The 42,566-nt window shown below is 65.8% G+C and carries 34 protein-coding genes; 24 read left to right on the forward strand and 10 right to left on the reverse strand.

All coding sequences use genetic code 11. The annotated features are described in order from the left end of the window. Positions 1-107: 107 nt before the first annotated feature. The gene (locus tag OH705_RS22685) at positions 108-842 is read left to right on the forward strand and encodes a DUF2076 domain-containing protein (protein ID WP_038707292.1); all 735 of its coding nucleotides are present in this window, start codon (positions 108-110) and stop codon (positions 840-842) included. A 108-nt stretch (positions 843-950) separates the two neighbouring features. Further along, positions 951-1,430: an NYN domain-containing protein gene (locus OH705_RS22690; RefSeq protein ID WP_023631362.1), complete on the forward strand. Its 480-nt coding sequence runs from the start codon at positions 951-953 to the stop codon at positions 1,428-1,430. An 8-nt stretch (positions 1,431-1,438) separates the two neighbouring features. On the opposite strand, the gene OH705_RS22695 is transcribed toward OH705_RS22690, so the two are convergent. Continuing rightward, positions 1,439-1,897, reverse strand: coding sequence for an Lrp/AsnC family transcriptional regulator (locus tag OH705_RS22695; RefSeq protein WP_267303031.1), 459 nt, complete (start codon positions 1,895-1,897; stop codon positions 1,439-1,441). 152 nt (positions 1,898-2,049) lie between these two features. Between OH705_RS22695 and yedA the strand changes: the two genes are divergently transcribed. Continuing rightward, entirely contained in the window at positions 2,050-2,970 is a 921-nt protein-coding gene (gene yedA / locus OH705_RS22700) for a drug/metabolite exporter YedA (protein WP_267303032.1), read from the forward strand. A gap of 55 nt (positions 2,971-3,025) precedes the next feature. After that, complete coding sequence (locus OH705_RS22705) at positions 3,026-4,357, forward strand: DEAD/DEAH box helicase (protein WP_038707294.1); 1,332 nt, start codon at positions 3,026-3,028, stop codon at positions 4,355-4,357. A gap of 34 nt (positions 4,358-4,391) precedes the next feature. Here OH705_RS22705 and OH705_RS22710 read toward each other — a convergent pair whose 3' ends face one another. From OH705_RS22710 to OH705_RS22720, 3 genes are all read right to left on the reverse strand, one after another. After that, on the reverse strand, positions 4,392-5,633 hold the full coding sequence (locus tag OH705_RS22710; RefSeq protein WP_267303033.1) for a TIGR03862 family flavoprotein: 1,242 nt from the start codon (positions 5,631-5,633) through the stop codon (positions 4,392-4,394). 149 nt (positions 5,634-5,782) lie between these two features. Next, positions 5,783-6,697, reverse strand: coding sequence for a histone deacetylase (locus OH705_RS22715; protein WP_110605228.1), 915 nt, complete (start codon positions 6,695-6,697; stop codon positions 5,783-5,785). Positions 6,698-6,808: 111 nt separating this feature from the next. Continuing rightward, positions 6,809-7,495, reverse strand: a complete 687-nt coding sequence (locus OH705_RS22720) for a histidine phosphatase family protein (protein ID WP_110605227.1) — start codon at positions 7,493-7,495, stop codon at positions 6,809-6,811. A 167-nt stretch (positions 7,496-7,662) separates the two neighbouring features. Between OH705_RS22720 and OH705_RS22725 the strand changes: the two genes are divergently transcribed. The 4 genes from OH705_RS22725 to OH705_RS22740 all read left to right on the forward strand — a co-directional run bounded on the left by OH705_RS22725 (position 7,663) and on the right by OH705_RS22740 (position 10,913). Beyond that, a complete protein-coding gene (locus OH705_RS22725; protein WP_023632344.1) occupies positions 7,663-8,232 on the forward strand; it encodes a GNAT family N-acetyltransferase in 570 nt (189 codons plus the stop codon). Between the two features lie 90 nt (positions 8,233-8,322). Then, on the forward strand, positions 8,323-9,192 hold the full coding sequence (tesB, locus tag OH705_RS22730; RefSeq protein ID WP_023632343.1) for an acyl-CoA thioesterase II: 870 nt from the start codon (positions 8,323-8,325) through the stop codon (positions 9,190-9,192). Further along, positions 9,189-9,779 carry an HAD family hydrolase gene (locus OH705_RS22735; RefSeq protein ID WP_094012272.1) on the forward strand — a complete coding sequence of 197 codons (591 nt, stop codon included), beginning with the start codon at positions 9,189-9,191 and terminating at the stop codon, positions 9,777-9,779. The genes tesB and OH705_RS22735 overlap by 4 nt, the downstream gene beginning before the upstream one ends. Before the next feature lie 123 nt (positions 9,780-9,902). Beyond that, the gene (locus OH705_RS22740; protein ID WP_160290987.1) at positions 9,903-10,913 is read left to right on the forward strand and encodes a zinc-dependent alcohol dehydrogenase family protein; all 1,011 of its coding nucleotides are present in this window, start codon (positions 9,903-9,905) and stop codon (positions 10,911-10,913) included. A gap of 54 nt (positions 10,914-10,967) precedes the next feature. Here OH705_RS22740 and OH705_RS22745 read toward each other — a convergent pair whose 3' ends face one another. Then, positions 10,968-11,861, reverse strand: a complete 894-nt coding sequence (locus OH705_RS22745; RefSeq protein WP_267303034.1) for a GNAT family N-acetyltransferase — start codon at positions 11,859-11,861, stop codon at positions 10,968-10,970. A 94-nt stretch (positions 11,862-11,955) separates the two neighbouring features. Further along, positions 11,956-12,627 (reverse strand): FadR/GntR family transcriptional regulator, encoded by a 672-nt coding sequence (locus OH705_RS22750; RefSeq protein WP_038707298.1) that lies wholly within the window; start codon positions 12,625-12,627, stop codon positions 11,956-11,958. Between the two features lie 317 nt (positions 12,628-12,944). On the opposite strand from OH705_RS22750, the gene OH705_RS22755 reads away from it, so the two are divergent. Both OH705_RS22755 and gudD read left to right on the forward strand, forming a co-directional pair. After that, positions 12,945-14,273, forward strand: a complete 1,329-nt coding sequence (locus tag OH705_RS22755; RefSeq protein WP_110605222.1) for an MFS transporter — start codon at positions 12,945-12,947, stop codon at positions 14,271-14,273. A 16-nt stretch (positions 14,274-14,289) separates the two neighbouring features. Then, positions 14,290-15,645: a glucarate dehydratase gene (gene gudD / locus OH705_RS22760; protein ID WP_267303035.1), complete on the forward strand. Its 1,356-nt coding sequence runs from the start codon at positions 14,290-14,292 to the stop codon at positions 15,643-15,645. 104 nt (positions 15,646-15,749) lie between these two features. Here gudD and OH705_RS22765 read toward each other — a convergent pair whose 3' ends face one another. Continuing rightward, a complete protein-coding gene (locus tag OH705_RS22765) occupies positions 15,750-16,847 on the reverse strand; it encodes a peptidase C39 family protein (RefSeq protein ID WP_267303036.1) in 1,098 nt (365 codons plus the stop codon). A gap of 92 nt (positions 16,848-16,939) precedes the next feature. Between OH705_RS22765 and OH705_RS22770 the strand changes: the two genes are divergently transcribed. From OH705_RS22770 to OH705_RS22830, 13 genes are all read left to right on the forward strand, one after another. Continuing rightward, positions 16,940-18,526 carry a RimK family protein gene (locus tag OH705_RS22770; protein WP_023629757.1) on the forward strand — a complete coding sequence of 529 codons (1,587 nt, stop codon included), beginning with the start codon at positions 16,940-16,942 and terminating at the stop codon, positions 18,524-18,526. A gap of 12 nt (positions 18,527-18,538) precedes the next feature. Continuing rightward, positions 18,539-19,555 carry a magnesium transporter CorA family protein gene (locus OH705_RS22775; RefSeq protein ID WP_263159373.1) on the forward strand — a complete coding sequence of 339 codons (1,017 nt, stop codon included), beginning with the start codon at positions 18,539-18,541 and terminating at the stop codon, positions 19,553-19,555. Between the two features lie 353 nt (positions 19,556-19,908). Further along, the gene (gene gabP, locus OH705_RS22780; protein ID WP_263159371.1) at positions 19,909-21,303 is read left to right on the forward strand and encodes a GABA permease; all 1,395 of its coding nucleotides are present in this window, start codon (positions 19,909-19,911) and stop codon (positions 21,301-21,303) included. A gap of 156 nt (positions 21,304-21,459) precedes the next feature. Further along, the gene (locus OH705_RS22785) at positions 21,460-22,236 is read left to right on the forward strand and encodes an efflux RND transporter periplasmic adaptor subunit (RefSeq protein WP_038707302.1); all 777 of its coding nucleotides are present in this window, start codon (positions 21,460-21,462) and stop codon (positions 22,234-22,236) included. Beyond that, positions 22,233-23,552, forward strand: coding sequence for an efflux RND transporter periplasmic adaptor subunit (locus OH705_RS22790; RefSeq protein ID WP_267303037.1), 1,320 nt, complete (start codon positions 22,233-22,235; stop codon positions 23,550-23,552). Before OH705_RS22785 ends, OH705_RS22790 begins: the two co-directional genes overlap by 4 nt. Further along, positions 23,549-25,645: an HlyD family efflux transporter periplasmic adaptor subunit gene (locus OH705_RS22795; RefSeq protein WP_267303038.1), complete on the forward strand. Its 2,097-nt coding sequence runs from the start codon at positions 23,549-23,551 to the stop codon at positions 25,643-25,645. The genes OH705_RS22790 and OH705_RS22795 overlap by 4 nt, the downstream gene beginning before the upstream one ends. A 76-nt stretch (positions 25,646-25,721) precedes the next feature. Continuing rightward, a complete protein-coding gene (locus OH705_RS22800) occupies positions 25,722-26,522 on the forward strand; it encodes an aspartyl/asparaginyl beta-hydroxylase domain-containing protein (RefSeq protein ID WP_267303039.1) in 801 nt (266 codons plus the stop codon). Continuing rightward, positions 26,510-27,493, forward strand: coding sequence for a sulfotransferase family protein (locus OH705_RS22805; protein ID WP_267303040.1), 984 nt, complete (start codon positions 26,510-26,512; stop codon positions 27,491-27,493). The genes OH705_RS22800 and OH705_RS22805 overlap by 13 nt, the downstream gene beginning before the upstream one ends. Before the next feature lie 175 nt (positions 27,494-27,668). Next, positions 27,669-28,163 carry a GNAT family N-acetyltransferase gene (locus OH705_RS22810; protein WP_023631507.1) on the forward strand — a complete coding sequence of 165 codons (495 nt, stop codon included), beginning with the start codon at positions 27,669-27,671 and terminating at the stop codon, positions 28,161-28,163. A 12-nt stretch (positions 28,164-28,175) separates the two neighbouring features. Next, positions 28,176-28,484 carry a DUF6916 family protein gene (locus OH705_RS22815; protein ID WP_094012599.1) on the forward strand — a complete coding sequence of 103 codons (309 nt, stop codon included), beginning with the start codon at positions 28,176-28,178 and terminating at the stop codon, positions 28,482-28,484. A 75-nt stretch (positions 28,485-28,559) separates the two neighbouring features. Next, positions 28,560-29,150, forward strand: a complete 591-nt coding sequence (locus OH705_RS22820) for a phage tail protein (protein ID WP_028692046.1) — start codon at positions 28,560-28,562, stop codon at positions 29,148-29,150. Between the two features lie 138 nt (positions 29,151-29,288). Beyond that, entirely contained in the window at positions 29,289-36,683 is a 7,395-nt protein-coding gene (locus tag OH705_RS22825; RefSeq protein ID WP_267303041.1) for an Ig-like domain-containing protein, read from the forward strand. A gap of 63 nt (positions 36,684-36,746) precedes the next feature. Next, complete coding sequence (locus OH705_RS22830) at positions 36,747-38,243, forward strand: TolC family protein (RefSeq protein ID WP_267303042.1); 1,497 nt, start codon at positions 36,747-36,749, stop codon at positions 38,241-38,243. A gap of 32 nt (positions 38,244-38,275) precedes the next feature. On the opposite strand, the gene cysC is transcribed toward OH705_RS22830, so the two are convergent. From cysC to OH705_RS22845, 3 genes are read right to left on the reverse strand one after another with little or no spacing between them, the layout of a single operon-like run. Beyond that, entirely contained in the window at positions 38,276-38,851 is a 576-nt protein-coding gene (cysC, locus tag OH705_RS22835) for an adenylyl-sulfate kinase (protein WP_023631771.1), read from the reverse strand. A 56-nt stretch (positions 38,852-38,907) separates the two neighbouring features. Further along, on the reverse strand, positions 38,908-39,924 hold the full coding sequence (locus OH705_RS22840) for a hypothetical protein (protein ID WP_267303043.1): 1,017 nt from the start codon (positions 39,922-39,924) through the stop codon (positions 38,908-38,910). Continuing rightward, positions 39,914-40,786 carry a LysR family transcriptional regulator gene (locus tag OH705_RS22845; protein WP_267303044.1) on the reverse strand — a complete coding sequence of 291 codons (873 nt, stop codon included), beginning with the start codon at positions 40,784-40,786 and terminating at the stop codon, positions 39,914-39,916. Before OH705_RS22845 ends, OH705_RS22840 begins: the two co-directional genes overlap by 11 nt. 151 nt (positions 40,787-40,937) lie before the next feature. Between OH705_RS22845 and OH705_RS22850 the strand changes: the two genes are divergently transcribed. Further along, positions 40,938-42,494: an MFS transporter gene (locus OH705_RS22850; protein ID WP_267303045.1), complete on the forward strand. Its 1,557-nt coding sequence runs from the start codon at positions 40,938-40,940 to the stop codon at positions 42,492-42,494. Positions 42,495-42,566 lie beyond the last annotated feature (72 nt).

The following is a 42,566-nucleotide window of genomic DNA, read 5'->3' on the forward strand; positions in this document are numbered from 1 at the left end:
GCCCGCTTGCTGAAAAAAGTTTCATGGCCGGGGCAATTGAATCACCGCGCCCGGCCCCCCATCTTTGACGCTGTCCGATGCCCTGTTCAGCGCACGAGGTTGCCCCGATGAACACTGAAGAACAAACCCTGATCGATGGCCTGTTCGGCCGTCTCAAGCAAGCCGAAGACCCGGCCCAGCCGCGCGATGCCCAGGCCCAGGCACGCATCGAGGAGCACCTGCGCCAGCAGCCGGCGGCGCCGTACTACATGGCCCAGGCGATCCTGGTGCAGGAAGCGGCGATCAAGCGCCTGGACGAACAGAACAAGCAGCTCGAGGCCGAGCTCAAGCAAGTGCGGGCGCAACTGGAGGCAAGTCGCCCCAGTGGCAGCGGCGGCGGTTTTCTTTCCAGCATCTTCGGCGCCGGAGCGCGCAGCCCGGAGCCGCAGCGGCCGGTGGCACCGGCTTCGAGTTCCTCAGGAGGCTGGCGTGAGCCATCGCCACAGGCTTATTCCCCGCCGCAACCACAACAGGGTTTCGGTGCGGCGCCTGCTCCGGCGCGCAGCGGTGCCAGCAGCTTCCTCGGCGGGGCAATGCAGACTGCTGCGGGGGTGGCTGGTGGCGTGCTGCTGGCTCAAGGTATCAGCAGCCTGTTCAACCACAACTCGCAGCCTGAAGAAATCGTCGAGGTGATCAAGGAAGAGCCGGCGCCGGCCAGCGATGCTGGAGGCTGGAACGATCAGGACAGTCAGCGCCAGGTGGCCGACAACGGTGGCTGGGGCAATGACCAGGGCGGGTTCGCCGATACCGACTACAGCGGCGGCGACGATGGCGGCTTCTTCTCGGACGACGACTACGTCTGAGGGCTCTGGCATACTGCAGCGTCTGATTGCGGGGCAAGTCCGCTCCTGCCGAAGCGTGGGGGCGGGCTTGCCCCGCGATTGTCTGCCACCGCCAGAGAGAGGCTCCCGGTGAAGAAAATCGCGCTGTTCGCCGATGTACAGAACCTCTACTACACGGTTCGCCAAGGCCATGGCTGCCATTTCAACTACGCCGCGCTGTGGGCCGACGTCAGCCGCGAGGGCCAGATCGTCGAAGCGGTGGCCTATGCCATCGACCGCGGCGACAGCAAGCAGCAGCAGTTCCAGCAGATCCTGCGCAACCTCGGTTTTGAGGTGCGCCTCAAGCCGTTCATCCAGCGTGCCGACGGTTCGGCCAAGGGCGACTGGGACGTTGGCATCACCCTCGATGTGATCGAGGCGGCAGCTCGGGTCGACCAGGTAGTGCTGGCCTCCGGCGACGGTGATTTCGACCTGTTGCTGGAGCGGGCAATGCAACGCCATGGCGTGGAAACCGTCGTGTACGGCGTGCCGGGGTTGACGGCGTTGTCGGTAATCCGCGCCGCAAGCCGCTACGTGCCGATCGAGGGCAGGCTGCTGCTGCGTCACTGAACCCAGGCTCAGGTTTTTTTGCCGTTGCCCCCCAGATGCCCCAGCGGCACCCTTCGTGCCACCGCGCTGGACAGGATGATCGAGGTCTTGGTGAAGCCCAGCTGCGACACGCGGTTGATCAGCGCCTCCAACTCGCCCATGGACGTGACGGCCGCTTGCATGATCACGCACGGGTCACCGGTCACTCGGTGGCACTCGGTGAGTTCAGGGATCTTCTTCAAGGCCTCGTAGGCCTGCTGGTTGCCATGGCTGGCCAGGCGCAGTTCCATCACGCACTGGATCGGCAGGCCGATTTTTTCCAGGTCGACCTTGGCCGTGTAGCCGCTGATAACACCGCTGGCCTCCAGCTTGGCCACCCGCTCGGCCACCGCCGGGGCGGAGAGATTGACCTGGCGCGCCAGCTGCGCGTAGGTGGCCCGGCCGTTTTCCAGCAGCGCGGCGAGAAGCATGCGATCGTACTTGTCCATGGCGATTCCAGGTGACCTTGCAATCGACGGTGAAGCGTCTGCATAACCGTGTATTGCAAAGTGTTTTGGTGTTTTAAACGTGTTTTGTAACTTAAGTTTGCGCGAGGGCCTTTCTAAACTAATCCACCCGTAAACGGATTTCGAGCCCTGCCATGTCCACCGCCCGCCGCTTCCCGCTGTTGCTCATCGGAGCCTTCCTTGCCTTGTACCTGGTGTGGGGCTCGACCTACCTGTTCATTCGTATCGGCGTGGAGTCCTGGCCGCCGATGCTGATGGCCGGGGTGCGTTTCGTGATTGCCGGCAGCCTGCTGTATGGCTTCCTGCGCTGGCGTGGCGCGCCGGCGCCGACCTGGCCGCAGTGGCGCGCCGCCGGCGCCATCGGCTTTCTCCTGCTCAGTTGCGGCAACGGTGGCGTGACCCTGGCCGAGCATGCCGGAGTCGCCTCGGGCGTGGCGGCGCTGGCGGTAGCCACGGTGCCGCTGTTCACCCTGGTGTTCGGGCTGTTCTTCGGCCATCGCAACTCGCGCCTGGAATGGGCGGGGATTGTTTTGGGGCTGGTCGGCATCGGCATGCTCAACCTGGGCTCGAACCTGCAGGCCAGCCCCATGGGCGCGGCGCTGATCCTGTTCGCCGCGGCGGCCTGGGCCTTCGGCTCGGTGTGGAGCAAGAGCCTGCCGCTGCCCCAGGGCGCCATGGCCAGTGCCGCGGAAATGCTGGTGGGCGGCGCCGCCTTGCTGATCGGCAGTGCCGTGAGCGGCGAGCGCCTGACCGAGATGCCCACGGCGGCCGGTTGGGGGGCGGTGGCCTACCTGGTGTTCTTCGGCTCGATCCTGGCGTTCAGTTCCTACATGTACCTGCTCAAGCACGTGCGTCCGGCGGCTGCGACCAGCTACGCCTACGTCAACCCGGCGGTGGCGGTGCTGTTGGGGATCGTTTTCGCCGGCGAGCAGATCGGCGCCGAGGAGTGCGTGGCCATGGCGGTGATCATTGGCGCGGTGGTGCTGATCGGCCTGCCGCAATGGCGCAAGGCGCCGCAGCAGCCGGTGCCGCTGAAAGGCGAAATGTGCAAGTAGGGCAGGGCGTTGCGGTAAACTTGCCGCCTTCGCTGAACCCCCTGACGGTATTGCCATGAATTTCGCCCAACTCGGCCTGATCGAACCGCTGCTGCGCACCTTGCAGACGCTGGACTACACCACGCCCACCCCGATCCAGGCCAAGGCCATCCCCGCCGTGCTCGCTGGCCGTGACCTGATGGCCGCCGCCCAGACCGGCACCGGCAAGACCGCCGGCTTCGCCCTGCCGGTGCTGCAGCGCCTGGCCCTGGAAGGGGAGAAGGTCGCCAGCAACTCGATCCGCGCGCTGGTGCTGGTGCCGACTCGCGAGCTGGCGGAGCAGGTGCACAACAACGTGCGCGAGTATGCCGAAAACCTGCCGTTGAGCACCTACGCGGTGTATGGCGGGGTCAGCATCAACCCGCAGATGATGCGCCTGCGTCGTGGCGTTGACCTGCTGGTGGCGACCCCAGGCCGCTTGCTCGACCTCTTCCGCCAAAACGCGGTGAAGTTCAATCAGGTGCAGACCCTGGTGCTCGACGAAGCCGATCGCATGCTCGACCTGGGCTTTGCCGAGGAGCTGCAATCGGTGTACGCGGCGTTGCCGCGCAAGCGCCAGACACTGTTGTTCTCCGCCACCTTCTCCGAGCAGATCCGCCTGCTCGCGGGCCTGGCGCTGAACGATCCGCTGAGCATCGAAGTGAGCCCGCGCAACGCCGCCGCGACTACGGTCAAGCAGTGGCTGGTGCCTGTGGATAAAAAGCGCAAGGCCGATCTTTTCATCCATCTGATGCGCAAGCAGCGCTGGAAGCAGGTGCTGGTGTTCGCCAAGACTCGCAACGGTGTCGATCAACTGGTCGAGCGCCTGTTGGCCGAGGGCGTGAATGCCGACGGCATCCACGGCGACCGTCCGCAGGCCACCCGCCAGCGTGCCCTGGACAGCTTCAAGGCCCGTGAGATCCAGGTATTGGTGGCCACCGATGTGGCCGCTCGCGGCCTGGACATCGACGACTTGCCGCTGGTAGTCAACCTCGACCTGCCAATCGTCGCCGAAGACTACGTGCACCGCATCGGCCGTACCGGCCGCGCGGGGAACAAGGGCGAGGCGATTTCGCTGGTGTGTGCCGACGAGGTGCAATTGCTGGCCACGATCGAGACCCTGATCCGCCAGGTGTTGCCACGGCACGAGGAGCCGGATTTCATCCCCGATCACCGGGTGCCGGTGACCGATGCCAGTGGCCAGGTGCTGAAGAAACCGAAGAAGCCCAAGAAGCCGAAGGAGAACAGCGCCAAGCGCGGCCTGGGGCGCTGGATGGACAGCGAGGGGGCGGGGGCTGCGGCACCGGCGGTCAAGGCGGTGCGCAAGGTGCCGGCGTTCGGTGGCAAGCCGCGCAAGCCCAAGCCTTGAGAGCCTCGGGGCTGCGTAGCAGCCCCGGCATTCATCAGGTCAGGCGCGTCAGCCAATCAGCCGCCGCATTTCCCGCCCGCAACCCACTAGCGAAGCACGCCGTCAGCAGGTACCCACCCGTCGGCGCTTCCCAATCCAGCATCTCCCCCGCGCAGAACACCCCGGGCAGGTTGCGCACCATCAGTCCGTCGTCCAACCCTTCGAACCGTATTCCGCCGGCGCTGCTGATCGCCTCGTCCAGCGGCCGAGTCCGCACCAGCACGATCGGCAGCGTCTTGATCGCCGCCGCCAGGCACCCGGGGTCGGTAAAGGTCGCCTGGTCGGTCAGTTCGCGCAGCAACGCCGCTTTCACCCCGTCGATGCCCAGCTGACCGTGCAGATGCTTGGCCATCGAGCGCGATCCACGCGGCTTGGCCAGGGCTTGGGCAATCTTCTCCACAGGCCGGTCCGGCAGCAGGTCCAGCAGCAGGGTTGCTCGACCGTCGCGGTTGATCGCCTCGCGCAGCGCCGCCGACCAGGCATATACCAGGCTGCCTTCCACTCCCTGAGCGGTGAGGATGAACTCGCCCTTGCGCGGCGCGGCGCCGGGGACTCTCAAGGCAATATTCTTCAGCGGGGCACCGGCGAACTTGTCCTTGAGCAGCATGCTCCAGCTTTCGACTTCGAAGCCGCAGTTGCTCGGTCGCAGCGCTGAGATATCCACACCCCGTTCAGTCAGCAGCGGCACCCAGGCGCCATCCGAACCCAGGCGCGCCCAACTACCGCCACCCAGCGCCAGCACCACGGCGTCTGCCTGCACGTGTCGTTCGCCCTGTGGATAACTGATCCGCAAGGCACCAGCGTCGGTCCAGCCCAGCCAACGGTGGCGGGTGTGGATAACCACCCCGGCCTCGCGCAGGCGCTTGAGCCAGGCACGCAGCAGCGGCGCGGCCTTCATGTCGCGGGGAAATACGCGACCCGAGGTGCCGACGAAGGTTTCGATGCCCAGGCTGTGAATCCACTGGCGCAGGGCATCGGCGTCGAAGTCGTGCAGCAGCGTGTCGATCTCGCCGTGGCGTTTACCGTAGCGGCCGACGAAGGCCGGGTAGGGCTCGGAATGGGTGATGTTCATGCCACCGACACCGGCCAGCAGGAACTTGCGGCCCACCGAAGGCATGGCGTCGAACACTTCAACCGCCATCCCGCGCCTGGCCAGGGCTTCGGCGGCCATCAGGCCAGCAGGGCCGCCACCGATCACGGCGACAAGGGGGCGGGAGGCGGGGCGAGGATCGTTCATGGCGGGCGGCAGGCTGTGGAAAAGAGCGCGCATTCTACCCCAGCGGGACGGCTCGCGGCACTGCTCAAAAAACAACCAACTCTTTGCAGCTCAGGCAGTTAAAGGGCTGGAGCGGCTTTCTCGCAGGTTATCCACAGGCGGTTCCACAGTCATTGTGCACAACCGAGCACCCGCGCCGCGCTGTGGTGGAGGATGCCGTGGCGCCGGGCCAGGGCCTGGCGGTCCTTGCTGTAGCCGCCACCGATCACCCCTACCACCGGGATGTCGCGGCCCAGGCATTGGCGCAGCACATGCTCGTCGCGGGCAGCGAGGCCTGCGTCGGTCAGTTGCAGGTAGCCCAGGGCGTCGTCCTTGTGCACATCGACGCCGGCGTCATACAGCACCAGGTCTGGCTGGTACAACGGCAGCAGGTAGTTCAGCGCATCCTCGACCACCTTGAGGTAGGCGCTGTCGTGCATGCCGCGGGGCAGGGGGATATCCCAGTCGCTCTGGGCCTTGCGCGCCGGGAAGTTCTGCTCGCAGTGCAGGGACACGGTGATCGCCTCCGGCGTGTCGTGGAGAATGCGCGCCGTACCGTCGCCCTGGTGCACGTCGCAGTCGAAGATCAACACCCGGTGTACGCGTCCGGCTTCCAGCAGGTAACGGCTGATCACTGCCAGGTCGTTGAAGATGCAGAAGCCGGCCGGGTGATCGTAGTGGGCATGATGGGTGCCGCCGGCCAGGTGGCAGGCGATACCATGCTGCAGCGCTTGCTCGGCGGCCAGCAGTGAACCACCTACTGCACGCACGGTGCGTCGGGCCAGGGCTTCGCTCCAGGGCAGGCCCAGGCGGCGCTGGTCCTCGCGGGACAGTTCGCCGTGCATGTAGCGCTCGATGTAGGCGCGGTCATGGGCAAGGGCGAGGATCTCGTTGGGGCAGATTTCAGGGCGCAGCAGGGCGGCGTCGGTGGTCAGGCCGCTGTCTACCAGGTGATCGCGCAGCAGGCGGAACTTGTCCATCGGGAAGCGATGGTCCGGCGGGAATTCGGGGCTGTAGTCGTCGTGGTAGATCAGCGGCAGGGGCATGGTGTCGGCGCGTTGGGGGCGAACACCGATCTTGCCAGTATTGGTGGCGCCGGCGCCAACGCAATCGCGCGGCAAGCCCGCTCCCACGCAGCTGCGGTTATCTTGTGGCGCTCATTGGCCTGCCGATGCCAGCACCCTTTGCCAGTCTGGCTCGTTCATCCGCCCCAGAATCCGCGCCTTGCCATTGCCATCCACCGACACGAACAGCGCACTGGCGTAGCCGCTTTCACGCTCACCGCCCGGCACATGCTGCTGGCGGGCGAAGTGATCGATGCAACCATTGTGGGTCACCAGTACCAGGTTGTGCCCGGGCCGCTTGCGGGCCATGGCCTCGGCGGGGAAAGGACGGTCGCAGCGCTCCAGCCAGTCTTCGCTGGAGACGGCCTGGCCAAGGATGAAATGCGCGGTCTGGCGGGTTCGCAGCTTTGGGCTACTGAGCAGATCGGCACCGCTCAGCCCCAGTTGCCGCAGGCCCTGGCCGACCCGCTGCGCCGCCTGGCTGCCGGCCACGGTAATGCCTGTCGCATCGTCCAGGCAGGGGCCTGGGGCACTGTCACAGCGTTCGGCGTGGCGGATCATCACGATCACCGCGCCGTCCTTCCAGTCCTGCAGCAGGCCGCTGTCGCTCAGTTGTTGCTCGTTGCCAAGGTTCACGATGTGCGTCCTCGTCGCTAGCCAGGTGCTGGCCCCGGCCAGTGCCAGGAGCAGGCCGAAGGCGGCGCCGAGCGCGGTGCGAGAACGGCGGCGTTCGGGGCGGGCCAGCAGGGCCGGGTTGTGCAGGGTGTTGCTGGGGTGCATGCGTCACTCCGATGGCAGTGGGGCGTCGACAAAGGCCGCGGTAGTGTCCGGCATTGTGCAAAGAGGCCTGTCGGGGGGCGGTGAAGCCGATGTGAAAAAAGCATCGGCTGGCCGATGTGCGCGGCCTACGCTGTACACTGGCAGACCGTGATTTCGGAGCCGCGCCGATGACCCCCATCCTCGAACTGGAAAGCCCGCGCCTGGTGCTGCGCCAATGGCAGGACGACGACCTGCGCGAGTTCGCCGCCTTGTGCGCCGACCCACAGGTGATGCGTTATTTCCCCGCACCGATGACCCGGGTCGAGGCAGCCGCGCTGATCGGCCGGGTGCGCGGTCATTTCAACGAATACGGTTTCGGCCTCTGGGCCCTGGAGCGCAAGGACAGCGGCGCCTTCATCGGCATGACCGGCCTGCTCAACGTCAATTTTGACGCGCCCTTCGGTCCAGCGGTGGAAATTGGCTGGCGCCTTGCCCGCCGGCATTGGGGGCTGGGCTTCGCCAGCGAGGCCGCCTGGGCCTGCCTGCGCTGTGCCTTCGCCCAGCTGCATCTGGACGAGGTGGTGTCGTTCACCACCGAGGGCAATTTGCCGTCGCAGAAGGTGATGCAGGCCATCGGCATGGTCCAGGACCTCGAGGCCAGCTTCGAGCACCCGCGCCTGCCACCGGGCGATCCGCTGCGCCCTCATGTGCTCTACCGCATCGACCGCGCCCGCTGGCAACAGAACCTGCGCGGCTGAATAGGTGGCCATTCGTACGGCGGGACTACAGACAAACCCTGTATCATTTGCCGCCATAACAGCGCCGTATTGCCTTGCCAGGAGAACCCCATGAGCCACGTACTCGACGATCTGGTCGACTTGCTGAGCCTCGAGTCCATCGAGGAGAACCTGTTCCGCGGACGCAGCCAGGACCTGGGCTTCCGCCAGCTGTACGGCGGCCAGGTGCTCGGCCAGTCGTTGTCGGCGGCCAGCCAGACGGTCGAGGACGCGCGCCATGTGCATTCGCTGCATGGCTACTTCCTGCGCCCGGGTGACGCCAGCATGCCGGTGGTGTACTCGGTGGACCGCGTGCGTGACGGCGGCAGTTTCAGCACCCGGCGGGTCACGGCGATCCAGAAGGGCCAGCCGATCTTCACCTGCAGCGCTTCGTTCCAGTACGACGAGGAAGGCTTCGAGCACCAGGCGCCGATGCCCGACGTGGTCGGCCCGGAGAACCTGCCCAGCGAGGTCGAGCTGGCCAGTGCCATGGCTGAAAGGCTGCCCGAGCGCATCCGCGAGAAGGTGCTGTGCGCCAAGCCCATCGAGATCCGCCCGGTCACCGAGCGCGACCCGTTCAATCCCAAGCCCGGCGATCCGGTCAAGTACGCCTGGTTCCGTGCCGACGGCAACCTTCCGGACATTCCGGCGCTGCACAAGTACCTGCTGGCGTACGCCTCGGACTTCGGCCTGCTGACCACGGCCTTGCTGCCCCATGGCAAGTCGGTGTGGCAGAAGGACATGCAGATCGCCAGCCTCGACCACTCGCTGTGGTTCCACCGTGACCTGCGCGCCGACGACTGGCTGCTGTACGCCACCGACAGCCCCTGGGCCGGCAACGCCCGTGGCTTCTGCCGGGGCAGCATCTTCAACCGCGCCGGGCAACTGGTGGCCTCGTCGACCCAGGAAGGCCTGATCCGCCATCGCAAGGACTGGGCATGAGCCTGGGCGACATCCGCCACTGGGTGTTCGACATGGACGGCACCCTCACGGTCGCCGTGCATGACTTCGCGGCCATCCGCGAAGCGCTCGATATCCCGTCCGAGCACGACATCCTCACCCACCTGGCAGCCTTGCCGGCAGCGGAGGCGGTGGCCAAGCATGCCTGGCTGCTGGAGCATGAGCGCGACCTGGCGATAGCCTCCAAGGCCGCCGACGGCGCCGTGGAGCTGGTGCGCGAACTGGCCCGACGCGATTGCCGGCTGGCCATTCTCACGCGCAATGCCCGCGAGCTTGCCCACGTGACCCTCGAGGCCATCGGCCTGGCTGACTGCTTCCCGGTCGAACTTATCCTCGGTCGCGACGAGGCGGCACCCAAGCCCAGCCCGGATGGGTTGTTGCAGATCGCCCGGGCCTGGGGTGTAAGCCCCGGTGCAATGGTGATGGTCGGTGACTACCGCTTCGACCTCGACTGCGGGCGGGCCGCAGGCACCCGCACCGTGCTGGTCAACTTGCCGGACAATCCCTGGCCGCAGCTGGCCGACTGGCACGCGGCAGATTGCCGGGCGTTGAGGGCGTTGCTCGGCTGACGGCCCTGTCGCGGGGCAAGCCCGCTCCCACGTGCCTACCATCGTGGGAGCGGGCTTGCTCCCGCGATCATCCAGACCTGTCTAAGCTGCACTGCACCTTTTCCCACGATGGAGACCCATCCCATGAGCACCAAGGCCCTCTACGTCCTGCCCGGCGGCGGCTACGACAAGGTCCAGGTCGGCACCTGCGAAACCGCCGCGCCCGCAGCCTGCGAGATCACCGTGCGCCTGCATGCCAGCTCCCTCAACTACCACGACTTCGCCGTGGTCAGTGGCATGTGGGGGCCGAGCGAGCGGCGCATCCCGATGGCCGACGGCGCTGGTGAAGTGATCGCGGTGGGGGCCGGGGTCAGTGAGTTCCAGGTTGGCGATGCCGTGGTCAGCACGTTCTTCCCCGACTGGCTCGGCGGCCAGGCCCAGGTCGAGGGCTTCGCCAGCGTGCCGGGGGATGGCATCGACGGCTACGCCCGCGAACAGGTGACCGCCCGGGCTACCTCCTTCACCCTTGCGCCCAAAGGCTACAGCCATGCCGAGTCGGCGACGCTGACCACCGCCGGCCTCACCGCCTGGCGCGCGTTGATGAGCGACGACCACCTCAAGCCCGGTGACAGCGTGCTGGTGCAGGGCACCGGTGGCGTTTCGATCTTCGCCCTGCAGTTCGCCAAGCTGGCCGGCGCCACGGTGATTGCCACCTCGTCCAGCGATGCCAAGCTCGAGCGCCTCAAGGCACTGGGCGCGGATCACCTGATCAACTACAAGGCCACGCCTGCCTGGGGCGAAAAGGTCCGTGAACTCACCGGCGGCCGTGGCGTGGACCATGTGATCGAAGTCGGCGGCCCGGCCACCCTGGAGCAGTCGATGATCGCGGCGCGTATCGGTGGCCACGTGTCATTGATCGGCATTCTCACCGGCGTGGCCGGGCAGTTGCCGTTGGTGCAGGCGCTGGTGCGGCAGATCCGCCTGCAGGGCGTGCTGGTGGGCAGCCGCGCCCAGCAGCAGGCGATGGTTCGCGCCATCGACGCCAACGGCCTGCGGCCGGTGGTGGACAAGCATTTCGAACTGGAGCAGATGGTCGAGGCGTTCCGGTACCAGGAGAGCAACCGGCATTTCGGCAAGATCTGCCTGACCTGGTGAAGGTCTGTGCAAGGACCTGTGAAGAGACGGTGCGCTGTTTGGTGGGGGACCCAGTCAGGTATGGGACAGCAATGGAAACATCAGCGTCTGCCCATCGACACTGGTGGATGCCGCGCCCCAGACGAACAGCGCATCATCGTTATCCACAACTCGGGACGCGAAGCCATCGCTATGTAGCGGTGCAAACCCCAACACAACCTCCCGGGTCGTTGCCGTGACCAGTTCAGCCAGCACATCGGCCAGCACCAGTTCGCGTTCGCAGAACACATCCACCAGCACCATCCGCTCGCCATCATGTTCGATCACCACATAGGCCTCGTGCACTGAGGAATGCAACGCCGCCTCCCGGTATGGCCCATCGCAATAGAACATCGTCAGCGGCACATTCGGCACCAGGCTCAATCGTGCCTGTGGACAACTCTTTTCCAGAGCATCAATGAAGCGTTGACGTTGTTCGCCATCGTCCATGTTCACCGGGTGGAAGGTCGTGGCCCGTGGCTGCGCAGCCCAGGGTTGGTAGTACTCGTGTTCGACCACTCGGCGAAAACCGAACTTGGGATAGAGATCGACTACGGTGCTGTTGGCGAACAGGTACAGCAGGTCGCATTGGCCTGCCCAGCGCTCCACCAGCACTTCCATCAGATAACGGCTGTAGCCACGGCCTCGTGCTTCGGGCGCAGTCATCACCGTGCCGATCTGAACGCAGCGCAGATGTTGGCCACCGAGGGTGAAGTCGAGCAGGTTGGCCGAGGCGTTGGCCAGCATCTTCTCGTCGCGAACCAGTGAGCACGGCTGGTTGTCGGCTTGCCAGAAGCCGGCCTGGTACCAGGCTTCGAAGTCGAAGCCATAGGTCTGGTGGGTGAGGGCGTTGAGTTCGGCGCGCAGATGCGGGTTGTCGCGGTAGCGCTCGACCTGCACGAGCGCGGGGTCGTTGAGGATGATGGCCATGGCGTCCATACCTGTCCGTGAAGTGAAGGTGAACGTTAACCGTAGCGTGGATGAAAAGTTGTAAGGGTTTGTACCCCCCCTTAGGTGCCTGGCGTCAGTCCGGCACCAGTCGATCCCGGCTGTTGGACAGATGCAGGCACATGGCTGCCCGCGCCGCGTCCGGGTCTTGCCGGCGGATGGCATTGAGGATCGCCTCGTGTTCCAGGTTCGCCAGGTACGCGTGCCTGGCCAGCCTGGCTCCGGCACGCTCGGCCTGGGCGATACGATTGCGGGGGATCAGCGCCTTACCCAGGTGCGCCATCATCTCGCCGAAATACAGGTTCCCGGTGGCCTCGGCGATCAGCAGGTGAAAGCGCCGGTCGGCTTCGATGCAGCTGTCGCCGGCGGCGGCCAGGTCCTGGTAGTCGTCCAGTGCCTGGCGCATCTGCGCCAGCTGGCGCTCGTCGCGGCGCAGGGCGGCGAGGGCGACAGCCTGGCCCTCCAGGCCGAGGCGCAACTCCAGCAGGTCGCGCACGCTGGCCGCGCTTTCCGGGGCCACCCGCAGCCCGGACTGGGCCTGGCGTTCGATGACGAAGGTGCCGATACCGTGGCGTGTTTCCACCAGGCCCGAGGCCTGGAGTTTCGACAGCGCCTCGCGGACCACGGTGCGGCTGATGGCGTGATCGCGCACCAGGGTATTTTCCGAGGGAAGCCGGTCACCTGGTGCGTAGGTACCGAGGAGGATCTGCTGGGTCAGGCGGGAGACCAGGTCGTGGGCGCGGGACATCAGAGGTTCTCAGGTGATGTGGGCTTGCCTGGCGATTTTGCCATGGAGGCTGCACGAACACTGTCAATCTACTTGTCTGACAAGTCGCGTGCAAAGATTTTTTTGATCTGGAAATTGGCTGCTTGTTGCCAGCGTCAGAGTCCTGGTTTGTGAGTTTTTTGTCGATTTTATCTAGTAAATAGCTTGTATTTTGCGATTTATGAGAAAAATTGCCGTTGTCGTACAACTTCCTCGGGAATATGCTTCTTCGCACCTGGAGGTCAGACAACTCTCTGCCCTTCACCAGTCCCCAATAAAAACAATGAGTGGGAGCCCCCATGAACGACACCCCAGATCCGTCTGCGCACGCGCTCACCAGCGCCGTGGCCAAGGTCAAGCGCCATGTCCTGCCACTGTTCGTCATCATGTTCATCGTCAACTACCTCGACCGCGTCAATATCGGCTTTGTCCGCCCGCACCTGGAGAGCGACCTGGGCATCAGCGCGGCGGCGTATGGCTTCGGCGCCGGCCTGTTCTTCATCGGCTATGCCCTGTTCGAAGTACCGTCGAACATGCTCCTGCAGCGGGTCGGCGCGCGCCTGTGGCTGACCCGTATCATGTTCACCTGGGGGCTGGTGGCCACCGCCATGGCCTTCGTGCAGACCGAAACCCAGTTCTACGTGCTGCGTTTTCTGCTCGGAGTCGCCGAGGCCGGCTTCTTCCCCGGGGTTATCTACTACTTCACCCGCTGGCTGCCGGCCGCCGAGCGTGGCAAGGCCATCGCCATCTTCCTCAGCGGTTCGGCCTTCGCCTCGCTGATCTCCGGGCCTTTGGCCGGGGCGCTGATGCAGATCCAGGGCATGGGCCTGCACGGCTGGCAATGGATGCTGTTCATCGAGGGCATGGCCTCGGTGATGCTGTGCTTCTTCGTGTTCTTCTGGCTCGACTCCAAACCCCACGACGCCAAGTGGCTGAGCCGCGAAGAGCAAGACGCGCTGGTGGCCGCCATCGACCTGGAGCAGCGCGAACGCGAGGCCGGCGGCGTGGCCAAGGTCTCGGCCTGGCGCCTGCTCAAGGACCGGCAGATTGTGCTGTTCTGCCTGATCTACTTCTGCATCCAGCTGACCATCTACGCTGCCACTTTCTGGCTGCCGAGCATCATCAAGCGCATGGGCGAGATGAGCGATCTGCAGGTCGGATTCTTCAACTCGATTCCCTGGTTGATCTCGATCATCGCCATGTATGCCTTCGCCGCCTGCGCCAAGCGCTGGCGGTTCCAGCAGGCCTGGGTCGCCGCGGCATTGCTGGTGGCCGCCTGCGGCATGTTCATGTCCACCACCGGCGGGCCGGTGTTCGCTTTCGTCGCGGTGTGCTTCGCCGCCATCGGTTTCAAGTCCGCGTCGTCGCTGTTCTGGCCGATCCCCCAGGGCTACCTGGATGCACGCATCGCCGCGGCGGTGATCGCCCTGATCAACTCGGTGGGCAACCTCGGCGGCTTCGTCGCGCCGACCACCTTCGGTTTGCTCGAGCAACAGACCGGATCGATCCAGGGCGGCCTGTACGGCCTGGCGGTGACCTCGGTGCTGGCCGCCATCGCGGTGTTCTTCGTACGCATGCGCCCCAAGGGCGTGGCTTCCCCTGACCTCAAGGCCGCTTCGGCCAGCTGACCCCGAGAGAGATTTCATGAACATGCAGACAACCCCGCAGGCTCTCCTCGCCACGCCAGTGGTCACCGAGCTGCGCGTGATCCCGGTGGCCGGACACGACAGCATGCTGCTCAACCTCAGTGGCGCCCATGGCCCGTTCTTCACCCGCAACGTCGTGGTATTGCGCGACAGTGCCGGCAACACCGGCCTGGGCGAGGTGCCCGGCGGCGAGAAGATTCGCCAGACCCTCGAGGACGCCCGCGCCCTGGTGGTCGGCCAGCCCATCGGGCACCACCAGCGCGTGCTCAACGCCATGCGCCAGGCTTTTGCCAACCGTGATGCGGGTGGGCGCGGGTTGCAGACCTTCGACCTGCGCATCACCGTGCACGCCGTCACTGCCATCGAGTCGGCCCTGCTCGACCTGCTCGGACAGTACCTGGGCGTGCCCATGGCCGCGCTGTTGGGCGAGGGCCAACAGCGCGAGGCGGTCAAGATGCTGGGGTACCTGTTCTACATCGGTGATCGTCGTCGCACCGACCTTGCATATCGCAACGAGGCCGATGCCGACGACAACTGGTTCCGGCTGCGCCATGAGCAGGCTCTGACCCCGGAAGCAGTGGTGCGCCTGGCCGAGGCGGCCCAGGCCCGCTATGGTTTCAACGACTTCAAGCTCAAGGGCGGCGTGCTGCGCGGCGAGGAGGAGATGGAGGCGGTCACGGCGCTGGCCGAGCGCTTCCCCGAGGCACGCATCACCCTCGACCCCAATGGCGCCTGGTCACTCAAGGAGGCCATCGCCTTGTGCCGCGACATGCACGCCGTGCTGGCCTATGCCGAAGACCCTTGCGGAGCCGAGAACGGCTATTCCGGGCGTGAGGTCATGGCTGAGTTCCGTCGTGCCACCGGGCTGCCCACCGCCACCAACATGATCGCCACCGACTGGCGGCAGATGGGCCATGCGATCCAGTCACAGGCGGTGGACATCCCTTTGGCCGACCCGCATTTCTGGACCTTGCAGGGATCGGTTCGGGTGGCGCAGATGTGCCATGACTGGGGGCTGATCTGGGGCTCGCACTCGAACAATCACTTCGATATCTCGCTGGCGATGTTCACCCAGGTGGCGGCGGCCGCGCCCGGCGAGATCACCGCGATCGACACCCACTGGATCTGGCAGGACGGCCAGCGCCTGACCCGCGAACCGCTGCGCATCGTTGATGGTCATGTGCGCGTGCCGCAGCGTCCAGGGCTCGGAGTCGAGCTGGACGAGGACCAGTTGGCCCAGGCCCATGAGTGCTATCGCAACATGGGGCTGGGGGCTCGGGATGACAGCGTGGCCATGCAGTATCTGATCCCGGGGTGGGCTTTCGATAACAAGCGGCCTTGCCTGGTGCGCTGATCAAGCACTTACCGGCAAACATTTCCTGCTGCCACCGGCGTTGCCGGTCGGGCGTAGGCAGACGCCTGTGCAGCACCGCCCCGGCCAGCCGGGGCTTTTTTCGTTTACGCCGCCGTTGCGTACACCACCACCGCCGCCCGCAACTTGCGCCCGCCGAACAGGCTCATGCGCTGGAACTCCTGGTGGCTGACCGGCAGGTGCTGGCAGTCCAGAGCCTGTCGGTGACGAGCGTGGTCGGTGTCGGGGTCGTGCAGGTAGACGAAGTCGTCGTCGCAGGCGGTGACCAGCACCCAATGTGGCGCCTTGCTGCCGGTCAGCCGGTAGTTGCTGATCAGCACCAGCGCCAGGCCGCCTTCGGCCAGTATCCGGCGCAGGTCGGGGGCCTGCCGGGCGATCACCACGTTGCTGTCCTGCAATTCGGCGCAGAAGTCCTCATGAACCAGGCGCATGACCTCCTTCTTGCCGGGCTGGCGCACGCCATCGAGAAACAGCGGCCCTTCGGTGTTGAGCAGCAGGCGCACGCGAAAGCCCCGACGCCATGCGGCCAGTGCCAGCCCGTGGGGGCTGCAGCCGCCGTGGCCGGAGGTCATGAACACGGTGGTTGCTTCGCGCCACAGGCGCAGTTCCTCGCGGCGGCTTGGCGGGCGCTGCGATCGCAGCGCGGCCATGGCCATCAGCAGGCAGGCCGGGCCGCAGGTGAAGTCGGTGGTCTGGGCGTAGTAGGGGACCGGTCGCGTTTCGTCCGTCGGGTGCTGAAGGATGCGCTTTTCGTAGCGCAGGGCGCTGGTGTGGTCTTGGTAATAGTCGTCGACCTGGGCGAAGCGTCGGTAGCCATGGCGTTCGTACAGGGCGATGGCCTTGGGGTTGTCGGTGCGCACCTCAAGACGCAGGTAGGCGCGCTCGTGTTCCAGGGCGCAGCGTTCGGCCTGTTCCAGCAGGCGCGCGCCAAGGCCATGGCCACGCGCCTGTTCGGCAATGGCGATGGAATACAGCCGGGCCAGCGAGGTGCCGCGGTGGAACAGCAGCAACGCATAGCCCATCAGCTGGCCGTCGCGTTGCGCCACCAGCAGGCTGGCGTTGGCGTGGGACAGCATCCAGCGGAAGCTGCGCGGGGTCAGCCGGTCGAGGGTAAAGCACTGATTCTCCAGCGCCAGCAGGGCCGGCAGGTCGTCAACAGTTGCCAGGCGAAATTCGATGTGCATAGGGCCGCCGTAAAAGTTGCGTAATGAAACGGGACATCCGAAAAACTTCGTGCTTAATAGAAACCGTGTCTACCCAACACAGGGCTTCAACAATGTCATCGTTTCAGGAACCCTTGCCTGGCTGGCCCGGGAAAAGTTCACACTCAAGTACGGCTGGTGTTATTTATCCTCTGACCCTGGATAACAAGTCAAGTCAGCTGGTAATCATCGTGGAGCGGCGTGAAGACTGGGCTTCTTACCTGCCCAGCGAAGACGTCGTGACGGCCCAGGAGTACTTGGAAGAACCGCGCGAGGCTGACAGCGGCAAGCGTGTACAAGTGATTAACCTATGCCGTAATTACAAGTATCTAGGTCACGGTTATTATTGCTCGTTGTTGGCCGAGGCGCGCGGGCATAAAGTTATTCCCTCGGTCAGAAGTATCAGTGAGTTGACCCGAAAGTCGTTATACGGATTGGCCCTCGACGACATGGCGCGCAGCCTCGAGAGTGCCTTGGCCAATCACCCCTACGGAGAAACCGAAGGGTTCACCCTGACCCTGTATTTCGGCCGTACCGATCTGGAACCGCTGCAGGACATCGCCCGCCAGCTGTTCGAAAGTTTCCCGTGTCCGATCCTGCTGGTGGAGTTCCGCAAGACCAGTACCTGGCATATCGCCGGGGTCAAGGCTGGTGCGCTGCACAAGTTGCGTGAAGACCAGCAGGACCCGTTTGCCAACGCTCTGGATGGCTTCAGCCGCAGGATCTGGCGCCAGCCACGCTCGCGGCGGGTGGCGCGCTACGACCTGGCGATCCTCCATGACCCTGACGAAGCGTTGCCGCCTTCCAACCCCAAGGCACTGGAACACTTCATCCGCGCCGGGCGCCAGTTGGGGGTCGACGTCGAGCTGATCGGCAAGAAGGACTACGCACGCCTGGCCGAATACGACGCGTTGCTGATCCGCGAGACCACCAGCGTCGACAACCACACCTACCGCTTCGCCAAGAAGGCCGAGAGCGAAGGGCTGGTGGTAATGGACGACCCGGCATCGATCCTGCGCTGCACCAACAAGGTCTACCTGACCGACCTGTTGCGCAGCCATCGCCTGGCCATGCCGGCCAGCGAGATCCTCTACCGCGACAACCCTCAGGCCCTGGAAGGCATCGGCGAGCGGCTGGGCTTTCCGCTGGTGCTGAAGATTCCCGACGGCTGTTTCTCCCGAGGCGTGATCAAGGTCAAGGACCCCGGTGAACTCCAGGCCGCCACCGCCGAACTGTTCGAGCATTCGGTACTGCTGCTCGCCCAGGAATACCTCTACACCGAGTACGACTGGCGTATCGGCGTGCTCAACCGCAAGCCGATTTTTGCCTGCCAGTACTTCATGTCCAAGGGCCACTGGCAGATCTTCAACCACCAGGCTCAGCGCGACGAGGTCAACGGCGAGTGCCGCACCCTGGCCGTGCACGAGGCGCCGCGGGCGGTGGTGGACTTGGCGGTGAAGGCAGCCAACCTGATCGGCGATGGCCTGTACGGCGTCGACCTCAAGCAGGTCGATGACCGGGTGGTGGTGATCGAGGTCAACGACAACCCCAACCTCGACGCCGGCATAGAGGACGCCTACCTGCACGACGACCTCTACACCCTGGTGCTTGAGGAGTTCATCCGCCGTCTGGAGCAGAAACGCCGGGGGCAAGCCTGGTAACGAGGTGCTGGCATGATCGAAAGCTACAGCCTGACCCATGGCCAGTTGCGCAAGCGCAAGGGGCTCGACTGCGAGGTGCTGCTGTTCGTTGAACCGGACAGCGCCGAGCGTGAACTGTTGCAGGCGTGGTTCCACCTGGACGCCCATGCCCTGGCTTCGGCACTCGACCCGGACGAGGTGTCGCGCCTCGAACTGCACCGCGATGGCCTGTTCCTGATCTGGAAACGCCCGGAGAGCTACACCGGGGGCGACAGTTTCGCCTTCCAGGTGTCTTCGTTTGGCATGCTGATGGTCGACGGCCACCTGGTGCTGATCGCCCCGGACGCCTCCCTGCTCGACGGCCTCGGGCAGCGCCATGCGCTGCACGATCCGATGGATGTGCTGCTGGCCATCCTGCTGGATAACCTGCATCACTACCTGGGGCACCTGAAAGTGATCAAGATGGTCGCCCGCGAACTGCAGCAGCGCTTCGAGCAATCGCTGGAGAACCATCACCTGATGCAGATGTTCAACCTCAGCGAGAGCCTGATCCACTACATCAACGCCATCCACAGCAATGGCGCGGTGCTCTCGCGCTTGCGCGCCCATGGCGAGAAGCGCCATTTCAACCCTGAGGTGCTGGCGCTGATCGACGACCTGGTCATCGAGAACAACCAGTGCCACAAGCAGGCCGAGATCTACTCGACGGTGTTCGCCGGCTTGATGGACGCTCGCGGCAACCTTGCCAACAACGCGATGAACGAAACCCTGCGCAAGCTGACCCTGATCAACGTGGTGTTCCTGCCACTGAACCTGATCGCCAGTATTGGCGGCATGTCCGAGTTCAGCATGATGACCGCGGGTGTGCCCTGGTGGCTGGCCTATGCCGTGCTGGTGCTGGCGATGCTGTTGCTGGGCGTGCTTATGGTGCTGGCGCTCAAGCGCCTGGCCCGGGGACGTCGTCCCATGGTGGTGCCTGCGCAACCCAAGCGTCCCGATGTGCGGCCGACCCCTTCTTTCCCTGGTATCGCCAATTGGAGAACGCCATGAGCAACCTGCAGATCGGCCTGATGATCGTCACGGTGGTCGTGGTGTTCGCGTTGGTGAACTTCTACCGGGATTACCTGCGTGACGGCGACTGACGCAATCAGGCATGTCCGGGGGCTTGACTGACGTGCATGGGCACGCGGTGTCGTGATCGAACAGTTGTCTGACGTTTTCGAGCATTTTGCTGGCGCCGCGCCCAGCTTAAAGTGAAGCCCGCATCCCCATGGTGCGTTGCCCCGGGCGCATGAGAAGGCCGTAACAGAGCGTGCGCAACGTACTCCGCCCTTAGCCGAGGAGACAGTTTCGCCTACGCCTGCCCGTCCCTTCCTTGTGTCAGTAAAAAGAGAACAAGACCAATGAACACCGTGGGAACTGATGGCAACCTTGCTCAAGGTTTCAAGCCACGTCACGTAACGATGCTGTCCATCGCCGGCATCATCGGCGCGGGACTTTTCGTCGGCTCCGGGCATGCCATCGCGGCTGCCGGGCCCGCCACCATTCTGTCCTATTTCGTGGCCGGTACCCTGGTGGTGCTGGTCATGCGCATGCTCGGCGAAATGGCCGTGGCCCACCCCGACACCGGCTCGTTCTCCACCTATGCCGACCAGGCCATCGGCCGTTGGGCCGGCTACACCATCGGCTGGCTGTATTGGTGGTTCTGGGTGCTGGTGATCCCCATCGAGGCGCTGGCTGCGGGGCATGTGCTCAACGCCTGGTTCCCCCAGATAGACAGCTGGATCTTCGCCCTGGCCTCGGTGCTGTTGCTGGCCTGCACCAACCTGTTCAGCGTGGCCAAGTACGGAGAGTTCGAATTCTGGTTCGCCATTCTCAAGGTCACCGCGATTCTCGGCTTCATCGGCCTGGGTTTTGCCGCACTGGCAGGCTGGTTGCCGGAGCGCGAGGTCAGCGGGTTGAGCACGCTGGTCGACGAGCATGGCGGCTTCGCCCCCAAGGGCTGGTCGGCGGTGGTCGGTGCCTTCATCACCGTGATGTTCAGTTTCATCGGCACCGAGGCGGTGACCATCGCCGCCTCCGAGTCCAGCGATCCGGCGCGAAACATCGCCAAGGCCACCCGTTCGGTGATCTGGCGCATCAGTACGTTCTATATCCTGTCAATCTTCGTGATCATCTCGGTGGTGCCCTGGAACGACCCGCAGCTGGCGGTGGTGGGCTCCTACCAGCGCGCGCTGGAAATCATGAATATCCCCAATGCCGCGCTGATGGTGGACTTTGTGGTGCTGATCGCGGTGACCAGTTGCATGAACTCGTCGATCTACATCGCCTCGCGGATGATGTACTCGCTGGCCAAGCGCGGCGATGCGCCGGCGCTGCTGAAGAACACTTCACGGGTTGGCGTGCCGCGTGCGGCGGTGTTCGGCAGCACCCTGATCGGCGCGGCCATCGCCATCCTCAACTACTTCGCGCCCAAGGGCGTGTTCGAGTTCCTGCTGGCCAGCTCCGGCGCTATCGCGCTGCTGGTGTACCTGGTAATCGCCATTTCGCAACTGCGCATGCGTGGGCGGCTGGAGCGCGAGAACGCTAACCTCAAGTTCCGCATGTGGTTGTTCCCCTGGCTGACCTGGGCGGTGATCCTGTTCATCGGCGGCGCACTGGCCGTGATGATGTTTACCGAGGAACACCGCGCCGAGGTCAGCGCGACCTTGAGCCTGGCGATCGTGATCTCGTTCCTCGGCATCATCACCACCCGAGGGCATGGGCGTCGGGCGGTGGCCGCGCGGTCGCCTGGCTGAACCTGACTCTGTAGCCTGCGCGGGTTCTGTGGGAGCGGGCTCCTAGGCCTGCTCCTTGCGCACTGTGAGCCATCTGGATCTTCATCGGCGTGATATATCCGTGCCATCATCTTTTGTCTTACACTCCTGCCATCAGCTCGCAAGGGAGTGCGCAACATGCTTCGCGGTTTCCGTCTGGCTTTGACCCTGGGTCTGTTGTACCTGCCACAGGCGTACGCCGGCGACCCTCCCGCCGACCCTTTGCTCGATGCACCCGTGGCGTCCAGCGCCGGGCAGAACCCCCGTGGTGTACTGCGGGCCCGCGACCAGGCCGTGTTGTCCAGTGAACTGGCTGGGCGCATCATCGAGATGCCCTATGCCGATGGCCAGGATTTCAAGCAGGGCAGCATCCTGGCGCGCTTCGATTGCAGCGCTTACCAAGCCCAGCTCAACGCTGCCCAGGCTGCCGTGCGTGCTGCCCGTGAAGAGCTCAACCACAACCGCCAACTGGCCGCGTTGAAGTCGGTCGGTCAGTTCGAGGTGTCGCTGGCCGAGGCCAAGCAGGCCCAGGCCCAGGCCGAGGCACAGGTGTACCAGGTGCAGGTCAGGCGCTGCGTGGTCAGCGCGCCGTTCGATGGCCGGGTGGTGCAGCGCCGGGCCCAGCCCCATGAAAGCGTCGCCAGTGGCTCGCCGCTGCTCGAGGTGGTGGACAACCGCTCGCTGGAAATCCACCTGCTGGTGCCCTCGCGGTGGCTGGGGCAGCTCAAGCAAGGCCAGCCGTTCGAGTTCGTTCCCGATGAAACCGGCAAGCCGCTGCAGGCACAGGTCAAGCGCGTCGGCGCCCGGATCGACGAGGGCAGCCAGACGTTGCTGCTGATCGGCGAACTGCCCCGTGACAGCCAGGGGCTGCTGGCCGGCATGAGCGGCACCGCCCACTTCGCCGCACAACCATGACGGCCGCCGCCACGGGTGTGGCCGAGCATGCCTTCGCACTGTTTCTCGGCCTGCAGCGCCAGGCCCGCCAGGCGGCTGGTCCCGAGCAACTGGCCTACAACATGGTCAACGATGGCCAGACACTGTTCGGTTTTCGCCATGCCGCCCTGCTGATCGCCGGCAAGGTTCGGGCACTGACCGGCATCAGTGTGGTCGAGGCCCATGCGCCGTTCGTGGCGTTTGTCGAACGTGCCGCTCACACGCTACAGGCTGCCGGCGTCGCGGCCCTGGCCGGGGCCGTGGATCCGACGATGCTGGACTCCCAGGCCCAGGCAGACTGGCGCTCGTTATCCGCCGCCCACGCATTCTGGCTGCCCTTGCTCGATCGCCAGGGCAAAGTGTTCGGCGGGCTGTGGCTGGCCCGCGACCAGGCGTTCAACCCCGCCGAGCAAGCCCTGCTCAATCAGTTGGGGGAGACTTACGCCCACGCCTGGCTGGCTTTGGGCCCGGCCAAACCCTGGCGATTGCGTTGGCCACGGCGGCGCCTGCTGGTGGCCTTGGGGTTGTCGTTGCTGGTGCTGCTGGTGCCGGTGCGCCAGTCGGTGCTGGCTCCGGCCGAGGTCGTGCCGCGGGCGGGGCGGGTGGTTGCCGCGCCGCTGGACGGTGTGATCGCTGAGTTCCTGGTCAAGCCCAATCAGACGGTCGCTGTCGGTGACCTGCTGGTGCGCTTCGACGCCACCACCCTCAAGGCCCAGGTCGATGTCGCCGAGCGCGCCCTCGGGGTCGCCGAGGCCGAGCTCAAGGCCAGCACCCAGCGTGCCTTCAGCGATGCCGAATCCAATGCCCGCCTCGACCTGCTGGCCGCCCGTGTGGAACAGAAACGCGCCGAACTCGACTACGCCCGCCAGCTCCTCGGCCGCAGCGAAATTCGCGCTGAGCGTGCGGGGATCGCGGTGTTCGCCGATGCCGAGCGCTGGACCGGCAAGCCCGTGCAGACCGGCGAGCGGCTGATGCAACTGGCCGATCCGCAGCAGGCCGAACTGCGCCTGGAACTGCCGGTGGGCGATGCCATCGCCTTGCAGCCTGGTGCCGAAGTGGCGTTGTTCCTCGACAGCGACCCGCTGCACCGCCATGGCGCCCGCCTGGAGCGCGCGGCCTACGAGGCCCAGGCCACCGCCGCCGGGCAACTGGCCTACCGGCTGGACGCCGGTTTCGACCAGGCTCCGCCGCGCATCGGCTTGCGCGGTACCGCCAAGGTGTATGGCGAGCGCGCACCGCTGGTCTACTACCTGCTGCGTCGCCCGCTGGCTGCGTTGCGTCAGGGGCTGGGGCTGTGACCCTGCCAGCGCTGCGCGCCGACCTGCAACTTTCGCCGGCGGCGGCCGGGCATGACGGCGCGCCGCAGTGGACCCTGGCCGACCCGCTGCGCGGGCGTTACTTCAAGCTGGGCGGTGGCGCCGTGCGGCTGCTGCAGCACTGGCGCCTGGGTGACCCGCAACGTGTGCTGGCTGCCGCCAATGCCGAGCCTGGCCTGGCAGTCGACGAGCAGGCATTGGAAGAGCTCTTGCTGTTTCTCGGCCAGCACGACCTGATCGGCGCCGAAGATGCCCGCCAGCGCGAAAGCTATGCGACCAAGGCCGCCGCCACCCGGCAGAGCCTGTGGACCCGTGTGCTGCACCAGTACCTGTTCTTCCGGATTCCGCTGTGGCGCCCGGATGCCTTCCTCAACCGCGCATGGCCGGTGCTTGAACGCCATGGCGGCTGGATCTTGCGCTACGCCCTGCCGTTGGTGCTGGCGTTGGGTGTGTTCCTGGTGATTCGCGACTGGTCGCGCTTCATCGCCACGTTCCCGCACCTGTTCAGCCTCGGCGGCATCCTCGCCTTTGGCGTGGCGCTGGGGTTCGCCAAGCTCTGCCATGAGTTCGGCCACGCCTTCATGGCCAAGCGAGCCGGGTGCCGAGTGCAGAGCATGGGCTTGGCGTTCATGGTGCTGTTGCCGATGTTCTACACCGATGTCAGTGATGCCTGGCGCGTCAGCGACCGCCGTGCGCGGCTGCTGATCGATGCCGGTGGGGTGTTCGCCGAGCTGCTGCTGGCGGTGCTGGCGCTGCTGGCCTGGTCGCTGCTGCCTGACGGCCCGGCGCGCACGGCGGCGTTCATGCTGGCCAGCGCCACCTGGATCACCACCTTGCTGGTCAACCTCAACCCCTTCATGCGTTTTGACGGCTACTTCCTGATCAGCGACCTGTGGCGGGTCGAGAACCTGCAGAACCGCGCCTTTGCCCTGTGTCGCTGGCGACTGCGCGAGGCGCTGTTCGGCTATGGCGAGCCGGCCCCGGAAGCCTGGTCGCCGACCATGCGCCGTCGTTTGCTGGTGTGGGGCTATGGCGCCTGGCTGTGGCGCGCGGTGCTGTTCTTCGGTATTGCCCTGGCGGTATATCACCTGTTCTTCAAGGTGCTGGGCATCTTCCTGATGCTGGTGGAGCTGGCCTGGTTCATCGGTTTGCCGGTGTACAAGGAGTTGCGGCAATGGTGGCTGCACCGTGGCCAGGCGGCGCCGGGCAAGACGCTGCGGGTGGCGGCCGCGCTGGCGTTGTTGCTGGCCGTGCTGGTGCTGCCCTGGCGTGGCGCGGTGGACGTGCCGGCGATGCTCGAGGCATCCCGCGTCAGCGCCCTGCATGCGCCGGTGGCGGCACGGGTGAAAAGCTTGCCGGTGGGCGAAGGGCAGGCGGTTCGCCAGGGCGAGCTGCTGGTGGAACTGGAGTCGCCTGACCTGACGTCGCGCCAGTCCATCGTGCGCCGCGAGATCGATATCCTGCAGCTGCTATTGCGCCGCCAGGCCGGGCGCAGCGAGACGGCGGCGGACGCCGGCGTGCTCGAGCAGCAACTGGCCGAAGCCGTGGCCGAGTACCGCGGCCTGGCCGCCCAGCGTGAGCGCCTGCAACTGCGCGCGCCCCGCGACGGTGTGCTGCGTGACCTGCCGGCCGGCCTGGCAGCGGGGCAATGGGTCAGTCCGGCACAGACCTTGGGCCGGGTGGTCGAGCCGGGGCTGCGTTTGCGCGGCTACCTGGCCGAGGCCGACCTGTGGCGGGTGGCGGCCGGCAGCGAAGGGCGCTTCATCGCCGATGACCCGGCGCGCCCGGCATTGCCGGTGCGTGTGGAGCAGGTGGATGCCACTGGCGTTGTCGTGCTGGAGCTCGAAGCGCTGGCCTCCGACCGCCATGGCCCGATAGCCGTGCGGCGTGATGGCCAGCAGCGTGCGGAGCCGGTGCAGGCCCAGTACGGCGTGCGTTTGAGCCCGTTGGGCGAAGTGCCCGATGTGGCCCAGCCGCTGCGTGGGGTGGTGGTACTGGAGGGCGCGCGCGAGTCGTTGCTGGGGGCCGCCTGGCGACGGTTGGCGGCGTTGGGGGTTCGTGAGAGTGGGTTTTAGGCGGCCTTTCCCCTCCAGGGATCCGTCGTCTTCGCCAGGAACACCGTTCAAGAGAATGCCAACGCAAGGAGCCCGCATGACCGAGACCGCTCTGCCACTGTGTTCCCGCCTTACCTTGCCCACGAACCTGTCCGCGTTGCTGCAGGCCCTGACCCGGCTGGACACTCATGCCTGGCAGGCGCATTTCAACCGGGGCTACCACGAAGGTGATTGGAGCGGTGTGGCGCTGGTCGCCGCCGAGGACGCGCCGTTGCCGCTGGCCCCAGGCACAGGCGCGCCGTCAAGCCTGGCCTGGTGGCAAGGCGAGCCGGCCTGGCAGCAAGCCCTTGCACCCTTCCAGGCATCGCTGCGCGCCGCCCGCCTGCTTCGCCTGGGGGCGGGGGCGCGGATCCACGAGCACCGTGACCCTGACCTCGGGCGCCCAGGCGGCTGCCTGCGTTTGCATATACCGCTGCTGAGCCCCCCGGGCGTGGAGTTTCTTGTGGATGGCCTGCAAGTGCCGATGCGCCCAGGCGAGTGCTGGTTCATCGACCTGTCGCGCCCCCACCGGGTCAACAACCCCGGACCCGGTGAGCGTATCCACCTGGTACTCGACTGCGCGGCCGACCCTTGGCTGCTGGCGCTGATCGACGAAGGCCTGGCGCAGACGCCGGCATTGCAACCCGGCAGGGCCGGGCAGGCATTCGAACGGTTTCGCCAGCAGGTGAGTGAGGCGCCGGCATTGGCCGCGCAACTACAGGCGTTGGAGGATCCTCGGGCCTTCGTGGCCGAGGCGGTGCGCCTTGGTGCCGAGCTAGGGCTGGCGTTTTCCGAGGCAGAGGTCCTGGGCGCGATGCGCCGGGGCAAGCAGGCATGGAGCGATCAATGGCGAGTGTGAATACCCCGATGGATTTTCACGGCTGGCTGCCCATCCGCCTCTGGCAAGGCGACGCCGGATGGCGGGTGGACTGGTGCTGGTTCGGCGAACAGCGCCTGACCCGCCCGTTTTTCCGCGATGACGTCGACCAGGCGTTACGCCTGCCGTTCAACCAGGCTATGCGCCGCGACACCGATGTCTCGGCTTTGCTCGATTGGCACGCCCGTAGCCCGGGGCTGACGCCCTCGGCCTTGGTGTTTCACGCTTCACGCTGTGGTTCGACGCTGATCGCCCAATTGCTGGCCAGCCAAGCGCGAAATATCGTGCTGTCCGAGCCGCCGCCGTTGGACAACCTGTTGCGTGCCGCGCGCCAGGACCCGTCCGCCGCCGCCTGGCAGGCCGATGCATTGCGGGTGCTTTGCTCGGCCTACGGTCAGCGTCGTCGGGGCGACGAGCGCCAGTTGCTGATCAAGCTCGATGCCTGGAACATCTTCGACGCATCATTGCTGACGGCGCTGTATCCCGACGTGCCTCGGGTGTTTCTCTATCGTGACCCGCTGGAAATCGTCGTCTCGCAACTGCGTCAGGCGGGCATGCACCGGGTGCCGGGGCTACTCGGCGCTTCGGGCCTGGACAACTTGCTGTCCGCCCCCCAAGCCATGGACACGGTGGAATACACCTGCCGGATGATTGGCGAAATCCTCACGGCTGGCCTAGCGTTGTGCGAACGCCACGGTGCCATCGCGGTGAACTACAGCGAATTGCCCGACGCCGTCTGGGGACGCCTTGGGTCGCTGTTTGGCATCCAGCCAGGTGAAGTGGCGGACCTGCGAGCCGTCGCGGCCTTCGACGCCAAGCAGCCGGCCATGAACTTCAGCGCCGACAGCCAGCGCAAGCGCGAGGAGGCCGACGACGAAATACGGGCTGCGGTCATCCGTTGGGCCCAGGCGCCTTACAACGCGTTGGAATCCATACGGTTGCGAAACGTCTAGGAAATGGCGTCAAACTACCTCGAACGGGTGTTTGAGAAAAAAGTTGAAAAGACCCTGTTCGGGTAGTGGCTATTTGCCTTGCTCTTCGGCTACGCTGCTGCAGATTGTGTAGGACAATTCACTTGGATGTGCGCCCCTCACCATGGGGTAACCTTATGCAGGGAAGCCATACCCGATGTCCATTTCCGAGGTGAGCCTCCGTCCCATCGTGGACGTCGACCGGGCGTTCCTGCGCACCCTCTACGGCACCACTCGTGCCGCCGAAATGGCCCTGCTGCCGTGGCCCCAGGCCGCCATCGATGTGTTCCTCGACCAGCAGTTCCAAGCCCAGCACGACTATTACCAAGCCCAGTTCGCCGACGCCGACTTCTTCATCATCGAAGTGGCGGGCGAGCCCATTGGCCGCGTCTACCTGCACTGGACCGACAGCCACGTGCAGTTCATCGACATGGCCCTGCTGCCCGCCTGGTGCGGGCGCGGCATCGGCAGCCGGTTACTCGGGCAGTGGCTGGCACACGCCGATGCCGACGGCCTCAGCGCCGGCCTGCATGTCACCCCTCATAACCCGGCCTTGCGGCTTTACCAGCGCTGCGGGTTCGAGGTGGTCGGCGAGACCGGCCTGTCCCTGAAGATGCGCCGAGCGGCGCTCACCACTGCCATACGCGCCTGAAGGACCAGCCCCATGCATGCCATGCCCACGTTCGACGCACTGCAACAGGCCACCGGCAGCCACTTCCAGCTGTGGATCAGCGACGAACAGGCGCTCCAGGCGCAACTGCTGGCCGTGACCGAAGGACCGGCCATGTCGCCGCGTCACCAGCGTTATGCGGCGGAATTCGCCCTGCCGGCCGGCACCGAGCTGCCGCAGGCGGTGTTCCGCCTGTCGCCGCCAGGCGAGCAAGGTTGGCTGCTGTTGATGACCCCGGTGAGCCCCGATGACGATGGGCGCCCGGTGCTGGAAGCGATTTTTCACGTAGACCGGCCGCTCTGAGGGCGTCCGCCACACGCGTCATGTCCGGCGGGCCATGGGGCCCGTCTTCGCAGTGTTGTCATAGGAGAGCAGCAAATGAGTGAGCCGTTCCTCGGTCAGATCACCTTGTTCGCAGGCAACTTCGCCCCTCGGGGCTGGGCCTTCTGCCAAGGTCAGCTTCTGAGCATCGCCCAGAACACCGCGTTGTTCTCGATTCTCGGGACGACCTACGGTGGCAATGGCCAGACCACTTTCGCACTGCCTGACCTGCGTGGCCGGGCGCCTATCCAGCAAGGGACGGGGCCGGGGTTGCCGAATGTCGTGCTAGGGGAGGTGGCAGGTGCCCCAACGGCCAGCCTGACGTCACTGAACATGGCCTCGCAACCCGTGATCATCCCGGCCAGCACGGTGTCGGTCGCCATCCCCGCAGCGGAAGGCGATGCTGACCTGCCCGCACCTTCGACCAGTGGCGTGCTGGCCAAGCCCAAGGACACCACGGGCTCCGGTGCTGCGATCGACATCTATGCCTCGACCGCCAGCGACACGACGCTCAAACCGTTCAACCTCACCATTCCGGCCAGCACCGGTGCGACCACGGGGCAAAGCCAGCCCTTCTCGATCCGAAACCCCTACCTGGGTATCAACTTCATCATTGCAGTGGAAGGGCTGTTCCCGTCCCGCAACTGAGGCCGGATAGGCAACAAGCAGGGCTGCGGGGCGCACATCGGCGCCCCGTCGTCCGTTCAGGATTTTCCAACAAGGACAGGCCGTCCTCACCCGCAAGGGCGGCACGCACAACCAGCCCCAGGGCTGAGCGAGGGCATCATGGCATTCTGGAAACGCGGCAAGGACACCCACACACCCAACGTTTCCACGAGCCGCCCGAGCCTCATCCAGGCCCTGGAGCCGCGCATGATGTTCGACGCCTCGGTGGGCGTGGTCGCCGACCAGGGCGCCCAGGCGGTCGAAGCAGTCGCAGCCGCCAGCGTGGCCAAGGACACCAGCGCCGCGAGCGATGCGGCCAGCACCCGCGACAGCGCCACCCACGAGCCCGTCCACGAGGCGGCGCCCGCCACCGCGCCGGTCACGGCAGCTTCGGGCAACCACGAAGTAGTATTCGTCGACTCCGCCGTCAGCGACTACCAGAAGCTCATTGCCGGCCTGCCCGCCGGGGTCGAAGTGGTGGTGCTGGAGAACGGCAAGGATGGTTTCAAGCAGATCGCCGATTACCTCGATGGCCGCAACGACGTGACCTCGATCGATATCATCAGCCACGGTGACAAGGGCTATGTCTACCTGGCCGGCAACGCCATCTGGGCCAACCAGCTGGCCAGCCACGGCGCGGACCTTGCGCGTATTGGCAACAGCCTGGCGCCGGGCGGTGACATCCGGTTCTTTGCCTGCAACACCGGGGCCGGCAGCGACGGCCAGCTGTTCGTCAACGAGGTGGCGCGGCTCAGCGGTGCGGATGTAGGCGCTTCGTCCGACGCCACCGGTAACCGCGCCGGCGAGGACTGGGCGCTGGAGACCGTCTCCGGGGTGGTTGCCACGGACGTCGGCGTGCAGCGTGGCAACCTGTCGGCTTTCAACACTTCGCTTGCGACCATCACCGTCACCACCACCGATGCGTCGGCCATCACCAACGATGGCCAGGTGTCCCTGGCCGAGGCCATCCAGGCCGCGAACACCGACACCTCGGTGGACGGCTCGGCCGCAGGCAGCGGCAGCGACATCATCGTGTTCCACCAGAACCTGAAAGGGCAGACCATCCGCTGGTCCTCGGCCACGGCACTGGCGGTGACCAGCAACATCACTATCAACGGTGATGTCGACGGCGACGGCAAGGGCGACATCATCTTGAGCGGTGACGTCAACAACAACGGTACCCGCGATACCCTCGAAGCCTCGGGCCTGCAAAGCAACGGCGGGGGCGTGCTGACCGTGCGCAACCTGGATTTCCGCCATTTCTCCAGCAACATTGCTGGCGGCGCGATCCGCGCCAACGGCGGCTCGATCACCGTCGAGGACTCCAACTTCGAGAGCAACGCCGGCACGGTGATCAACTCGGCGACCACCGCAGGATCCACCGTGGTGGTGCGCAACACCACGATCCACGACAACAGCGCCAGCATTGTCGGCGGCACCGCCATGTCGACGCTCGTGCGCCTGGGCGGCGCCAACAACCACGTGCTGGAAAACGTCGCCATCTACAACAACACCGGCACCTACGGCGCCACCGGCACGGTGGCGGCCGGCTCGATCATCGTGCTGAGCAACAGCGGCGGCACGGTGCGCATCACCAACAGCACCATCGCCAACAACGTGTTCCTCAACACCAGTACCGGTAGCATCACCTCGGGCGGCCTCGGCTGGGTCAGCGGCCAGGCCGGCACGGTGACGGTGCAGAACAGCATTTTCACCGGCAATACCGTGAACGGCACCCAGCTCGATGCGGCCACCAATGGTGGCGTTGGCGGCGGCTACACCAGCACCACCAACTTGATCGGTACCGCGGTCAACTTCGTCAACACCGCCACCGGTGACTACCGCTTGGCCAGCACCGCCAGCAACGCCATCGACCAGGGCACCCTCGCCGGCGCACCGCTCACCGACCTGCGCGGCTTCGACCGGCCCCGTGGCGGTGGCGTTGATATCGGCGCCTACGAGGTGCTGTATTCGGCGCCGCCGGTGGTCGACCTGGACACCGGCACCGGCGGCAACGACAGCACGGTCAACTTCGCCGGCACGCCGGTGGCCATCGTGCCGAATATCAGCCTCACTCAGACCGACGGCGACACCCAGGTCAGCGGCGCGACCTTGACCCTCGGTGGCGTGCTCGACGGCGGCAACGAAACCCTGTCGCTCAGCGCCGGGCAGATCGCCACCGCGGCCAGCTACGGCATCACCATCAGCGGCTCCGGCACCACGGTGCTGTCGCTCAGCGGTGTGGCCACCCTGGCCCAGTACCGCTCGATCCTCGCCGTGGTGGCCTACGGCAACAGCACCGGGGCATACACCAGCGGCACCCGCAGCGTGACGGTCAGCGTCAATGACGACATGGGCAGCACCACCCGCACCGCTTCGGTGGTGGTCCAGCCACTCAACGCCGCGCCGGTGATCGCCAACCTCAACGGCGACAGCCAGACCTTCACCCAAGGCGCTGGCTCGGTGCTGCTCGACAGCGGCGGCAATGCCACCGTTACCGACAGCGACTCGGCCGACTTCTCCGGCGGCAACCTGACCGTGGCGGTGAGCGCCAACGGCGTAGCCGGCGAAGATGTGCTGGGCATTCGCAACCAGGGCAATGGCGTCGGGCAGATCGGCGTCAGCGGCAACACGGTCAGCTACGGTGGCGTGGCCATCGGCACCTACACCGGAGGCACGGGGGGCGCAAACCTGGTGCTGACATTCAACGGCAATGCCACGGCGGCGGCGGTCCAGGCGGTGGTGCGCAACCTCACCTACGACAACAGCAATGCCGCCAACAGCATCGGCCAGGCCACCCGTACCCTGTCGGTCACCATCAACGATGGCGACGGTGCCACTTCCAGCGCGGCGTCGGTCACGGTGGCCATACACGAGACGGTTCCGCCAACCGCCACCATCAGCCTCAGCGACACGGCCCTGAAAGTGGGTGAGACGGCGACGGTGACCATCACCTTCAGCGAGGTGGTGAGCGGCTTCACCAATGCCGACCTGACGGTGACCAACGGCACCCTGAGCGCGGTGGCCAGCAGCGATGGCGGCAAGACCTGGACCGCCACCTTCACCCCGACCAGCAACATCACCAGCGCCAGCAACGTCATCACCCTGAACAACGCCGGCGTCACCGACCTGGCCGGCAACGCTGGTGCTGGCACCACCAGTTCGGCCAACTACAGCATCGACACCCAGCGCCCGACGGCGACCATCGTGGTGGCCGACAGCAACCTGAGCATCGGTGAAACGTCGCAGGTGACCATCACGTTCAGCGAGGCCGTGACCGGCTTCACCAATGCTGACCTGACGGTGGCCAACGGCACCCTGAGCGCCGTGTCCAGCAGTGATGGCGGGATCACCTGGACCGCGACGCTAACCCCGAACAGCGCCATCAGCGACGCGACCAACCTCATTACCCTGGACAACACCGGGGTGAGCGATGCCGCTGGCAACGCCGGCAGCGGCACCACCAACTCGAACAACTATGCCATCGACACCCAGCGCCCGACGGCGACCATCGTGGTGGCCGACAGCAGCCTGAGCATCGGTGAAACGTCGCAGGTGACCATCACCTTCAGCGAGGCCGTGACCGGTTTCACCAATGCCGACCTGACGGTGGCCAACGGCACCCTGAGCGCTGTCTCCAGCAGCGACGGCGGGATCACCTGGACCGCGACGTTCACTCCGAGCAGCGCCATCAGCGACGCGACCAACCTCATCACCCTGGACAACACCGGGGTGAGCGATGCCGCCGGCAACGCCGGCAGCGGCACCACCAACTCGAACAACTATGCCATCGACACCGTGCGCCCGACCGCGACCATCGTGGTGGCCAACCCCACCCTGGCCATCGGCCAGACGTCGCTGGTGACCTTCACCTTCAGCGAGGCAGTAGTTGGCTTCAGCAATGCCGACGTGACCGTGGCCAACGGCAATTTGAGCGCGGTGTCCAGCAGCGACGGCGGGATCACCTGGACGGCCACCTTCACCCCGTCGAGCAATATCACCGACACCAGCAACCTCATCACCCTGGATAACAGCGGGGTGGCCGACCTGGCCGGCAACGCCGGTAGCGGCAGCACCGACTCGAACAACTACACCATCGACACCCAGCGGCCGACGGCCACCATCGTGGTCGCCGACAACAATCTCACCGTCGGCGAGACCACCACGGTGACCATTACCTTCAGCGAGGCGGTCACTGGCTTCACCCTGGCCGATCTGACGGCGCCGAATGGCAACTTGAGCGGGCTTTCCAGCAGTGACGGCGGCATCACCTGGACGGCGACCTTCACCCCTTCGGTGAACGTGCAGGACGCCACCAACGTGATCGCCCTGAGCAACAGCGGGGTGGCCGACCTGGCCGGCAACGCCGGCAGCGGTACCACCAACTCCAACAACTACGGCGTCAGCACCTTGCAACCCACGGCCACTGTGGTGGTAAGCGATGCGGCGCTGCGTATCGGTGAAACCTCGCTGGTGACCATCACGTTCAGCGAGGCGGTGAGCGGTTTCACCAATGCCGACCTGACGGTGGCCAATGGCACCCTGAGCGCGGTGTCCAGCGCCGACGGCGGCATCACCTGGACCGCCACCTTCACGCCAACCAGCAATATCCAGGATGCGAGCAACCTGATCACCCTAGATAACAGTGGCGTGGTCGGGACGAGCAGCGGTAACGCCGGCTCCGGCACCACCGACTCGAACAACTACGCCATCGACACCCAGCGTCCGACCGCAACCATCGTGGTGGCCGACAGCAGCCTCGCGATTGGCGAGACGTCGCTGGTGACCATCACCTTCAGCGAGGCGGTTAGCGGCTTCACCACCGCCGACCTGACCGTGGCCAACGGCACCCTGAGCGGACTGAGCAGCAACGACGGCGGTATCACCTGGACTGCGACCCTGACGCCGACCGCCGGCATTACCGACACCTCCAACCTGATCACCCTGGACAACAGCGGGGTGACGGACACCGCTGGCAACGCCGGTTCCGGCAGCACCGACTCGAACAACTACGCCATCGACAGCCAGCGCCCGACCGCCACCATCGTCATGGCCGACAGCGATCTGCGTGTCGGTGAAACCTCGTTGGTGACCATCACGTTCAGCGAGGCGGTAACCGGCTTCAGCAACGCCGACCTGACCGTGGCCAACGGCACCTTGAGCGCGCTCTCCAGCGCCGACGGCGGTATCACCTGGACCGCCATCTTCACGCCAAGCACCGGTGTGCAGGACGGCACCAACCTGATCGTACTGAACAACACCGGCTACACCGACCTGGCCGGCAACAGCGGAGTCGGCACTACCTCATCGGCCAACTACACGGTCAACACCGTCGTCCCCACCGCCACTGTCGTGGTTGCCGACACGGCCCTGCGCACGGGCGAGTCGAGCCTGGTGACGATCACCTTCAGCGAGGCGGTCAGTGGCTTCACCCTGGCCGACCTGACGGTGGCCAATGGCACCCTCAGCGGGTTGAGCAGCAGCGACGGCGGCATCACCTGGACCGCGACCCTGACACCTGGCAGTCAGGTTGAGGACACCAGTAACCTGATCACCCTGGACAACAGCGGTGTGGTCGGGGTGTCTTCCGGCAACGCCGGGGTGGGCAGTACCGACTCCAACAACTATGTCATCGATACCCGCGTTCCCAGCGTGACCAGCGTCGGTGGCCCGGCGGGGGTTTCCTACAACGCCGGCGACTCGCTGGTGTTCGTGGTCAACACCAGCGAAGCGGTCCAGGTCACGGGGGCGCCGCGCCTGGCTCTGGATATCGGCGGGCACGCGGTGTTTGCCGAACTGGTGGCGGGCGCCGGCACCTCGACCCTGGTGTTCCAGTACGTCGTCCAGGCCGGTGACAACGACGCTGACGGCATCACCGTGACTGGCCTTGCCGCCAATGGCGCGACCCTTGTCGACGCCGCGGGCAACGCCATGGACCTGACCCTGAATGGCGTGGCCGATACCCACCAGGTGTTGGTCGATACCCAGGCGCCGAGCGCGGTCGGCATCGTCACCCTCGACCCGTCGCCGAGCAACGCCCAGAGCGTGCGCTTCACCGTGACCTTCAACGAGCAGGTCAATGGCGTCGACCTCAGCGATTTCAGCCTGGTCGGCACCGGCTCGGCCGGCGGTGCGCTCAGCGGCCTGCAAGCGCTGGGCGGGGGAGTCTATGTGATCACCGTCAGTGGCGTGCACGGCACCGGCACCCTGGGCCTGAACCTCAATGGCAGTGCCACGGGTATCACTGATGTGGCCGGTAACGCACTGGTCGGTGGCCTGACCGGCGCCACATACAACATCGACCGCGACGCCCCCACGGTGAGCAGTGTCGGCGTGCCGGTCGGCGTCCCCTATAACACGGGCGATGTGCTCACCTTCGTGGTCAACACCAGCGAAGCGGTGCTGGTCGACGGTGTGCCGCGGCTTGCCCTGGATGTCGGCGGGCGCACGGTTTACGCCGATTTCGTGGCCGGTTCAGGCACGCCGACGCTGGTGTTCCAGTACCAGATCCAGGCCGGCGACAACGATGCCGACGGCATCCAGGTGCTCGGCCTGTCGGCCAATGGCGCGAGTCTGCACGATGCGGCCGGCAACCAACTGACACCGGGGCTGAACAATATTGGCGATACCCATGGGGTCATCGTCGACGGCACGCCACCCAGCGTGGTCTCGATCGTGGCGAATCCGTCGCCGACGCCGGGCAGCCAGTCCTTTATCGTGACCTTCAGCGAGGATGTCAGCGGTGTGGACTTGGGCGACTTCGAACTGCTGACCAGCGGCAACGCCAGCGGCACGCTGCAGTCGCTGGTACGCCTCGACGGTCATACCTGGCAGGTCAATGTCGCAGGGGTAGCGGGTAGTGGTGGCCTGGCCCTTGGGCTCAAGGCCAGTGGCACCGGCATTCGCGATGGTGCAGGCAACGACCTGGTCGGCGGCTTCGCCGGCCAACGCGTGACATTGCAGTCTACCGACGGTGATCCGGAATTCCGCGCCTATCCACCGGCGCGCCCGGGCCAGGCCAGCCCAGGCACGCCAGTGGTGATAGCACCGTTGCCGGCAACGGCACCGTTCCAGTCGCCGCTGCTGCCACTGCCGTTGTTCGAAGTGCCGACAGTGGGCGGCGGTCTGCCGACCTTGGGCAATCTGTTCATCCAGAACGGTGCGCTGGCGCCCAGCTACCTGGCCCAGGTATTCGCCGGCCAGCACGCCGACAGCGCTATCGGCAACGGTTCGGGGGCCGGTTTCCTCGGCTTTGGTGGCGGTGACGCCAATGTCTTCGGGGCCAGCAGCCTGGCCAACATCTTCGACAAGACGCTGCCGGATGACGGTGGCCAGTATGAACTGAGCGGTGGCAAGCCATTCCGCCAGGGGGCAGAGGCGGGGGCGGGCAAGGGCCTGACCGGGGCACCGACCCTCGGGCAGCAGTTGCAGGCCTTCCGGGAGGGGGAGCAACACCAGGCCAGGCAACTGGCGCAGGCGTTGGGGCAGGTCGAGGTACCCGTGCCGCAGGCCTGAGCCTGCGCACGCGAGCAATCCAATTAGAAGAAAAGCAGTGCCGTACCAAGGGGGCGGACAGGGATGAGCAGAGCATCGAGGATTTTTGCGGTAAGCGTACTGGCACTGGCGGTAACAGGGTGCGCGGTCAAGACCCAGCCCATCGACCGCAGCGTCAGCGAGCAGCGGGCGCGGGCTGACCTTGCCAGCATGTTCAAGGGCCAGGAGGCCTTGCACGGGCCGCTGACCCTGCACCAGGCCATGGCCCGTGCGGTCAAGTACAACCTGGAGGCACGCCTCAAGATCATGGAGGAAGCCCTGGCCCAGCGCCAGGTCGACCTGGCCACCTTCGACATGCTGCCGCGCATGGCCCTGTCTGCCGGTTACGCCGGGCGCAGCAACGTCAGCGCATCCAGCAGCCAGAGCGTACTGACCAATACCCAGTCCCTGGAGCCATCGACCTCCCAGGACCGCGACCGCGACGTGGCCGACCTGACCATGGTGTGGAACGTGCTCGACTTCGGTGTCAGCTATGTCAGCGCCAAGCAACAGGGCGATCAGCGCCTGATCGTCCAGGAACGCCGGCGCAAGGTGGTGCAGACCATCATCCAGGACGTGCGCTCGGCCTACTGGCGTGCGGTCGCCGCCGAGCGCCTGCTCAAGCAGATCGACGCGCTGATGGTGCGGGTCGAGCAGGCCCGGGACAACAGCCAGCGCATGGGTGACCAGCGCATCGGCGACCCGATCCAGGCGCTCAACTACCAGCGCTCGTTGATCGAGGCCACCCGCCAGTTGGAGGAACAGCGTCGCGCGCTGTCGCTGGCCAAGACTGAACTGGGGGCGCTGATCAACCTGCCGCCGGGTAGCGAGCTGACCCTCGCCGCCACCGATGACTACAGTGTACCGGAGCTCAAGGTAGGCCTCGAAGCGCTGGAGCAGCAGGCCCTGGCCACGCGCCCCGAATTGCGCGAGCAGGACTACCAGGCCCGCATCAGCGCCGCCGAGGTACGCAAGTCGATGCTGCGCATGCTGCCGGGGCTGGAGTTCTCGGCGGGCGGGCACTACGACAGCAACAGCTTCCTGACCAACCAGCACTGGGCCGATTATGGCGTCAAGGTCACCTGGAACCTGTTCAACGTGCTATCGGGGCCGGCGTCCATCGATGTGGCCAAGGCCGGCGAGCAGGTGGTCGAGGCGCGTCGCCAGGCGATGTCGATGGCCATCCTGGCCCAGCTCTACGTGGCCAATGCCAATTACAACGAAGCTCGCCGCCAGTTCGCCACCAGTCAGCAACTGGTCGCCCTTGACCAGCAGATCGTCGAGCAACTGCGCAATCGCCACCAGGCGCAGGGCATTGGCGAGCTGGAGCTGATCCAGGGGGAACTGAATGCGCTGCAGGCCGACCTGCGCCGCGACTTGGCCTATGCCGAACTGCGCAACAGCTATGGCCAGGTGTTCGCCAGCGCCGGGCTCGACCCGCTGCCGCAGACCCTGCCGTCCGGCGAGCTCGCCGACATTGCCCAAGCCCTGGGCAACAACGAGGCACGCTGGCAGAGTGGCGATATCGCCCCGGGCAGTTGAGCGCAACCAGCAGGCGCGGGGTCAGCCCGCGCCTACTGCGCTTGGTGCAGTACCCGCTGCTGTACGTACGCCAGCAGTTGCGCCGTGGCTATCGCCAGCGGCACTTTTGCCGTCTCCACCACCAGCTCCGGTCGCTCCGGCACTTCGTAGGGCGCATCGATCCCGGTGAAGGCCGGCAGCTCTCCCGCTCGGGCGCGGCGATACAGGCCCTTGGGGTCGCGGGCCTCGCAAGTGGCCAGATCAGCCTTGACGTGCACTTCGTGGAAGCCCGCCTTGCAGGCCTGGCGCGCGGTGGCGCGTCCGGCGCGATAGGGCGAGATCAACGCGGCAATGCAGATCAGCCCGGCATCGGCAAACAGCGCCGCCACCTCGGCTGTGCGGCGGATGTTTTCGTGGCGATCCTCGGGCGAGAAACCCAAGTCGGCATTCAGCCCTGTGCGCAGTACATCACCGTCGAGCACGTAGCAGCCATGTCCCAGCTCATGGAGCTCTCGGGCCAGGGCCTGGGCCAGTGTCGACTTTCCCGCACCTGAGAGTCCGGTAAGCCAGATGACCGCGCCAGCTCGGGCACGTGCCGGTGGATGTTCATCGCTTCCTGCGTGATGCACCTTGGACGTCTCCGAAAGGGGGAGGGCCCGAGTGTACTGCGCGGCGTGGTGGAATGTCAGTGGCCGGGGAAAAGCAGCTGGGCAACGCCTGGATCGCTCAGCAGGCGGGCGGGGTCATGGCCGACGCCCGGCAGTACGTACTGACGATGCGCGAGCGCAATCGACCAGCGCTGGGCCAGGAAAGCCTCGTAGCGCAGGTAGTTGAGTTGCCGCTCGACCCGGTCACTGCCCTGGGCCTGGGCTGCACAGCTGCGGTCCATGATCCGGCTGTGGGGGTGGCGGTCGCGCTCGCCGACCAGGTAGGTCACGTCGCGTGCGGCGTAGCGGCCCAGCACCTGGCGGGCATCGAGATGCTGCTTGACGAAGTAGTCCGGTGCGCCTGGCAGGCCATAGCGGTAACGGTCGTAGTCGGCGCACTGCGCGGCAGGTAAAGGGTCGAAGCCTTCGCCAAGGGGGCGGTTGGCATCCAGGTACAGATAGGTGGAGGGGCTGGCGACAATGTAGCGCACATGGATGCCAGGGGCTCGCAGCTCCTGGTCGCCCGTGCCGAGCAGCGTGTAGCGCTGCAACAGTTGGCCACCGGCGGAATGGCCGATCAAGGTGATGTCTTCAAGGTGTGGAAATCGATGACGATCGGCAAGGTAGGCGAGAAGGTCGTCGAGCACGGCAAATGCCGAGATGCCGGAACGTCCGGCCACGGACTCGTGGCCCTGCAACCATTGGCTTTTCACCCACAAGGGCGGAGTGGGCGTTGCCTGGGGATCGTCTTCGCTGAAGAAGCGGGGGGCCAGCAGCAGTGTGTCGTCCTGGGTGAGTCCCGCATTGCCGAGCAGGGTCAGGCCGCTGCGATAGTAGTGGTCGGCATCACGGTGCACGCCATGGAGCACGATCACTGCATGTTGGACTGGCAGGCGGGTGTCGAGCCTGGCATTGGCATAGGTGAAGAAAGGGTAGGGCACAGGCTTGCCCAGCGTCATCGTCTGCATGGTGTCGCCGGCCCACGCGGGCCAGGCCAGGCAGGCGAGCAACACCAGCAGTGCCCGATAGCCGGCACGTAGGTGATCATTCGGCACCTTGGCGCACTCCTTCTATATAGCGCAGCACCGCGGGCGACTTTTCGAAGCGGCGGTGCACCAGGCTCAGCCATGAACTTGCCTGGGCGTCGGCGATGGGCCGGTAGTTGACCTGGGGCAAACTGATGCGCTGGACCACCGACGCCGGTACCACGGCCACGCCCTGGTCCAGTGACACCAGGGTGAGCACCGCCACCAGGCTGCCCGGTTGCGGCCCCAGGCGCGGGGTGAAACTGCCCTGGCTGGCAATTGCCAGGGTGCCGGAAATCTGCTCGGGCAAGATGAAGGTTTCGTCGACCAGGCGTGAGGCCGGGATGGTCTTCAGTTCGTTGAGGCGCGAGCTGGCCGGCAGGGCCAGGACGAAACCTTCCTGATGCAGGGCGATGGCGTTCAGGGTCTGCGACAGCTCCATCGGCGAGCGCAAGTAGGCGAGGTCGAGTTGGCCCTCCTCGACAAGCGAGGGGAGCTCGAGCATGGGCACTTCGCGAATGTTCAGCTGTATGCCGGGACAGGCCTGGGCAAACCGACTGACCTGTTGCTGCAGGGTACCGGAGTAAGCCGCCGAGGCAACGTACCCGAGCTCGATCCGCCCACTGTCGCCGCGACCGGCACGCTGCGCACCCAACTGCGCGGCGTCGAACTGCTGCACCGCCTGTTCGGCCTCGGTGAGCAAGGCTTGGCCGGCGGCGGTGAGGCTTACCTCGCGCTGGCTGCGTTCGAACAGCCGCACGCCCAGCTCACGTTCCATGTCCTGGATCTGCCGGCTCAGGGTCGGCGGGGCGATGCCCAGTTGCTCGGCGGCGCGAGTGAAGTGGCCGTGGCGGGCGACGGCAAGGAAGTAGCGGAAGTGACGTATCTCCATGGGGCCTCGTTAGCCAGGCGCTAATGACGCGGGACGTGCTGGCTAACAAGCCGGGCGCCCGGCGGCGTTATGGTTGAGGCAACACTACAAGGCTGGCGTCGTGGCGGTAAAGCGGCGACGACCTGCCTGCTCTCTATAATGGAGCCTTGCCATGCCTGCAGCCGCCTCACCACGCTTCACCCTGTTCACCGCCTCGGCTGTTTGCGCCGTGATCATCCTCGACACCAACATCGTCGCGGTCAGCCTGCCCAGCATTGCCCGCGATCTGTCCGGCTCGTTCAGCGACATCGAATGGGTGGTCAGTGCGTACTTGCTGGCGTTCGCTGCCTGCCTGCTACCCGCTGGCAGCCTGGCCGACCGCTTCGGCAGGCGGAGCATGCTGCTGCTCGGCCTGGCGCTGTTCGGCGCTGCCTCGCTGGCATGCGGCGCCGCGCCGAGCCTGTTGTTCCTTGATCTGGCCCGCGCAGCCAAGGGCATCGGTGCCGCGTTGTTGCTGACTGCCGCGCTGGCCGCCATCGGCCACCGTTTCCATGCGCCGCAGGAACGCATGCGGGCCTGGGCCTTCTGGGGCGCCTGCATGGGCGCGACCATCACCTTCGCGCCGCTGCTCGGTGGGCTGATCGCCAGTACCTTGGGCTGGCGCTGGATCTTCTATATCAACCTGCCGCTGGTGATCGTGCTGGCGTTCATGGTCGTACGCAGTATCGAGGAGTCCCGCGACGGTTCGGCGGCGCGGTTCGATCCACTGGGCAGCCTGACTTTCGCCGGTGGCCTGGGCTACCTGATCTGGGCCTTGATCGACGCCAATCGGGTCGGTTGGGACAGCGCCCCCACGTTGGGGCGTCTGCTGATCGCCGCGTTCCTGCTTGGCCTGTTCGTGATGGTCGAGCGCAGCCAGGCGCGGCCGATGGTCGACCTCGGCCTGATGCGCAGCGGGCGCTTCATCGGTGCCTTGCTGGGGATGTTCGCCTATGCCGCCTGTGCGCAGGTGATGATGACTTTGCTGCCGTTGTACCTGCAGGGCGGTTTGCAGCTCTCGGCCTTGGCCGCGGGCGCGGGCATGCTGCCGTTCGCCGTGGCCATGCTGCTCACGCCTCGGCTGGGCATGCGCATGGCTGCGCACCTGTCGCCGGCCCAGGTATTCGCATTGGGGTTGGTCCTGGTCGGGGTGGGCAACCTGGCCTGCGCCTGGGCCACCGGCCAGGGTAGCTATGCCGCGTTCGCCCTGGCCAGTGTCGTGCTGGGTGCCGGAGCCGGGCTGCTCAATGGCGATACGCAGAAGAACATCATGGCCTGCGTACCGCGTGAGCGCACCGGTATGGCTTCGGGGCTGAGCACCACCACGCGCTTTGGGGCCATCGTCCTTGGCATAGGCATTCTCGGCGGCATCCTTGCGGCGCGCAGTGGGCAACTGCTGCGCGATGCCCTGGCGATCCAGGCACCCGAGGCGCTGGGTGTGGCGGGGGAGATGGCCACGCGGGTGGCGGCGGGCGATCTGCAGGCTGCGTTGGCGTTGCTTGACCCAAGGCTGAGAGAGGTGGCGGCACCACTGGCGCGCCAGGCGCTCATCGGCAGCTTCGAGGCGGTGCTGTGCAGTGCCGGTGTCGCGGCGCTGATCTTTGCGCTGCTGGTGGGGGTACTGCTGAACAAGCCCTTGCCGATCGGGCAGGCTCTTCATCAGCCTGAACCGGACATTGCAAATATATGAAATTAACGGTTGACGGGCTTTCAGATCCCCTTATAATGCGCCCCACTTCCAGCGACATCGGAACGAAAAACT

The sequence above is a fragment of the Pseudomonas sp. BJa3 genome (assembly GCF_026343815.1).
In the GTDB taxonomy this organism is placed as follows: Bacteria; Pseudomonadota; Gammaproteobacteria; order Pseudomonadales; family Pseudomonadaceae; genus Aquipseudomonas; species Aquipseudomonas soli.

Excerpts from the sequence above, each read along its gene's own strand:
- OH705_RS22715 (WP_110605228.1), bottom strand. The coding sequence starts at position 6,697 with ATGCCCCTGCCGCTGATCTACCACGACGACTACAGCCCCGAATTCCCG.
- OH705_RS22745 (WP_267303034.1), bottom strand. The coding sequence starts at position 11,861 with ATGGCCATCATCCTCAACGACCCCGCGCTCGTGCAGGTCGAGCGCTAC.
- OH705_RS22815 (WP_094012599.1), top strand. The coding sequence starts at position 28,176 with ATGCATGCCATGCCCACGTTCGACGCACTGCAACAGGCCACCGGCAGC.
- OH705_RS22775 (WP_263159373.1), top strand. The coding sequence starts at position 18,539 with ATGATCGAAAGCTACAGCCTGACCCATGGCCAGTTGCGCAAGCGCAAG.
- OH705_RS22820 (WP_028692046.1), top strand. The coding sequence starts at position 28,560 with ATGAGTGAGCCGTTCCTCGGTCAGATCACCTTGTTCGCAGGCAACTTC.
- OH705_RS22685 (WP_038707292.1), top strand. The coding sequence starts at position 108 with ATGAACACTGAAGAACAAACCCTGATCGATGGCCTGTTCGGCCGTCTC.
- OH705_RS22785 (WP_038707302.1), top strand. The coding sequence starts at position 21,460 with ATGCTTCGCGGTTTCCGTCTGGCTTTGACCCTGGGTCTGTTGTACCTG.
- OH705_RS22765 (WP_267303036.1), bottom strand. The coding sequence starts at position 16,847 with ATGCACATCGAATTTCGCCTGGCAACTGTTGACGACCTGCCGGCCCTG.
- OH705_RS22810 (WP_023631507.1), top strand. The coding sequence starts at position 27,669 with ATGTCCATTTCCGAGGTGAGCCTCCGTCCCATCGTGGACGTCGACCGG.
- OH705_RS22710 (WP_267303033.1), bottom strand. The coding sequence starts at position 5,633 with ATGAACGATCCTCGCCCCGCCTCCCGCCCCCTTGTCGCCGTGATCGGT.
- OH705_RS22790 (WP_267303037.1), top strand. The coding sequence starts at position 22,233 with ATGACGGCCGCCGCCACGGGTGTGGCCGAGCATGCCTTCGCACTGTTT.
- OH705_RS22850 (WP_267303045.1), top strand. The coding sequence starts at position 40,938 with ATGCCTGCAGCCGCCTCACCACGCTTCACCCTGTTCACCGCCTCGGCT.
- OH705_RS22720 (WP_110605227.1), bottom strand. The coding sequence starts at position 7,495 with ATGCACCCCAGCAACACCCTGCACAACCCGGCCCTGCTGGCCCGCCCC.
- OH705_RS22830 (WP_267303042.1), top strand. The coding sequence starts at position 36,747 with ATGAGCAGAGCATCGAGGATTTTTGCGGTAAGCGTACTGGCACTGGCG.
- OH705_RS22805 (WP_267303040.1), top strand. The coding sequence starts at position 26,510 with ATGGCGAGTGTGAATACCCCGATGGATTTTCACGGCTGGCTGCCCATC.
- OH705_RS22750 (WP_038707298.1), bottom strand. The coding sequence starts at position 12,627 with ATGTCCCGCGCCCACGACCTGGTCTCCCGCCTGACCCAGCAGATCCTC.
- yedA (WP_267303032.1), top strand. The coding sequence starts at position 2,050 with ATGTCCACCGCCCGCCGCTTCCCGCTGTTGCTCATCGGAGCCTTCCTT.
- OH705_RS22845 (WP_267303044.1), bottom strand. The coding sequence starts at position 40,786 with ATGGAGATACGTCACTTCCGCTACTTCCTTGCCGTCGCCCGCCACGGC.
- gabP (WP_263159371.1), top strand. The coding sequence starts at position 19,909 with ATGAACACCGTGGGAACTGATGGCAACCTTGCTCAAGGTTTCAAGCCA.
- OH705_RS22800 (WP_267303039.1), top strand. The coding sequence starts at position 25,722 with ATGACCGAGACCGCTCTGCCACTGTGTTCCCGCCTTACCTTGCCCACG.
- OH705_RS22705 (WP_038707294.1), top strand. The coding sequence starts at position 3,026 with ATGAATTTCGCCCAACTCGGCCTGATCGAACCGCTGCTGCGCACCTTG.
- OH705_RS22695 (WP_267303031.1), bottom strand. The coding sequence starts at position 1,897 with ATGGACAAGTACGATCGCATGCTTCTCGCCGCGCTGCTGGAAAACGGC.
- OH705_RS22740 (WP_160290987.1), top strand. The coding sequence starts at position 9,903 with ATGAGCACCAAGGCCCTCTACGTCCTGCCCGGCGGCGGCTACGACAAG.
- gudD (WP_267303035.1), top strand. The coding sequence starts at position 14,290 with ATGAACATGCAGACAACCCCGCAGGCTCTCCTCGCCACGCCAGTGGTC.
- OH705_RS22770 (WP_023629757.1), top strand. The coding sequence starts at position 16,940 with ATGTCATCGTTTCAGGAACCCTTGCCTGGCTGGCCCGGGAAAAGTTCA.
- OH705_RS22735 (WP_094012272.1), top strand. The coding sequence starts at position 9,189 with ATGAGCCTGGGCGACATCCGCCACTGGGTGTTCGACATGGACGGCACC.
- OH705_RS22725 (WP_023632344.1), top strand. The coding sequence starts at position 7,663 with ATGACCCCCATCCTCGAACTGGAAAGCCCGCGCCTGGTGCTGCGCCAA.
- OH705_RS22825 (WP_267303041.1), top strand. The coding sequence starts at position 29,289 with ATGGCATTCTGGAAACGCGGCAAGGACACCCACACACCCAACGTTTCC.
- tesB (WP_023632343.1), top strand. The coding sequence starts at position 8,323 with ATGAGCCACGTACTCGACGATCTGGTCGACTTGCTGAGCCTCGAGTCC.
- OH705_RS22755 (WP_110605222.1), top strand. The coding sequence starts at position 12,945 with ATGAACGACACCCCAGATCCGTCTGCGCACGCGCTCACCAGCGCCGTG.